Source organism: Actinomadura sp. 6K520, from assembly GCF_004349245.1.
Lineage (GTDB): Bacteria > Actinomycetota > Actinomycetes > Streptosporangiales > Streptosporangiaceae > Spirillospora.
Genome location: NZ_SMLC01000027.1, coordinates 1 through 57671 on the forward strand (window position 1 = coordinate 1; position 57671 = coordinate 57671).

A 57671-nucleotide genomic window follows, 5' to 3' on the forward strand; every position below is an offset into this window, starting at 1 on the left:
GCCCGTCCCCCCGTGGAACCCCTCCCGGAGACGACGGCGTGGGAGTCGATCGAGCGGTCGCGGCGGCCCGGCCGCCCCGGGGTCCGCGAACTTCTCCGGTACGGCGCCACGGACGTGACACCCCTCTCGGGCACCGGCCAGGGGGAGGCCGAGCGGGGGATGCTGCTCACCCTGGCGCGCTTCGGCGGCGCGCCCTGCGTCCTCGTGGGCCAGGACCGGAGCAGCCAGCGCGGCGGCCACCCCCTCGGACCCGCCGGGCTGCGCGTCGCGCGGCGCGGGATGCGGCTGGCCGCGGAGCTGTCGCTGCCGCTGGTCACCGTGGTCGACACGCCGGGCGCCGCCCTGTCTGCGGAGGCGGAGGAGGGCGGCCTCGCGGGCGAGATCGCCCGCTGCCTGGCCGACCTGATCACCCACCCCTCGCCGACGCTCTGCCTGCTGCTGGGCGAGGGCACGGGCGGCGCGGCACTGGCGCTGCTGCCCACCGACCGGGTGCTCGTGGCGCGGCACGCGTGGCTGTCCCCGCTCCCGCCCGAGGGCGCCTCGCTGATCGTCCACCGGACCGTCGCGCGGGCGGACGAGATCGCGGCGGCCCAGGGCGTCCGCTCCGCGGACCTCCTGCGCGACGGCGTGGCCGACGAACCCGTCCCCGAGCACCCCGACGCGGCGGACGAGCCCGAGGCGTTCTGCCGCCGCGCCGCGGCGGCCGTGGAGCGGGGCCTCTCCGGCCTGGTTCCCGGTGGCCCGGCCGTCCGCCAGGCCCGGTACCGTCCCCCTGCATGACCGAACCCGCCATCCGGGCCGGCTACGACGCCGTCGCCGGCCGCTACGCCGACATGTTCCGCGACATCCTCGACGACCTGCCCGTGGATCGCGCCTTGATCGCCGCGTTCGCGGAGCTGGTGCGGGGCGGCGGCGCCCCCGTCGCCGACCTCGGCTGCGGCCCCGGCCACGTCACCGCCCACCTGGCGTCGCTCGGGCTCCCCGCGTTCGGTGTCGACCTGTCCCCGGAGATGATCGCGCTGGCCCGCGAGGAGCACCCGGGACTCCGCTTCGCGGAGGGCACGATGACGGCCCTCGACCTGCCGGACGCCGGGCTGGGCGGGATTCTCGCCTGGTACTCGATCATCCACCTGGACCCGGGCGACGTCCCGGCGGCGTTCGCCGAGTTCCACCGCGTCCTGGCGCCCGGCGGCCACGTCCTGATCGCCTTCCAGACCTGCGACGGCGACGCGCCCCTGGCCTTCGACCACAAGGTCGTCCGCGCCCATCGCTGGCCGCCCGGCCGGCTCTCCGCCCTGCTGCGCGACGCCGGGCTGGTCGAGATGGCCCGCCTGATCCGCGAACCGACCGAGCACGACCGTTTCCCGGCGGCCAACCTGCTGCTCCGCAGACCCGCCGCGTAGACCCGCTCTGGGGGGCGGATTCCCCCGTGCGGGGGAGCGCGCTGCGTCCGGTGGGTGATCCGGACGGGCGGCCGAGCTGTGACCTTGGGTTCTGGACGAGAACCGAGCCGAAGGAGGCAGCCATGACCGTTCTGGCCACCCGGCCGGCCGCGACCGGGCGGCTGCGCGCCGCGTGGGCGGCCGCGCACGACCCCGTTCCCGGTGTCCCGCGCTGGGCGCGGATCGCCGCGCTGGCCGTCCCGCTGGTCGTGCTGCCCTCGGGGCTGTGGCGGGTCGCGGCCTTCGGCCTCCACCTGCCGATCACCGACGGCGCCCTCATGGAGGGCGACGTGAACGGCGACCTCCCGGGGTGGTTCCCCATGGAGGGCTACGTGGTGCTCCTCTCGGTCCTGTCGGAGGCAGTGGCCTTCACCGCCGTCGGGCTGATCGCCCGCTGGGGCGAGGTGTTCCCCCGGTGGATACCGGGCCTGCGCGGCCGCCGCGTCCCGATCTCGGCCGCGGTGGTCCCGGCCGCCGCCGGCGCCGCGATCCTGACCGTGATGTGGACGCTGTCGGTCGTGAACGTCCTGCTCTTCCAGGAGACCATGCAGGGACGTCCGCTGCCGGACGGCTTCCCCATCCATCTCGACGACTGGAAGGGCGTCCTCGGCGTCGTCTCGTACGTGCCGCTGGTGGCGTGGGGGCCGCTGCTCGCCGCCGTGACCTACGCGTACTACCGCCGCCGCACCCGCTCGGGCACCTGACCGGACGTCCCGTCCCCGGCCGCGGGCGGGGGATGTGGCCGGGACTACCGGAGAGTACGGTTGGCGGGACCCCCTGGGCTTGGAGGATCGCATGCCGCAGTTGACCGAGTTGGTTTCGCCCGCGGCGGCCGGTGCCGTGCTCCGTGCCGTGTTCGCGCTGCCCCGCCCCCTCAGGCGTCTGATCGCCGGGGCGCCCGTGCGGCGGGACGGGCAGGAGCTGGCCCTGGACGCGCAGCTCCTGCTGCTGATGTCGAAGCTCGACCAGCGGTCGCTGGGCGGCGGGTCGCCGGAGGACGCGCGGGCGGGGCTCGCGCGGGCCAAGGAGATGCTCGGCGGGGAGCCCGGCCGTCCGGTGCGGACCCGGGAGGTGGCCATCGCGGACACCGTCACGGGCCGGCTCTACACGCCGAAGGCGCTGCCGGAGGGGTCGCCCCTCCTCGTCTTCTACCACGGCGGCGGATGGGTCATCGGCGACATCGACAGCCACGACACCGTGTGCCGGTACCTCGCGGTGCACGCGGAGGTGCGGGTCCTGTCGGTGGGGTACCGGCTCGCCCCCGAGCATCCCTATCCGGCGGCGGCCGAGGACGCCCGCACGGCGTACGAGTACGCGGTCGAGAACGCCGCGGAACTCGGGGCCGACCCGGGTGCCGTCGCGGTCGGCGGAGACAGCGCGGGCGGCAACCTCGCCGCCGTCGTGGGGTTGTCCGCGGACCGCAGGCCCGACTTCGCGCTGCTGTTCTACCCGGCGACCGACCTGTCGTCCCGGCGCCCGTCGCGGAAGCTGTTCGGGGAGGGGTTCTACCTCACCGACGCCGACATGACGTGGTTCAGCGACCACTACTGCCCGCCGGAGCGCAGGACAGAGCCGATGGCGTCGCCGCTGCTGGCCGGGGAGCTCGCCGGGTTCCCGCCGACCTACCTGGTCACCGCGGGCTTCGACCCGCTGCGGGACGAGGGGGAGGAGTTCGCCAGGCGCCTCGCGGACGCCGGGGTGCCGGTCGCGCTGCGGCGCCAGGAGGACCTCATCCACGGCTTCGCCAACATGTGGTCGCTCGGCGGGCGGTTCCAGGAGGCCCTGTCGGAGGCGGCCGGGGCCCTGCGCACCGGTCTGTACGCGGGGCCCCGGGGACGCGACTAGAGACGCGGCCGGAGACGCGGCTACAGCGGCAGGCCCGTGAAGACCATCACCTTCTCCTCGGTGTAGTCGGCCATGGCCGACCGGAGGCCCTCGCGGCCGACGCCCGAGTCCTTCACGCCGCCGTACGGCATCTGGTCGGCGCGGTAGGACGGGACGTCGCCGATCACGACGCCGCCGACCTCCAGTTCGCGGTGCGCGCGGAACGCGATGTCGAGGTTGCGGGTGAAGACGCCCGCCTGGAGGCCGAACTTGGAGTCGTTGACGAGGTCGAACGCCTCGTCGACGCCGTCCACCGGCTGCACGATCATGACCGGGCCGAAGATCTCCTCGCGGGACACCTTGGCGTCGGCCGGGACGTCGGCGAGCACGGTCGGGGCGTAGGCGGCGCCCTCGCGGGTGCCGCCGGTCAGGACCTTCGCGCCCGCCGCGACGGCCTCGTCCACCCAGGCTTCGACGCGCTCGGCGGCCTCCTCGCTGACCAGTGGGCCGACCTGCGTCTTCTCGTCCCACGGGTCACCGGTGACCAGCGACGCGACGGTGTCGACGAGCTTCGGCAGGAACGTGTCGTACACGGACCGATCGACGTACACGCGCTGGACGGCGATGCAGCTCTGCCCGGCCTGGTAGTTGGAGAACAGCCCGATGCGCCCGGCGGCCCAGTCGAGGTCGGCGTCGGGCAGGACGACCGCCGCGCCGTTGCCGCCGAGTTCCAGCGTGACGTGCTTGCGGGGCGCCTGTTCCCGGATCGCCCAGCCGACGGGGACCGACCCGGTGAACGACACGATCGGCAGGCGCGGGTCGTCCACGAGGGCGGGCGCCCGGTCGTTCGGCACCGGCAGGATCGAGAACATCCCGGCGGGCAGGTCGGTCTCGGCGAGCAGCTCGCCGAGGAGCAGCGCCGACAGCGGTGTCGCGGGCGCGGGCTTGAGCACGATCGGGGTGCCCGCCGCGATCGCCGGGGCGATCTTGTGGGCGGCGAGGTTCAGCGGGAAGTTGAAGGGCGAGATCCCGAGCACCGGGCCCTTCGGCACGCGGGTGATGTACGCCATCCGGCCCTCGGCGGCGGGGTCGGTGTCGAGCCGCTGCGTGGTGGCGCCGAAGCGGCGGGCCTCCTCGGCGGCGAACCGGAACGTGGAGATCGCGCGGGTGACCTCGCCGCGCGCCCACAGCAGCGGCTTGCCGTTCTCGCCGGTGATCAGGCGGGCGATCTCCGCGGCCCGTTCGGCGATCCGCGCGGACACGTGCGCGAGCGCGTCGGCCCGCACGTGCAGCGGCAGCGCCGCGGCCTCCTTGCGGAGGGCGTCGGCGGCGGCGACCGCCTCCTCCACCTGGGCGGGTGTCGGCACGGCCGCCGTCCCGACCACCCGGCCGTCGTAGGGATGCGTAACGGTCAGCTCGCCGTCACCGGTCTCGGGCCGGCCGGCCAGCCAGAATGGGGTCGCGTTCATGCGTTCACGCTACCTACGGCGCGGACGAATGCGAGTCTCCACGATGTCGAATCCGGGTGTCGTCGTTGGACATGACGGCCAGGGCGATCCACAGTTCGGCGCGGACCGCCGGGTCGTCGGGGTCGCGGCCCAGGACGTCGGCGGCCCTGCGCATCCGCGACCGCAGGGTGTGCCGGTGGACGCCGAGCGCCCGCGCCGCCGCCTCGCCCTGCCCGTTGGCCGCGACGTACGCCCGGACGGTGCCGACCAGGTCCTCCTCGCGGAGCGGGGCGAGGAGCGCGGCGGCGAAGGCGCGCGCCGATCGCGGGTCCAGCAGGCCGAGGACGCCCTGCCCCGGAAGCTCGGCATGGCGCACGACGTCCCGTCCCGAGCGGGTGGCCGCCGCCAGCGCGTCGCCGGCCTGCCGGAGCGCGGCGGTCAGGTCCCCCGAGGCCGGGTCGCTGACGCCGACGGGGCCGGTGCCCGCCAGCAGCGACTCGACCGCCCCGCTCGCCTCGTCCGGGACGAGCACGGCGACGTGGCCGTCCAGCGGGAGCGCGAGGCCGCGTCCGGCGGCGGGATCGGACTCCAGCACGTCCAGGACGGCCGCGCCGCCCGCGCAGGCCAGCACCCGGACCGGGCCGCGCGGCACCGCCGGGCCGTCCTCCGGGCGGCCGAGCAGCAGCGCCGCGAGCGAGGCGCGCAGGTCCCGGCCGGTCCGCGGCGTCTCCGACTGGAGGGTCAGCAGCGCGACGGCCGCCCCCACGATCGTGTGCGCGACGTGGGGGAGCGGCGCGTCCGTCCCGACGGCGAGGAACCCGCGGGGCCGCTCGCCCAGCCCGATCCGCTGCACCGCGATGTGCTCGCCCGGCAGCGAGAGCGCCACGCTCGCGGACGGGGCGTCGGTGCCCCGTGCCGCCGGTGGCTCCGTGCCCCGCGCCGCCGGTGGCTCGGTGCCCCGCGCCCTCGGCGACCCCCGGAGGCGGGTCAGCTCGGGCGTCAGCGCCCCGGCGCGGCGGGCGGCGGACGCCGGTTCGGCGTGCAGCACGCCGCCGGACGGGTCGAGCAGCAGCGCCCAGCCGCCGAGCAGCCGGGCCAGCCGGGCGACCAGCGCGCCCCGCCCGGTGAGCGCGGCGCGGGTCAGCTCCCGCTGCGCCCGGAACGCGCGGGTCACGTCCTCGTACCACTCGGCGGCGAGCATCCGCGACACCGCCTTGCCGACGGCGATGAACGGGGTCGGGCGCGGCACCTCCAGCAGGGCGAGCCCCTGGTCGCGGGCCGCGGCGAGCAGCTCGCCCGGGACGGTGTCGTGGACGACGCCGACCGCGAACCCGAGCCCCGCGACACCGCGCCCGACGAGCCGGGACACGTAGCCGGCGGCGCTCGCCGGGGTCAGCCGCATGCCCGTCGTCAGGAGGAGCTCACCGCCCTCCAGGAACGGCGTCGGGTCCTCGAGCTCGCTGACCGCGACCCACCCGACGTCCGTGTCCGGGAGCGGGCCGGTCAGCGACCGCAGGCCGAGCTGAGGCAGCGCGGCGACCGAGGCCAGCGTGGGCGGCATCGCCATCCTTTGTGCAGGGTGTCTATTTCGCGGGGCGCCTTTCGCCGTCCCGTACGGTCCATCGTAGGCGCGGCCACGGGCCGACCACGGGTGTCACCGGCCCTGGCCTCGGTTTCCGGCCCACTCCTCAACGTCGCGCCGCGCGAGCAGGCGGTCGGCGAGGATCTCGTAGGAACGCAGCCGGTCGGCGTGGTCGAAGACCTGCGTCATGACCATGACCTCGTCCACGGCCGTCCGCTCGATCAGCGCGTCCATCTCCTTCTGGACGGTCTCCGGGGCGCCCACCACCTGCTCCGCCAGCCGCGAGTCGATCATCTGGCGCTCCAGCGGCGTGTACGGGTACGCCGCCGCCTCCTCCGGGGACGGCAGCGGGCCCGGGTGGCCCTGCCGCAGCCGCAGGAAAGCCAGCGCCTGCGGCATCGCGAGCTCCCGCGCCCGCTCGTCGGACTCGGCGGCCGTGACCGAGACGCCGATCATCGAGTACGGCTCGTCCAGCGCGCCGGGGCGGAACGACTCGCGGTACAGCTTCAGCGCCGGCACCGTGTTCGCGGCGCTGAAGTGGTGCGCGAACGCGAACGGCATCCCGAGCAGGCCGGCGAGCCGCGCGCTGTACCCGCTGGACCCGAGCAGCCAGATCGGCGGCTCGTTGCCGGCGGCGGGCGTGACCTTGCTGTCCGCGCCGAAGTAGCCGCGCAGCTCGATGACCTGCTCGGGGAAGTCGTCGACCGACAGGGCGTCCGGGGAGCGCCGCAGCGCCCGCGCGGTGGCCTGGTCGGTGCCGGGGGCGCGGCCCAGGCCGAGGTCGATGCGCCCCGGGTACAGCGCCTCCAGCGTCCCGAACTGCTCGGCGACCACCATCGGCGCGTGGTTCGGCAGCATGACCCCGCCGGAGCCGATCCGCATGGTGGACGTCACCGCCGCGACCTGCCCGATCAGCACGGCGGTCGCGGAGCTGGCGATGCCGGGCATCGCGTGGTGCTCGGCCAGCCAGTACCGGTGGTAGCCGAGCCGCTCGGTGCGCCGGGCCAGGTCGAGGGTGTTGCGCAGCGCCTCGGCGGACGTGCCGCCGCTGACGACGGGCGCGAGGTCGAGGACGGAGAAGGACACGCTCATACCGTGCCCCAACCCGCCCGGGGCCCGTCCTCTTCCCGTCAGGCCGCCAACGCCATGAGGACCAGGACGGCACCGGCGGCGGCGGCGATCGCGACGGGCGCGGTGATGCTGATCCAGGACCAGTTGACCAGCCTGCGGGCCCGCTCGGCGTCCTCGGGGAACACGGTCTCGGCCTTGGTGTACAGGAGGGCGGCCACCACCATGAGCGGCAGGAACGCGAACATCGTGAGGACGCCGAGGACGAACGCGGCGGCCTGCCCGGGTCTGGTGTAGGCCCCGTCCGGGCCGATGCCGAACGCGAGACGGGGAGCGGCGTAGGGAGCGGAGGCGGCGGACCCGGAGGCGGCGGACACGGCTTCGGTCATGTGAGCGCACCGATCACTAGGAATGTGACCCGGATCATACGCGCGGCCCCCGCCGTGTTCCAGGGGCCGGCCGCCGCTTCTTGGACGGCCGGCCCAATACGGGTCAGCGCAGGCGGAGCCCCACCAGGACGGGATCGTGGTCGGACGAGCGGAACGCGTCCGGCCGGTAGAACTCCGGCGGGTTGAACTCGGTGTTGTAGTCGAGGAACAGCGGCTCGTCGCTGTTGATGTGCCAGATGGTCGCGCCCGTCACGTGCCGCGACAGCGACTTCCCGGCCAGCGCGTGGTCCAGCTCGCCCGACTGTCCGCCGAACACGTAGCTGTACCGCTCTGCCGGGCGGACGAACCGCCTGGTCTGGCTGGCGAGCCCGGCGCCGGCCAGCACCTTGACCGGGTCCTCGGCCGCGTAGGCGTTGAGGTCGCCGATGACGAGCGGGTTCGCCGACTCCGCGGCGATCGCGCCGATCGCCGTGGCCTGGGCGACGCGGCGGGCGTTGTAGCAGCCCTGGCCGTCGCCCTGGTCCGCGTCCGGCCCGGTGGCGTCGGCGCACCCCTTCGACTTGAAGTGGTTGACGATGACCGTGAACGGCGTGCCGCCCGACGCGGGCCGGAACGTCTGCACCAGCGGCGGCCGGTCGAAGACCGGGTCCGCCGACGACCGCGCGGCACCGGCGGGCGTGACCTTCGCCGGCTTGTAGACGAGCGCGACATGGATCGCGTCCGTCCCCGGGGACGGGTGCCGCACCCACGCGTACGTCCCGGCGCCGGCGGCCTGGTTGAGCCGGTCGACCAGCGCCTTGACGGCGGTGTCGCCGTTGTTCTCGACCTCCATGAGCCCCACGACGTCGGCGTCCAGGCCGTTGAGCGCGGCGGTCAGCTTAACGAGTTGCCGCTCCTGCTCCGCGGCCGTGTCCGCGCCGCGCTCGCCGAGCGTCGTGAACCAGTTCAGGGTGTTGAAGCTCGCGACGCGCACGTTGCCGCCGACGTGCCGGGGCTTGGCGGGCCGCCGGTTCGTGTTGGCGAAGCGGGCCCGCCTGGTCGGCTGCAGGCGGTACTCGCCGAAGCCGTAGCCGAGGACGCCGGTCAGCCCATGCGTCGAGTCGCCGATCCGCAGGACGCGCGGGTCGGTGTACGGGATCGTGTCCGGGTTCTGGACGTTCGAGGCGTCGTCGACGAGGAGCCTGCGCGCGTCGTTGCCCGCCTGGGTGGAGCCGTGCCCGTCGGTGGGCTGGAAGAGGCGGTCCCCGGCCGACACGGTGACCTCTCCGTACCGTCCGAGGGTGTAGGTCTCGGTGGCGGTGAGCTTCTGCCCGAACCTCAGCAGCATGCCCTCGTACCGCTCAAGGCCGGCGCCGCCCTTGAGCGGGAGCCGGACGGGGGCCGGGGCCACCCGGCCCTTCCCGCACACGTCCACGGCCGAGACGGGCGACAGTTCGGTGAGCCCGTTGTACTCGACGGCCCGGCCGGTCACGAGGACCCGGTCGCCCTCCGCGACCTCCCGCGTCGAGTAGACGAAGATCCCTTCGGAGGTCCGCGGGTCGCGGTCGGGGGCCGGGTCCTGGATGAAGAAGCCGCTGAGCTGGTCGGGCCGCTGGAAGTCCGCGGTGACGACGCCTTCGACCCGGACGGTCCGCCCTGCCACCGGGCTCGCGTCGCCGCCGCCCTGGACCTCGGCGATCCGGTGGTCCGCGGGGGTGCCGCAGGTGGGCGGCTCCGCCGCGGCGGCCGACTGGACACCGCCGGCGAGCCCGGCGGCGAGGACGGTCGCGAGTGCTGCTGCTGTTCGGCGCATGGCCGGAGCGTAGAACGGGGTCTTCGTCCGCCTGCGAACCGTTAATGAAGACTCCACCAATTTGCAATGGCTTGTCGGAATCCGCGGCGCCGTCGGCCCGCGGCCCGGTCCGCCGTTCGCCGGAAGACCGTCCCATGCCCCTGCGATAATCCCGCGGGAGACGCGACCGAGGGAGAGCCGTGACAGAGTCGCCGGTCGGATCCGGGTACGCCCGCACCCGGGACATCATCGTCGCCGCGATCCTCCTCCTCGCCCTCACCGCCCTGCTCGTGATCGTCCTCGTGCAGGCGTGGCCGCCCGCGCCGGAGATCGCGCCGGACGGCCGGACCGAGCCGGCCGCGCGCGCCACGACCGTCGAGCTGCCCGGCTGGTCGCCCACGCTGTCCCGCGAGACGAGCCTGTTCGTGGTCGTCATGGCCGCGGGCGCGCTGGGCGCCGCCGTGCACGTGCTGCGGTCGTTCTACTGGTACGTCGGCAACCGGGCGCTGCGGCGCAGCTGGCTGATGATGTACCTGCTGCTCCCGTTCGTCGGCGCGCTGCTCGGGCTGATCGTCTACCTCGTGCTGCGCGGCGGCCTGACGTCCCCGACGGGCGGCGCGTCCGACATCAACCCGTACGGCATCGCGGCCATCGCCGCGCTCGTCGGGCTGTTCTCCCGCGAGACGTCCGAGAAGCTCCGCAGCGTCTTCGGGACGCTCCTCGCCCAGGCGCCGCACGGACGCGACCAGGCCCTCGCGCCCCGGATCACCGCGGTCGAGCCGGCGAGCGGCCCGGTCGGCACCGTGGTCGCCCTGCACGGCGGCGGACTCGGCTCCGCGACCGCGGTCCGGTTCGGTGCCGCGCAGTCGCGCATCACCGACGCGGGGGACACGCTCATCCGGACCGCCGTCCCGCCGGGCGCCACCTCGGGACCGCCGGTGGTACTCACCCCGGCCGGCGCGGTGACCGCCCCGGCCGTCTTCACGGTCGAGTGACCTGCGCGGGGTCCCGCCAGTGGGGGTGCCAGACGTCGTAGGCGGCGCCCGGGAACACGCGGGGCAGCTCCGACGTGGGCAGGCGGCCGAGCTCGCCACCCGTGCGCGCGACGCCGAACTGCCGTTCGGTGACGTAGGCGTCGCGGTCCAGCCGCTGCGGCCCCGACACGAGGCAGGTGTAGCGGGGGCCGGGCAGGTCGTCGTCGGGGATGGCGGCGCCGATCGCGAGGCTGTTGGACACCGTGACCCAGCTGCCGAGCGTCATCACCTGCCGTTCGGAGCCCTGGTCCTCCCAGCGGTGCTCCAGGATCGGCTTGGAGAAGATCGGGACGAGCAGGTGCGACACCCCGCACGCCTCCAGCTCCCGCTCCCAGCCGGTCGACCGGCCGAGGTCCTCGCAGATCAGCACGGCGAGCCGGCCGAGCGAGGAGTCGAGCACCCGGATCCGCGTGCCGCGCCGCGCGTACTCCACGGCCGTCCCGGCGGCCGGGGCGTCCGGCAGCCGCCACAGCCTCATCTGCCCGGCGTCCAGCGTGAAACCGGACAGCTTGTCCTGGACGAGGAGCTCCTGCCCCGTCCAGCGGTCGAGGAGGACGGCGCGGTTCGGCGGCGGGTCGTCCCGCCCGAGCGGGCCGCTGCCGAGCAGCAGGAAGCGCAGCGGGCGGCGGTCCCGATCGCGTCCGGCGCTGTCGAACGCGACCTCCTTCCAGTGCTCCAGCAGCGCGTCCGACAGCGACGCCTCCGGCATCACCGCGAGCTGCGCGCCGGACTCGTCCAGCCGCCGGACGATCGCCTTGATGCGGCTGCGGATGCCGGACGAGTCCATCGGGCGGAGCCGGTAGACGGTCAGCCCGTCCCGTTCCTCGAACCGGATGTCGACGTCGTCGAACGTCTCCAGCACGGGCGCGCAGCCGACCGTGACGGGCTCGTCCCGGCTGAAGTGCGGGTCGTTCACCGCGGGCAGCACGGTGTGGTCGATGCGCTCCCACTGCGCCTGGGGGACGCGGTGGACTCCGAAGAACTCCGCCTTGGCGCGCGCCCCGCGCGGCCGGCCGGGGAACGCGCAGCGGGGGAGCAGCGCACCCGTCGTCCCGGGCCCGTTCATCCTCCCCTCGGTCAGGTAGTTGACCAGGACCCCGGAGAGCGCGGGCGCGTCGTGGTACGGCGCGTACGGGCTCGCGTGCGCCAGCGCGGTGTCGAGCCCGAGCAGGATCGTGAACGCGCCGAGGTCGCCGCGGGCGGCGATGATCCGCGCCGTCTCCGCGGGGTCGAGGACGCCGTGCTCCAGCACCGTCTCGGCGATCTCGTTCGCCTCGCGGCGCACCCCTTCCTCGGCGTACCAGTGCGTGGCCGTCCACCCCTGGAAGACGTCGTCCGCGAGCGAGTCGTAGAGATGGACGAAGAGATCAGCTGGTTCGGCCGGGTAGGCGGCTGCAGCCAACTGATCCGTCATAAGCGCCCCCGGGGGAGTTGACAGGCACGGTCACGGGTGGTGCATCGATGCTAACTCTCCCGCGCACCGCTTTTCGTGTCGTCCGCTACAGAACCGGGACATGTGTCACTTGACATTCACTTGGCAAGGGCGCAGTCTGGGGGAGTCCGGCGGTGCCCGTCGAACCCAGGGGAGCGACCATGAGTGCCTTGAACGACTCCGCGACCGACTCCGTCCACAACCGCCGGACCGAGGTCCGGCGCCTCATCGACGCGATGGAACACGCCAAGGTCATCAGCGACGGCCACTTCAGCGCGCTCGGCATGCTCATCACCGACGCGTCGCTGAGCGCGGACGAGCCCGCACTGGTCGAATGCCAGGACGGGCTGCAGTGGCTGCACCGCCACTACCTGGACATCGACGCCCTCGACGCCCCGCAGCGCGAGCAGCGCGGCCGCATCCTCGGGCTGATCGACGTCGTGCACTGGGCGCTGAAGCGGCTCCCGTCCGGCCTCCAGCTCGCGCTGCAGCCCGAGGGCCACGCGGCGCGCTTCCTGGTCGCGGTGTCCCGGCGGCCGGGCATGTCCAACCGGCAGCTCGCCACCGAACTCGGCACCGACGAGACCGAGATCAGCCGCGTCGGGCGCAAGCTGCTGTCCGCGGGCGTCGTGTGGCGCCGCAAGGAGTGGCGGCACAACGCGTGGGACCTCACCCCGAGGGGCCGCCAGTACCTGGAGACGTCCGGCCTCCTCCCCGCGGGCACCGAGACCGGCCCCGAGGCCGACGCCGTCGCGGATGCCGGGCCCGGCCGCCGGGCCGAACCCGCCCGGCCGGCGGAGACCGCCACCCGCTCCCCGGACGGCGTCCCGCGCCGCAGGCCCGCGAGCGGCCCGGCCCGTCCCCAGGAACCCCCGCGTCCCGCCCGCGGTTAGCGGGCGGGGGGACCGCCGGCGCGGCGGCGGAGCGCCAGCGGGACGGACAGGAAGATCACCGCGGCGGTGAGGGCGAAGGCGGCCGGGTAGCCGGTGTGCGCGACGGCGAGGCCGAACGCGACGCCGCCGGCGCCCATGCCGCCGTCGTAGCCGATGTTCCACAGCGCGCTGACCGTCCCGTAGCCGGACACGGGCGCCCGCTCGTACATCATCGCCAGGCTCGCGTTCTGCGTCACCCCGAACCCCGCGCCGAACAGGATCATCGAGGCGAACACGGCGACCGGGTTCGGGACGAGGACCAGCAGCGCGATCCCCGCCGCCGCGAGGAGCACCGCGGGCGCGAGCAGGCGGGCGGCGCCGTGCCGGTCCCCGGCGCGTCCCGCCTGCCAGCGGGTGAGCGTCGTGGCGGCCGGCTGGACGAACAGCGCCGCCGCCGCGACCCCCGCGGCGGGGACCGCCTCCGGCAGGAACGTGATCAGGATGCCCGCCGCCATCGCGGTCGAGGCGAACGCGGCCGCGGGACGCAGCAGTTCGGGTGACCGCAGTGCCGCGGTCATGCCGAGGGACCCCCGCGCGGACCCGGACGCCAGGCGGCGCGGCAGGCCGGGCAGCGCGGCGAGGGCCGCCAGCGAGGCCACCGAGGCCGCGATGAACACCGGCGGGTAGCCGACCTGCCCGGCGAGCCACACCCCGAGCGGCAGCGCCAGCAGCGTCGGCAGCCCGGCGGTGAGCCCGAACAGGCCGAGCGCCTCGCCGCGCCGCTCCGCCGGGGCGAGCGCCGCGACCAGCGCGTTCGGGACCACCACCGCGATCCCGAAGCCGACGCCGCGCACCAGGCTCACCGCGATGATCGTCGCCATCCCGGACGAGGCGGTCAGCGCCAGCGCGGGCAGGCCGAGCAGCAGCAGCCCCGCCGCGAGCACCGGCACGTATCCGAACCGGATGAGCAGGCGGGGGAGCGCGAGTTCGGTGAGCACCGTCGTCAGCATCAGCGAGCCCGTCGCGAGTCCCGCGCCGGCCTGGCCCGCCCCGCCGTCCACGGCGTACATCGGGACGACCGAGAGCAGCAGGAACACGCCGGTCAGGCTCAGGAAGGTCGCCGCGAACACCAGCGCCAGCCGCCGCCCGACCAGGCGCGGGCGTGCCTCGCGGACCCCGTCACCGCGCCGAGATGACTCGCTCATGCCGACGACGTTAGAAGATCGTCCGGACGATCCGGTTATTGAGTTGGTTGCTAAGCGCGGCCTCCGACCATGTGAGCGGACTTCATTCCGCCCGTCGCGCCCCGTGGGACACAGTCGTCACCGTCCGGTTTCCAGCCCCCTGGAGCGACGATGCGTGTCCGAAGCCTCATCACCACCGCGGCGCTGGGCGTGGCCCTGACCGTGCCCGCGGCCGCGCCGCAGGCGGTCGCCGCACCGCGGGACACGACCGCGCCCGCGGGCTGCGACGCCACCGACGCCGACATCTACGCGCCGCCGCCCGCCACCGTCCAGGGGAGCCCGGGAGACCTGCTCGCCTGCCGCCCGGCGAAGCTGACGAACATTCCCGGCGACGTCCCGATGCGGGCATGGAAGGTCCGGTACGTCTCCACCGACGTCAAGGGCGCGAGGAACGTGGTGACGGGGACGGTCGCGATCCCCGCCGCGCCCTGGACGGGAGACGGCTCCCGCCCGACCGTCGCGTTCAACCCCGGCACGCTGGGCTCCGCCGAGCGCTGCGCCTTCTCCAAGCAGCTCGCCGGCGAGTACGTCGACATGTACGAGGGCGGGAACCTGAACCTGTTCCTGCGCGCGGGTCACGCGGTCGCCGCCACGGACGGGGTCGGTTACCTGAGCGGGCAGGTCCACACGTACATGGTGGGCGCCAACGCCGGGCACGCGCTGCTCGACATCGTCCGGGCGTCCCGCCGGATCCCCGGCGGGACCCTCACCGCGGACGGCGACGTCGGCATCTCCGGCTACTCCGAGGGCGGTGCCGCGGCGCTGTGGGGCGCGCAGCTCGCCGCGTCCTACGCGCCCGAGCTGAACGTGGTCGGCGCGGCGGCGGGCGGCGTGCCCGGCGACCTGAAGGTGACCGCGAAGCAGCTGAACGGCAGCCTGTTCGCGGGCTTCCTCGCCGACGCGCTCGTCGGGCTGCACGCCGCCCACCCCGAGATGCCGTTCACCGAGCTGATGAACGAGCGGGGCACGCGGGCCGTCCAGGACGTGCGGTCGCACTGCCTGTTCGGGACGCTCGCGGCGTTCCTCGGCGCGCGGGTCGAGGACTTCTCCGCCGACCGGCTGACGCTGGAGCAGATCTACGCGCTCCGCGGCCCCGGCGGGGTGACGTGGGGCGAGATCGTCGACCGGCAGCGGCTCGGCGCCGGCATCGGCGTCCCCTCGTCCGGCGCCCGGTACGAGATCGGCTTCCCGGTGTTCCAGTACCGCGGCTGGTTCGAGGAGATCATCCCGCACGAGACCGAGGACGCCACGCGGCGGCGCTACTGCGACGCCGGCATCACCACGATCTGGAAGCACACCTACCCGGCCGAGCACCTGACCACCGACTGGGCCGCCGCCAGGGACGTGACGAACTTCCTCGGCGACCGGTTCGAGGGCAGGCCCGCCGAGGGCAACTGCTGACAACCCGAAACCCAAGGAGCCGAACATGACAGCGGGCCGATCATGACCGCGGGCAACATGACCGCGGGCAACATGACAGCGGACGTCGCCGACATCGGCGGCGGCCGGGAAGCGCGACCCGACATCTCCGGGACCGTCCCGTTGCCCGAGCGCATCGCGGTCGTGGTGTTCGTGGCCGCGCCGATCCTCGGGGTGCTGGGCGCCGTCCCCTTCCTGTGGGGCTGGGGGATCGGCTGGACGGACATCGCCATCTTCGCCCTCCTGTACCCGCTCAACGCGATCGGGATCACGGTCGGCTACCACCGGCACTTCACCCACGGCGGCTTCAAGGCCAAGCGGTGGCTGCGGATCGCGCTCGCCGTCTTCGGCGGGCAGGCCATGCAGGGGTCGGTCGTCCGGTGGGTCGCCGACCACCGCCGCCACCACAAGTACTCCGACCAGGAGGGCGACCCCCACTCGCCCTGGGCGTACGGGCCGGGCGTGTGGGGCCTCACCAAGGGCCTCTACCACGCGCACATCGGGTGGCTGTTCAGCAAGGACCGCACGTCCCGCAGCAAGTACGCGCCCGACCTGCTCAGGGACAAGGACATCCGGTTCCTGTCGCTCGACCCCGTGTACGCGGTGATCGTGCTGTCGACGTTCCTCGTCCCGATGGGGCTCGGCGCACTGCTCACCCTCTCCTGGCACGGCGCCCTCACCGCGCTGTTCTGGGGCGGCCTGATGCGCGTGTTCGTCGGCGAGCACGTCACGTTCTCCATCAACTCCATCTGCCATGTGTTCGGCAAGGAGGACTTCAAGACCCGCGACAGGGCCCGCAACGTGTGGTGGCTGGCGATCCCGTCGTTCGGCGAGTCCTGGCACAACCTGCACCACGCCGACCCGACGTGCGCCAGGCACGGCGTCCTGAAGGGGCAGATCGACATCAGCGCCCGGGTCATCTGGATCTTCGAGCGGCTCGGCTGGGTCTGGGACGTGCGGTGGCCCGACCACGAGCGCCTCGCCGCCCGCCGCGTCACGTCCCAGGGAGAAGCAGCATGAGCGACCTTCCCGTCCTCGACCGGACGCCCCTCATCGAACGGCTCGCCCGGTTCGCCAAGGACTTCCCCGACGACCGGGCCTACACGTTCATGGACTACCTGACCGACCCGGACGGCATCGCCCTCGACGTCACCTGGGGCGAACTGGACCGGCGGGCCCGCTCGATCGCGGCCGCGATCCGCCGCGCCACCGAGCCGGGACGGCGCGCGGCGCTGCTCGCACCGCAGGACCTGCACTACGTCACCGGGTTCCTCGGCGCGATGTACGCCCGCGTCATCGGCGTCCCGCTGTTCTCCCCGGACCTGCCCGGCCACGGCGACCGGCTGCTCGCCGTCTACCGGGACGCGGAGCCCGACGTCGTGATCACCACGAGCGCGTCGCTGCCGGCCGTCGAGGCGTTCCTGGCCGGGGACGGCGTTCCCGCGCCGGCCGAGATCATCGTCGCGGACCGGGTGGACGGCGCGCTCGGCTGGACGCCCGAGCCGATCGACCCGGACGACGTCGCCTACCTCCAGTACACGTCCGGCTCCACCCGGACCCCCGCCGGAGTGATCATCACGCACGGCAACTTCGCGGCGAACGCCGAGCAGCTGTGGCGCGCGTTCGAGGGCATCCCGCGCGAGTCGACCGGCGTGAACTGGCTCCCGGTGTTCCACGACATGGGCCTGGTCACCACCGTCGCGCTGCCGCTCGTGTACGGGAACGCGGGTGTGATCATGGACCCGGTCGCGTTCATCATGCGTCCCGTCCGCTGGCTGGAGCTGCTCAGCGGGCAGCGCCACGCGTTCACCGGCGGTCCGAACTTCGCCTACGAGTACCTCACCGCGCAGGTCACCGAGGAGGAGAAGCAGGGCCTCGACCTCAGCGGCGTCCAGGTCTTCATGAACGGCGCCGAACCCATCAGGGAGAGCACGCTCAGCGGGTTCTACGAGGCGTTCAAGGACTGCGGGCTGCGGCCCGAGGCGCAGGTGTGCGCGTACGGCCTGGCCGAGGCGACCGTCTACGTGTCGGCGTCGTCGCGGTTCCGGGAGCCGACGCGCCGCGCGTTCGACCACGAGCGGCTGCGCCGCGGCGTCGCCGAGCCGTGCGCCGCCGACGCGCCGGGCGCGATCCAGCTGATCGCCTGCGGGACGTCCTTCGGCCAGCACGTTGCCGTCGTCGACGCCGAGACCGGGAGCAGGCTCGCGGAGGGCGAGGTGGGCGAGATCTGGGTGCACGGCCCGAACGTCGCCGCGGGCTACTGGGGCCGCCCCGAGGCGACCAAGGAGACGTTCGAGGCGACGCTCACCGATCCCGGGGAGCTGCCGGACGGGCCGTGGCTGCGCACCGGCGACCTCGGCGTCCTGCACGGGGGCGAGCTGTTCGTCACCGGCCGGATCAAGGACCTGGTCATCGTCGACGGCCGCAACCACTACCCGCAGGACATCGAGTTCACCGTCTCGGGCGCCCACAAGGCGATCCGCCGCGAGTACACCTGCGCCGTGTCCGTCGACGCGTCCACCGAAACGGGCGAGACGGAAGGTCTCGTCGTGATCGCCGAACGGAACCGGCGGGTGCCGATCGCGCTGCTCGACCCGGACGAGGTGGCGCGGGCGGTGCGCACGGCCGTCAAGCAGCAGCACGACCTGCGCGTCCACGACTTCGTGCTGATCGAGCCCGGCGGCCTGCTCCGCACCAGCAGCGGCAAGATCGCCCGTTCCGCGTGCCGCCTCGCCTACGTCGGCGGGACCCTGCCGGTCACGGAGGTCCCCGCGAAGGACGGGTGAGTCAGGCGGCGCGCACGGGCTACGCCGGCTCCTGCCCGGCGTCGCGCAGCCAGACGGGCAGGAGCAGCATCAGCTCCAGCCGCAGCGCGGGGTCCTCGATGTCGTGGTCGAAGATCTCGTGGAGCTGCGCGAGCCGGTACCGGACCGTCTGCGGGTGCACGCACAGCGCCTCCGCGGCGTCGGTCGCGTTGAAGCCGTGCCTGAGCAGCTCCAGCAGGGTGAGCGCCAGCCGGCCGCCGCGGTGCGGGCCGAGCGCGGTGAGCGGCGCGAGCCGGCGCCGCGCCGCCGCCTCGGCGAGCGTCCAGCCCTCCTGGAGCAGCAGGTCCGGCAGGTGCCGGTCCGCGTGGACGAGGACGCCGGGCCGCGCCCTGCCCGTCGTCCGCTGCTTCTGCGGGGCCTGGCCGAGCCGGCCGGCGGCCATCAGGTCGAGCGTCCGGTGCGCCCAGTGCAGCGACACGCCCGCCCGGTCCACGGGTACCGGCGGCCCGGCCGCGCCCGTCCAGCCGGCGAGCGTGGCGGTGAGCCGGTCGGCGCCGCCGGGGCGGTCGGGGTCGGGCACCACCAGGCACGGCCGGCCCCGGTCCAGCCCGCTCAGCAGGGCCGGCGGCAGTCCCGCGGGCCCCTCGCCGCCGCTGCCGGGCCGCGGGCTCAGCACGATCACGGCCAGCCGCTCGGGCAGCGGCCACCCCGCCAGGGTCGCCTGCTCGGCGACGATGTCCCGCGGCGCGGGCGGCTGGGCCAGCAGCAGGCTCAGCAGCCTGCCGCGCCGCTGCTCCCGCTCGCCCGCCGCCTTCTCCCGCGCCCGCGCGTAGCCCTGCGCGGCGGCGGAGGCCAGCAGGTCCAGATACGCGAAGTTCACCTCCGCCAGCGAGATCGCCAGCTCCCGGGCCTTCTGCAGCCGGTCGGCCTCCCGCGACAGGTACCGCCAGGCCGTCCGGGACGCGATCCGCAGCGCGTTCTGCAGGTGTTCGAGCGAGCGTCCCTCGACCGCCTCCCCGTACCCGATGTCGAAGAAGACCTGGTGCACCTCCTGCCAGGAGGCGTCCGGATCGGCGATCATCTGGACGAAGTGCCCCATGCCCTGCTCCGCCGCGACCCGCATCACGTCGAGGTAGACGGGATCGTCCGGCCGGGCGTACTCGGGCACGTGCCGGAGCACCCCTTCCACCATGGAGTCGACCAGCGCCGGAAGGTGCGGCCGCATCCACCGGGCCTCCTCCGGGGGGACGTCCCGCCACGGCTGCGCGGACAGCTCGTCGCCGGAGGACCTCGCATACACCTCGGTCAAAGCGGCACCTCCCTGAGCGGACAACCCGGGCCGCCAGGCTAGGCACAGGAAGCACCTCATGACACTCACCCGGCTGATAAATCCGACCTTGTCCCGCCACAGACCCATATCACGGAGGTGCGGACCGGGACGGGTCGTTTCACGGGTGGTGCGGGCGGGTACCGGGCGCAGCGGAGGGCGTCGATGGATCATGAAGCGACGGCCGCCGCGGACGCGCGGCGGCGGATCGCCCGGACGGACGTGCTGCTCGCCGACCCGCGCCTCGCCGAGGCGGCGGGGCGGCTCGGGCGCGGGGTGGTGAAGGCGGCCGTCGTCGCGGCGCAGCGGCGGGCCAGGGCGGGCGAGATCCCGCCGGACGCGGTGGCCGGCGCGGCGGTGGCCGCGCTGCCGGCGACCGCCTCCGGCCTGCGTCCCGTGCTCAACGCGACCGGCGTCCTGCTGCACACCAACCTGGGGCGGGCGCCGCTGTCGGACGCCGCGCGGGAGGCGGTGGCCGTGGCGTCGGGGGCGACCGACGTCGAACTCGACCTGGAGACCGGACGGCGGGCGCGGCGGGGGCGGTCCGTCCTCGCGGCGCTGCTGGAGCGGGTACCGCAGGCGGAGGCGGCGCACGTCGTCAACAACGGGGCGGCGGCTCTCGTGCTGGCCGCGACCGCGCTCGCCGGGAACCGCGAGATCGTGATCGGCCGCGGCGAGATGGTGGAGATCGGGGACGGTTTCCGCATCCCCGAACTCCTGGCCGCGACGGGCGCCCGGCTGCGGGAGGTCGGCACGACCAACCGCACCACGCCGGACGACTACGCGGCGGCCGTCGGCGAGGACACCGGATTCATCCTCAAGGTGCATCCGTCGAACTTCCGCATCACCGGCTTCACCCGCGGCGCCGACGTCGCCGAGCTGGCCGGGCTCGGGGTCCCGGTCGTCGCCGACATCGGCTCCGGCCTGCTCGCGCCCGAGCCGCTCCTGCCGGACGAGCCCGACGCGGCGTCCATGCTCAAGGCGGGCGCGCACCTGGTCACGGCCAGCGGCGACAAGCTGCTCGGCGGGCCGCAGTGCGGGCTCGTCCTCGGGCACGGCGACCTGGTGCGGCGGCTGGCCCGCCATCCGCTGGCGCGGGCGCTGCGGGTCGACAAGATGACGCTGGCCGCGCTCGAGGCCACCGTCCGCGGCCCGCGCACCCCGACGGAGGAGGCCCTGCACGCCGACGCGGCGACGCTGCTGGCGCGGGCCGAACGGCTCGCCGCGCGGCTGCGGGACGACGGCCTGGACGCGGCGGCCGTGCGGAGCGAGGCCGCGGTCGGGGGCGGCGGCGCGCCCGGCGTCGTGCTGCCGAGCGCGGCGGTGTCGGTACCGGACGCGTACGCGGCGCGGCTGCGGCGGGGGACGCCGGCGGTGATGGGGCGGGTCGAGGACGGGCGGTGCCTGCTCGACCTGCGCTCGGTGCCGCCGGACAGGGACGCCGACATCGCCGAGGCCGTCCGGCTGGCCGCGTCATGGTGCACCGGGTCATGACGCACCGGGTCATGATGCACGTCGTCGCGACCGCGGGGCACGTGGACCACGGCAAGTCGACGCTCGTCCGCGCGCTCACCGGGATGGAGCCCGACCGCCTGGAGGAGGAGCGGCGGCGCGGCCTGACCATCGAGCTGGGGTTCGCCTGGACGACGCTGCCCGGAGGCGGGCGGCTCGCGTTCGTGGACGTCCCCGGGCACGAACGCCTCGTCGCGACGATGCTGGCCGGGGTGGGGCCCGTCCCGGCCGTGATGTTCGTCGTCGCCGCAGACCAGGGCTGGCAGCGGCAGTCGGAGGAGCACCTGGCGGTCCTGGACGCGCTCGGCGTCCGGCACGGCCTGCTCGCCGTGACGCGCCGCGACCTCGCCGGCGAGGCGGCGGCGAACCGGGTGCGCGACGAGGCGCTCGCCCACATCGCGGCCACGTCGCTCGGCAAGGTCGAGCCGCTCCTGGTCAGCGGCGCCACCGGCGAGGGCATGGACGAACTGCGCGCCGGGCTGGAACGGCTCACCACGTCGCTGCCCCGCCCCGACCAGGACGCGGACGTCCGCCTGTGGGTCGACCGCGTGTTCACCGTCCGGGGGAGGGGCACGGTCGTGACCGGAACCCTCGGCGCCGGGACGATCCGCGTCGGCGACCGGCTCGCCGTGGGCGGCGGCCTCGCCCGCGTCCGCGGCCTGCAGAGCCTGAAAGAACACCACCGCGAGGTCGCCGCGGTCGCCCGCGTCGCCGTCAACCTGCACGGCGGACCCGCGGAGATCGGCCGGGGCGATGCCCTCCTGACACCGGACCGCTGGCTCACCGCCGACGTCGTCGACGTGCGGCTGCGCGGCGACCCCGCACCGGAGCTGCCGCGCGAGCTGATCCTGCACGTCGGCTCGGCGGCGGTCCCGGCGCACGTCCGCCCGCTCGGCGACGACACCGCGCGGCTCTCGCTGCGGCGGCCGCTGCCGCTGCGGGTCGGCGACGTCGCGCTGCTCCGCGACCCGGGACGGCACCGCGTCCCCGCCGGGGTCACGGTGCTCGACGTGCGGCCCGAGCCGTTCACCAGGCGGGGCGCCGCCGCGGCCCGGGCGGCGGAGCTGGCGGAGCTGACCGGGCGCCCCGACGGCGCCGCCGAGCTGCGCCGCCGTCGCCTGATCAGGCGGGCGGACCTCATCGCGATGGGGTTCCCCGTCCCGTGCGAACCCGTCGCCGGGGACTGGCTCGCCGACCCCGGCCACTGGGCGGAGCTCCGCGACCGCCTCGGCACGGCCGTCGACGCGCACGCCGCCGCCGACCCGGCCGACCCCGGACTCCCCGCCGACGCCGCGCGCCGCGCCCTCGGCCTGCCCGACCGCGCGCTCGTGGCGGCGCTCGCCGAGGGGCTGCTGTGGCGCGACGGCCGGATCTACGGCCGGGCGGTCGCGCCCGAACTGCCGCCCGACGTGCGGAAGGCGGTCGACGCCGTCCGCCGCGAACTGGCCGAGCACCCGTTCCGGGCGCCCGACGCGAACCGGCTCGCCGAACTCGGCCTCACCCCGAAGATGATCGCCGCCGCCGCCAAGGCCGGCGCGCTCCTCCGGCTCGGCGAGGGGATCGTCCTGCTGCCCGGCGACGACGTCCGCGCCGCCGAGATCCTCGCCGGACTCGGCGACACGTTCACGCTGAGCGAGGCGCGCCGCGCGCTCGGCACCACCCGCCGCGTCGCCGTCCCGCTGCTGGAGCACCTCGACGAGACGGGCTACACCGCCAGGGTGGACGACCTCCGGCGGCGCCGCACCGAAAGGACGACATGACCCAGGCCGCGACCGGCAAGAAGCCCCTCGACGCGACCGGCAGGAGGCTGACCGGGTACGCGCACGGCGGAGGCTGCGCCTGCAAGATCCCGCCTGGCGAGCTGGAAGAGGTCGTCGCCGGGCTGAACGCGGTCCCCGGGTCCCCGAACGGCGAGCTGGTCGTCGGCCTCGACACCGGAGACGACGCCGCGGTCGTCCGGCTCCCCGGCTCCCCGGACGGCCTCGCCGCGGTCGCCACCGCCGACTTCTTCACCCCCGTCGTCGACGACCCCTACGACTGGGGCCGCATCGCCGCCGCGAACGCGCTGTCGGACGTCTACGCGGTCGGCGGCCGCCCCCTCGTCGCGGTGAACCTGCTCGCCTGGCCCCGCGACGTCCTGCCGTTCGACCTCGCGCGGGAGGTGCTGCGCGGCGGCCTCGACGTCGCCGCCCTCGCGGGCTGCCACGTCGGCGGCGGGCACAGCGTGGACGACCCCGAACCCAAGTACGGCATGGCCGTCACCGGGGTCGCCGACCCCGCCCGGCTCCTCCGCAACGACACCGGCCGGCCCGGGGTGCCGCTCACCCTCACCAAGCCGCTCGGCATCGGCGTCCTCAACAACCGGCACAAGGCGACCGGCGAGGTCTTCGAACACGCCGTCGCCGCCATGACCGAGCTGAACGCGGACGCGTCCGCCGCCGCCCTGGCCGCGGGAGCCGTCTGCGCCACCGACGTGACCGGCTTCGGGCTCCTCGGCCACCTCTACAAGATGGCCCGCGCGTCCGGCGTCACCGCCGTGGTCGACGCCGCGGCCGTCCCCTACCTGGACGGCGCCCGCGAGTCCCTCCGCGCCGGGTACGTCAGCGGCGGCACGCGCCGGAACCTCGACTGGGTCGCCCCCCACACCGACTTCGGCGGGCTCGGCGAGGAGGAGCGCCTCCTCCTCGCCGACGCCCAGACGTCCGGCGGCCTCCTCATCGCCGGTGAGATCCCCGGCGCGCCCGTCATCGGCGAGCTGATCCCCGCCGCCGGCCACCCGCTGGTCGTCCGCTAGATCTCGGTGCCCGTGCCGTCGGTGATGCCGGCGCGCCTGCGGTACTCCCGGACCAGCGCCACCGTCGCCGGCCCGCGCGGCCGCCGTCCCGGCCGGATGTCGACCGACAACACCTTGGTCTCCTGGATGTGCGAGTTCGGGTCCAGGGCGGCGTGGAGCAGCTCGTTCGCGGCGTCGCCCGTGCTGTAGCCGTTCGGGCCCCAGTGGTAGGGCAGGCCGATCTGGTGCACGACCCGCCCGTCCACGTTGAGGGACGGCATCCGCTCGGTCACCAGGACCCGCGCCTCGACGGCGTTGCGCGCGCTGATGATCGTCGCCCAGCCGCCGTGCTCCAGGCCGCGCTCCGCCGCCAGCTCCGGCGAGACCTCGCAGAAGAACTCCGGCTGCAGCTCGGCGAGGTAGGGCTGCCAGCGCGACATCCCGCCCGCCGTGTGGTGCTCGGTGAGCCGGTAGGTGGTCGCCACGTACGGGTACACGTCCGTGCCCGGCGCCTCGCCGCTCGGCGCGTACCGGTTGTCGGGATGCGGCGGCAGCAGGTACCGGACGGGATTGCGCTGCTGCGCGTACAGCGGATTCGGGAACGGCGACTCCTGCGGCTCGTAGTGCGCCGGCAGCGGGCCGTCGGTCAGCCCCGACGGGACGAACAGCCACGCCTTGCCGTCCGCCTGCATGATGAACGGGTCGTCGCCGGCGATCGCGTCCGGGCCGGTCGCCTCGGGCGGGGGCCGGTGGTCCGGTGGCCGGTCGGCGATGAAGTCGGGGACGTCGTGGCCCGTCCAGGCGCCCTGCTCGGCGTCCCACCAGACGAGCGCCTTGCGGTCGCTCCACGGCCTGCCGTCCTTGTCGGCGGACGCCCGGTTGTAGAGGACGCGGCGGTTCAGCGGCCACGCCCATCCCCACTCGGGCGCGACCCAGCTCTGGTCCTTGCCCGGCTTGCGGCGCGCGGTCTGGTTGACGCCGTCCGCGTAGCAGCCGCAGTAGATCCAGCAGCCGCACGAGGTGGACCCGTCGTCCTTGAGCTGCGTGTAGGACGACAGCGGGTTCCCGTCGGCGCCGAAGCCGTTGATCTCCGCGAGGACGGCCTCCGCGTCCGGCTCCCGCGTGTCGCCCGTCGTCGGGTAGTCCCACGTGAGGTCCAGGACGGGGCGGTCCATCTCGTCGGCCGAACCGGCGAGCTTCTCCCGGATGATGCGGCCCAGGTGGTAGACGAACCACAGGTCGCTGCGGGCGTCCCCGGCGGGCTCCACCGCCCGGTAGTGCCACTGCAGCATCCGCTGGGTGTTGGTGAAGCTGCCGTCCTTCTCGGTGTGCGTGGCGGCGGGCAGGAAGAACACCTCGGTACCGATGTCCTCGGTCCGCAGCTCGCCCGACTCGATCTCCGGGCCGTCCTTCCACCAGGTCGCGGACTCGATCTGCGAGAGGTCGCGGACGACCAGCCAGTCCAGGTTCGCCATCCCGAGCCGCTGCAGCTTGGCGTTGGCCGACCCCACGGCCGGGTTCTCGCCCATCAGGAAGTAGCCCTTGCACTCCCCGTCGATCTGCGCCATCGCCGTGGCGTAGGTGTTGTGCGAGCCGGTCAGGCGCGGCAGGTAGTCGAAGCAGTAGTCGTTGCCGGCCGTCGCCGCGTCGCCCCAGTACGCCTTCATCAGGCTCACCATGTAGGCGCGCATGTCGCCCCAGAAGCCCTTGCGCGCGGACTCGCCCTGCACGAACGAGTCCAGGTCCTGCTCGGGGTGCGCGTGCGGCATCGGGATGTAGCCCGGCAGCAGGTTGTACAGGGTCGGGATGTCCGTCGAGCCCTGGATGGACGCGTGCCCGCGCAGCGCCAGGATGCCGCCGCCCGGACGCCCGATGTTGCCGAGCAGGCTCTGCAGGATCGACGCCGTCCGGATGTACTGGACGCCGACCGTGTGCTGCGTCCAGCCCACCGCGTACGCGAACGCGGTCGTCCGGTCGCGCCCCGAGTTCTCGGTGATCGTCTCGCAGACCTGGCGGAACAGGTCGCGCGGGACGCCGCAGATCCGCTCCACCATCTCGGGCGTGTAGCGCGAGAAGTGCCGCTTGAGCACCTGGAACACGCACCTCGGGTCCTGCAGCGTCGGGTCGCGCTCCGGGTGGCCCGTCCCGATCGGCGGGCCGCCGGACCCGGCGGCCTCGCCGTGCCCGGCCTCGTCGGCGGTCCCGACGAGGCTCTCGTACGCCATGTCGCGCAGCCCGGACGCGGCCTGGACCGTCATGCCCTCGTACTGCCACGTCTGCTGGTCATAGCTCCGCTGCTCCGGGTCCAGGCCGGAGAACACGCCGTCCAGGTCCTCGGTGCCTTGGAAGTCTTCGGTGAGGATCACCGGCGCGTTGGTGTAGTCCACGACGTAGTCGCGGAAGTACTTGTCGTTCTCCAGGACGTAGTTGATGATCCCGCCCAGGAACGCGATGTCGGTGCCCGCGCGCAGCGGCACGTGGGCGTCGGCGACCGCACTCGTCCGCGTGTACCGCGGGTCCACGTGGATCAGCTTCGCCCCGCGCGCCTTCGCCTCCATCACCCACTGGAACCCGACCGGGTGGCACTCGGCCATGTTCGAGCCCTGGATGATGATGCAGTCCGCGTTCTGCAGGTCCTGCTGGAAGGTGGTCGCGCCGCCGCGGCCGAACGAGGTTCCCAGACTGGGAACGGTGGAGGAGTGTCAAATACGCGCCTGATTCTCGATCTGCACCGCGCCGAGCGCGGTGAACAGCTTCTTGATCAGGTAGTTCTCCTCGTTGTCGAGCGTGGCGCCGCCGAGGCTCGCGAGGCCCATCGTGCGCCGCACCCGCAGCCCGTCCGCGGTCTCCCACTGCCAGCCCCGCCGGCGCGCCTCGATCACCCGGTCGGCGATCATGTCCATCGCCGTGTCGAGGTCGAGCGGCTCCCAGTCGGTGCCGTACGGGCGGCGGTAGAGGATCCGGTACTCGCGGGCGGACCCCGTGGTGAGCTGCAGGCTGGCCGAGCCCTTCGGGCACAGCCGGCCCCGGCTGACCGGTGAGTCGGGGTCGCCCTCGATGTGGGTGACCTTGCCGTCCTTGACGAACACGTCCTGCCCGCAGCCGACCGCGCAGTACGGGCAGATGGACTTCACGACCTTGTCGGCCGTGCTCACCCTCGCCTGGAGCCGCTCGCTGCCCGCGCTCTTGGCGGCCGCGCCGCGGCCGAGGGGGTCGCCGTCGGTGAACTGGCGGTAGACGGGCCACGACTCGATCCACTTGCGAACGCCCATGTCCACCGCCCCCTTCGTCACCTCGGCGCGGCGTCCACCTACCCGGCGCCCGGCCCGCAAAACACGGGCCGGGGCCGGGTTCGGCCGCGCGGGGGCGGCCTTCCCCGTCACCTGGTCGCGAAGGCCGCCAGGTTCGTGGAGATCGGCTCGGGCCGCCCGCCGTTCTGCACCGCCGAGGCGGTCAGGACGTCGATGTGCTGGTAGCCGGCCGCGATGATGTCGCCGGGCCGCGGGTCACCGAAGCCGAGGCCGTCCCCGGCCTGCAGGTTGATGACGGGGTTGGCGGTGATGCCGCCCTCGTGGACGGCGTCGTCCGCGATGCCGGGAGAGCTCGCCAGCGCGATGTCGGTGATCAGTTTCGTGGGGAAGTAGTGCTCCGTGAAGTCGAGCGGGTGCTCCGACAGGCTGCGCGCCAGCTCGGCGATGTCGGTGACCTCCTTGCCCGCGGCCGTGAACGGCGTACCGTCCTTCGACTTGTGGACGGGGTCGTCGGGGGCGCCGACGCGGTCGTAGTTCCGCCACGTGTAGAGGGGGCCGTCCGGCTCGTCCGGGATGGCCTTTTTTTCCGTGCCGAGGAGCCGCGAGAGGCCGCCGAGCCCGATCTCCGCAAGGTTGTTCGGTGCCGGGAACTCCTTGTCGACGATCGTGCCGCCGTCCCAGAAACCCACGCTGGCTTGCATGAAGGCGAGCGGCTGGGAGTGGTCGTCCAGCAGCCCGCCGAGCGCTGCGGCGTTGGTGAACCGGAAGTCCTTGACCGTCGGCGAGCCCTTGATGAACGTCGGGTAGTCCTTGGAGAACAGCAGCCGGTACGTCATGTCCTGGTTGAACCCGGACGGGACGTACGTCGACAGGTCGGACTCGCCGTCCGGGTCGAGGTTGGCGGCCAGGCCCGCAATCGCCAGCAGGTTCATCGTCTCGGTGTTCACCACGGCCGGTGCCGACAGCGCGCGCGGGACGACCCCCGCCTCCAGCCCGGCCCGCACGGCGCCCGCGCCGAACTCCACGAGCGGCACCCACTCGGCCGGGATCTGCCCGCCCATGCCCGGCAGCCCCTTCGCGATCCGGGTGTCGAGCGCGAAGTAGCCGGAGCACTGGTTGTGGCCCGCGTCGGCGGTGGTGGCGTGGTTCCCGTCGAAGTCCCACTCGGCGAAGTAGGCCGTCAGGACGCCGCCGAGCGAGTGGCCGCCGCAGAGCATCTTCTCCTTGCGCGCCCGCTGGTCCGGAAGCTCCCTGGCCATCAGGTCGTACTGGTCGCGGACGGTCTGCTCCAGGCCGACGTGCTGCAGCCACTTCACCTGGTCGTTGGTCTGGTAACCGGCGAACCTCCGCCCGTCGATCTCCTTCTGCCGGTAGTAGTAGTCGACGGCGAGATGGACGTCCCCGGCCGCCAGCCCGGCCCGCACTCCGGTGCGGTCCTCCAGGCAGTTCGACCGCCGGTCCAGCGCCCAGAACTCGATGTGCCTCCCGCTCCGGGCCGCCGCCGCCACCGTGTTGCGCGCGACGCTGTCGAACGCGCCCGCGCCCTCCAGGATGCCGGGCTGCGCGACGAGGATCCGGTCCGCGTCCGCCGACTCGGCCGGGCCGTCAACGTGCCGGAAGCGCAGGTAGGACAGCCAGTCGCACGCTTCCGGACGCGGGCCCGCCGACTCGGGCAGCGGCACCCTGACCCGCACCACCGACTCGCTGACCTCGGTGACGGGCGAACCCGAGGTGACGGGCGCCTCGGTCCGGCCGGCCTCGCGCGCGCCCACCGGCACGGCCGCCGCCGCGCCCGCGACCAGCGCGGACGCGGCCAGCACCGAGACGGTGAGCATGGGGAGGGCTGGTCGCCCCATCGCCTGCTCCTTCCGGAGGGGATCGGTTACGGGGCAACAATGAACCTGTCGATTTCCTAGCGACAGTCGGCTATTTGCACATTTTCCCCGCGGTCCTTGTCCCCGGCTGACAAGGGCGCCCTCCGGCCTGCGGAAAGGCGTCAGCCGAGAAGGGCCTTTCCGGTCTTGCCGACCAGTTCCGCGAACTCGGCGCGCTCGGCCGGCGAGAGGGCCCGCTCGTACACGGCGGCGGAGAGCCTGTCGGTGATGGCCTCGGCCTCCTCGCGCTGCGGCTTGAGGTGGCCGCAGTCGGGGAAGTCGCCCTGCCAGCCGAGGAACTGCGCCCGCTCCGGCGGGTTCGCGGCGAGGACGGCCTCCAGCGGCGCCAGCCCCGCGGCGGTCGTCGCGACCAGGTGGAGTCCGCCCCGCAGTTCCCGGAGCAGGTGGAGCACGTGCGTCAGCCGGGCGGGCCCGTCCTCGGGCAGGGGCTCGGCCCGCCACCCGCAGAACAGCGGCAGCCCCGACCCCTCGGCCGCCGCCACGACCCGCTCGCCCAGTTCGCACAGGCGCGGGTCCTCCGGGACGTTCTCCCGGCCCCAGTCCGCGCACGCGAGCGCGTACCGCCGGGCGGCCTCGCGCGCCCCGGCGACCGCGACGCCCTCCTCCCACATGGGGCGGACGAGCTCCGGCGCGAACCAGCCCAGCGCCGCGTACACCACATCGGCGTCGACGTCGCCCAGCACCCCGCACCGCCCGGCGAAGTAGTGCGCGAAGGGATTGTCGAACCCGTTCTTCTTCCCGTGCGCCCACGTCGCCTTGTCGAGCATCCACGTCGCCCCGACATCGTGAATGATCTTGTCCGCGGCGCGCACGGTGTCCATCGCGCTCAACTCGCCCATGGGGGGACCTCCTCGGCTCGTGATAAGCCGTAGGTTACTTGCGGGTCGCGGCCGGGGGCGGCCGGGGGCGGGCGCACGGGCCTGGACGGTGTTGACATCGCGGCTCGTTAGCGCAAACATTCGCGTGTAAGCTCGCAGAACTCGGGGAGGCGATGTGGCCGCCGAATCACCGGAGGCCCCCGACGGCCGGCGGCTGGCGGTGATGGAGGACGTGGCCGCGATGGCCGGCGTCTCGGCGATGACCGTGTCGCGCGTGCTGAACGCGCCCGAGAAGGTGCGCCCGCAGACCCGCGCCCGGGTGATGGCCGCGGTCCGGGCCCTGGACTACCGGCCCAACTCGGCGGCGCGGGTGCTGGCCACCGGCCGGTCCGGCGTCCTCGGCGTGGTCAGCTTCGACACCACGCTGTACGGCCCGGCGTCGACCCTGTTCAGCATCGAGCAGGCCGCCCGCGAGCACGACTACACCGTCAGCATCGTCAGCCTGAGTTCGCTGAACCGCCGCTCGATCGGCGAGGGCGTGGAGCGGCTGCGCGGCCAGTCGGTCGACGGGATCATGGTCGTGGCCCCGCACGAGTCGGCGGCGGACGGGCTGAAGGAACTGCCGGCCGACACCCCGCTCGTCGCGGTCGGCGCGGGCGCGGACGTGCCGTTCTCCGTCGTCGCGGTCGACCACCGGGCCGGTGCCGAGCGCGCCGTCCGGCACCTGCTCAGCCTCGGGCACGAGACCGTCCTGCACCTGGCCGGCCCGGCCGACTGGGTGGACGCCAGCGGGCGGACCGACGGCTGGCGCGCCGCGCTGGAGGCCGCCGGGCGCACGGCCCCGGTGCCGCCGGCCGGTGACTGGAGCGCCCGGTCCGGGTACGAGTACGGCCGGCAGATCGCCGCCGACCCCGAGGTCACCGCCGTGTTCGCCGCCAACGACGCGATGGCCCTCGGCCTGCTGCGCGCCCTGCGCGAGGCCGGGCGGGACGTGCCCGGTGACGTCAGCGTCGTGGGCTTCGACGACGTCCCCGAGGCCGCCTACTTCCCGCCGCCGCTCACCACCGTCCGGCAGAACTTCGGTGAGGTGGGCCGGCGGGCCTTCGACCTGCTGCTCGACCGGATCGGCGGTACCTCGGGGGAGCGGTCCCGCCGGGTCGTCGAGCCGGAGCTCGTCGTCCGGGAGAGCACGGGGGTCCCCCGGAGGACCTAGCCCCGTCCGGCCCGAGAGTCCGCCTTCGTCATGCCCCAGGATGTTAGCGCTAACAGATCGGAGTCGAGATGCCAGAGCCGGGCGGCGGGATCGCGGCGCTCCGCACGGAGCTCGCCGTCCTGCACCAGACCCTCGTCGAGTGCGGGCTGGTCGCGTGGACCGCCGGCAACGTGTCGGCGCGCGCCGGCGACGACGCCTTCCTGATCAAACCGAGCGGTGTCCCCTACGAGCGGCTCACCCCCGACGCGATGGTGCTGTGCGACCTGGAGGGCAGGCCGGCCGAGGGGTCGGAGCTCACGCCGTCCAGCGACGTGTTCGCCCACGCCTACGTGTACCGGCACCGCCCCGACGTCGGGGGAGTGGTGCACACCCATTCGACCTACGCCACCGCGTGGGCGGCGCGGGACGAGCCGATCCCGTGCGTGCTGACGGCGATGGCGGACGAGTTCGGCGGCGAGATCCCCGTCGGCCCGTTCGCGCTGATCGGCGGCGACGACATCGGCCGCGGCATCGTCGAGACCCTCGACGGCCACCGCAGCCCCGCCGTGCTCATGCGCAACCACGGCGTCTTCACGATCGGCGCCGACGCCCGCGCCGCGGTCAAGGCGGCCGTGATGTGCGAGGACGTCGCCCGGACCGTCCACCTGTCGCGGCAGCTCGGCGAGCCGCTGCCGATGGACGCGGGCGACATCGACCGGCTGTACGACCGCTACCAGAACGCCTACGGGCAGAGGGGCCGACCATGAGCTTTCCGAACCGCGAGATCTGGTTCCTGACCGGCAGCCAGAGCCTGTACGGCGAGGACACCCTGCGGCAGGTCGCCGAGCAGTCCGCGGCGATCGCCGCGCGGCTCGGCGAGGCGCTGCCGGTCACCGTGCGGTGGCTGCCCGTCCTCACCGGCGCGGACGCGATCCGCCGGACCTGCCTGGACGCCGGCGCCGACGACGCGTGCGTCGGCGTGATCGCCTGGATGCACACGTTCTCCCCGGCGAAGATGTGGATCGCCGGCCTGGACGCCCTCACCAAGCCCCTGCTGCACCTGCACACGCAGGCGAACGTCGAGCTGCCCTGGCGGTCGATCGACATGGACTTCATGAACCTCAACCAGGCCGCCCACGGCGACCGGGAGTTCGGATACGTCCAGTCGCGGCTCGGCGTCGCCCGCAAGACGGTCGCCGGGCACGTCACCGACCCCTCGGTCGGGGCGCGGGTCTCCGGTTGGGCGCGGGCGGCGGCGGGCCTGCACGAGCTGCGCCGGCTGAAGCTGGCACGGTTCGGCGACAACATGCGGGACGTCGCCGTCACCGAGGGCGACAAGGTCGAGGCGCAGTTGCGGTTCGGCGTGTCCGTCAACACCTACGGGGTCAACGACCTGGTCGAGTTCGTGGACGCCGTCCCGGACGGGGACATCGCGGAGCTGGTCAAGGAGTACGAGGACCGCTACGACATCGTCCCGGAGCTGCGTCCCGGCGGCGAGCGCCACGAGTCGCTGCGCTACGGCGCGCGGATCGAGCTGGGGCTGCGGACGTTCCTCGACGACGGCGGCTTCAAGGCGTTCACGACGAACTTCGAGGACCTCGGCGGGCTCCGGCAGCTGCCCGGCCTCGCCGTCCAGCGGCTGATGGCGGACGGCTACGGCTTCGGCGGCGAGGGCGACTGGAAGACCGCGACGCTGCTGCGCACGCTGAAGGCCGCGGCGGCGGGCCTGCCGGGCGGCACGTCGTTCATGGAGGACTACACCTACCACCTGGAACCCGGCAACGAGCTGATCCTCGGCGCGCACATGCTGGAGATCTGCCCGTCCATCGCCGCCGGGCGCCCCGCGCTGGAGATCCACCCGCTGAGCATCGGCGGGCGCGAGGACCCGGTCCGGCTGGTGTTCGACGCCGCGCCCGGCCCCGCCGTGGTGACCGGCCTCGCCGACATGGGCGACCGGTTCCGGCTGGTCGCCAACGAGATCGAGGTCGTGGCGCCGCCGGAGCCGCTGCCGATGCTGCCGGTCGCCCGCGCGGTGTGGCGGCCGCGGCCGGACCTGCGCACGTCCACCGAGGCGTGGCTGACCGCGGGCGCGCCGCACCACACCGTGCTCACCGCGGCGCTCGGCGCGGAGGAGCTGACCGATCTCGCCGACATGGCGGGGGTGGAACTGCTCACGATCGACGGCGGCACCACGCTGCGGCAGTTCACCAAGGAGATCCGCTGGAACCAGGCGTACTACCGGCTCGCCGGGGGCCTGTGACGGGCGCGCCGGGTACCGGCTGTGAGGATCGAGTGAGCAGGATAGGAGGGCCCATGAGCGAGGACGAACGCTACGTCGTCGGCGTCGACTTCGGCACGCTGTCCGGGCGGGCGCTGGTCGTCCGCGTCGGTGACGGCGCCGAGGTCGGCGACGCCGTCCACGAGTACGGCCACGGAGTGATCGACGAGACGCTGCCGGCGGGTGTCGGCCTCGGTCCCGACTGGGCTCTCCAGGCGCCCCGGGACTGGCTGGACGTGCTGCGGTCCGCCGTCCCCAAGGCGCTGGCCGCGGCGGATGTGGCGCCGTCGCAGGTCATCGGCATCGGCACGGACTTCACCGCCTGCACGGTCCTGCCGGTGACCGCCGACGGCACGCCCCTGTCGGACCTGCACCCGGAACGGCCGCACGCCTGGCCGAAACTGTGGAAGCACCACGCCGCGCAGCGACAGGCCGACCGGATCAACGCGCTGGCCGCCGAGCGCGGGGAGCCGTGGCTGCCCCGCTACGGCGGCAAGATCTCCTCGGAGTGGGAGTTCGCCAAGGCGCTGCAACTGCTGGAGGAGGACCCCGAGCTCTACGGCCTGGCCGAACGCTGGATCGAGGCCGCGGACTGGATCGTCTGGCAGCTCACCGGCCGCGAGTCGCGCAACATCTGCACGGCCGGTTACAAGGGCATCTACCAGGACGGGCGGTACCCGTCCCGCGAGTTCCTGGCCGCCCTCGACCCCGGCTTCGCCGACTTTCCCGACAAGCTGGGCCACGACCTGGCTCCGCTCGGCGGCCTGGCCGGGACGCTGACCGCGCGGGCCGCGGCCTGGACCGGCCTCCCGGAGGGCATCGCCGTCGCCGTCGGCAACGTCGACGCGCACGTCACCGCCGCCGCGGCCGACGCCGTCCGCCCCGGCCAGCTGGTCGCGATCATGGGCACGTCCACCTGCCACGTGATGTCGTCGGACCTGCTCGCCGAGGTCCCCGGCATGTGCGGCGTCGTCGCGGACGGCATCGTCCCCGGCCTGTGGGGCTACGAGGCCGGGCAGTCCGGCGTCGGCGACATCTTCGCGTGGTTCGTGGACAACTGCGTGCCCGCCGCCTACGAGCAGGCCGCCGCCGCGGCCGGGATGTCGGTCCACGACCACCTGACCGCGCTCGCCGCGCGGCAGCCGGTCGGGCGGCACGGGCTGGTCGCGCTCGACTGGAACAACGGCAACCGCTCCGTCCTCGTCGACCACGACCTGTCCGGCCTCGTGGTGGGCCAGACGCTCGCCACCAGGCCGGAGGACGTCTACCGCGCCCTCATCGAGGCCACCGCGTTCGGCACCCGCATGATCGTGGAGACGTTCGAGGCGTCGGGCGTGCCCGTGGCGGAGTTCGTCGTCGCGGGCGGCCTGCTGAAGAACCGCTTCCTGATGCAGGTCTACGCCGACGTCCTGCGCCGGCCGCTCTCCCTGATCGGCTCCGCCCAGGGACCGGCCCTCGGCGCGGCCGTCCACGCCGCCGTCGCCGCCGGAGCCCACCCCGACATCACGTCCGCCGCCGCCGCGATGGGCCGCCGCGTGCCGTCCGCCTACGTCCCCGACCCTGCCCGCGCCGACGCCTACGACGCCCTCTACGAGATCTACCGGGCCCTGCACGACCACTTCGCCGACGGCGCCGTCATGCACCGCCTGCGCGGCCTCCGCTCGGTCTAGCCGTCCTGGCCCGCGGCGGCGGGGGCGGTGCTGCGGCGTACGATCAGGCGGCTCGGGACCGGTTCCGGGATGCCCGCCGCCCGCCCGGGCTCGGTGAGCTGCGCGATCAGGAGTTCCACGCAGTGCCGTCCGAGGGCGGTGAAGTCCTGCCGGACGGTCGTGAGGGGCGGGGTGAGGAAGGCCGCCTCGGGGATGTCGTCGAACCCGATGACGCTGACGTCGCCCGGCACGCCGCGGCCGCTCTCGTGGATCGCCCACAGCAGCCCCAGCGCGATCTGGTCGTTGGCGGCGAACACGGCCGTCACGGCGGGATCGGCGGCCAGCACCCGGCCGCGCTCGTAGCCGGACCGGGCGCTCCAGTCGCCGGCGGCGCAGTCCGGGACGTCCGCCCCCGCCTCGGTGAGCGCGTTCCGCCAGCCGCGGGTGCGCTCGTTCGCCTCCCACCAGTCCGCCGGGCCGGGCAGGTGGTGGACGGTCCGGTGCCCCAGCTCCAGCAGGTACCGGGTCGCCTCCCGCGGCGCGAGGTAGTGGTCGGCCGACACGGTCGGGACGGCGGACCGCGGCCCCAGCAGCACGGTCGGCAGGTCGTCCGGCAGGTGCCGCACCGCCTCGTCCGGCGGCACATGGCCGGGGATCATGATGATGCCGTCCACGCCCTGGTCGCGGAACCGGTCCACCGCCCCCGCGACCGCGCCGTGCCCCGGCGATTCCAGGCTCGCGACACTGGTGAAGAAGTCGGCCGCGCGGGCGTTCCGCTCGATCGCCGCGATGATCGACGCCGGGCCGAACAGCGCGGTGTCGAAGCTGACGACGCCGAGCGTCCGGGACCGGCCGGTGGCCAGCGCCCGCGCCGCCGCGTTCGGCCGGAAGTCCAGCTCCGCCGCCGCGGCCAGCACCCGGTCCCGCGTCTTGGGGCTGACCATCGGGTGGTTCTTCAGCACCCGGGAGACGGTCTGGTGCGACACCCCGGCGAGCCGGGCGACGTCGCGGAGGCCCGGACGGGCCGGTGGTGTGGTGGTCATGTCCATCCGGAAGATACCGGGTCGCCCCTGGGCGGTCCCTGCGGGCGTTCCTCGCGGGCGGCCCTCGCGGGCGGCACGGTCAGCGGGCCGTTCCGGCGCGCCGCTTGGCCCAGATGTCGAACGCGACGGCCGCGAGCAGCACCAGGCCCTTGACCAGCATGACCCGCTCGCTGGGCGCGCCGAGCAGCGACATCCCGTTGTTGATCACGCCCATGATCAGGCCGCCGGTGATCGCGCCGATCACCTTGCCGACCCCGCCCTGCACGGCTGCGCCGCCGATGAACGCCGCGGCGATCGCGTCCAGCTCGAACATGTTCCCGGCGGTCGGCCCCGCCTGGTTGAGCCGCCCGGCGAACACGAGCCCGGCGACGGACGCCAGCACGCCCATGTTGACGAACAGCCAGAACGACACCGACTTGACCTTGATGCCGGACAGCCGCGCCGCGAGCGGGTTGCCGCCGAGCGCGTAGATGTGCCGGCCGAACACGGCCCGGTTCGTCACCAGGGTGTAGCCGAGGACGAGGACGCCCAGCAGGACGAGCACCCACGGCATGTTCTTGAACCGCGCGAGCTGCACGGCCATGAACATCACGACCACGACGGCCAGCGCGTTCTTCAGCAGGAACACCGTCAGCGGCTCGACCTTCTGCCCGTAGCCGATGCGTCCCTGCCGGTTCCGCCACCCGAGGCCGACGTATCCGCCGACCAGCGCCAGCCCCACCAGCAGCGTGAACAGGTCCGCGCCGCCCAGCGGCCCGAGCCCGATGTTGCCGAGATAGCCCGACAGGAAGCCGTTGGCGATCGTTCGGACCTCGTCCGGGAACGGGCCGATGCCCTGGTTGCCGAGGACGGTCAGGGTCAGCGCCCGGAACACCAGCATCCCGGCCAGCGTCACGATGAACGCCGGGATGCCGAAGTAGGCGATCCAGTATCCCTGCCAGGCGCCGATCGCGGCGCCCGCCAGCATCGTCAGCAGGACGGCCAGCGGCCACGGCACGTTGTGGTCGACCATCAGCACGGCCGCGATGGCGCCCGTCACCGCCACGACCGACCCCACCGACAGGTCGATGTGCCCGCCGATGATCACCAGGATCATCCCGATGGACAGGATCAGGATGTAGGAGTTCTGCACGATGATGTTGCTGATGTTGCCCGGGGACAGCAACTGCCCGTCGGTGAGCACCGCGAACAGCGCGACGATCAGCCCGAACGCGATGTAGATGCCGCTCTGCCGGAGGTTGACGGGCAGTGTCCGGCCCTCCTTCGGCCGCTCCGCCGGCGGCGGGGTCACTGCCTGGTCGGCCGGCGCGACGCTGCTCATCGAAACCTCCTGAGTGTGGAGACCCCGGGCTTTAGCCCCGGGGAGGAAACATGCCCTCGCGCGATACCGGGCGTCACTTCGAACATTTGGGCGAGACTCACAGGCGTGGGTATAGGTTGTGAGGCATGGCGCGGCAGGTGAAGCGGGCTTTCCGGTACCGCTTCTATCCCACGAGCGAGCAGGCGGCGGAGATTGCCCGCACGTTCGGTTGCGCGCGGCTGGTGTACAACCGGGCTCTGGAGGAACGCACCCGCGCCTGGTATCAGGAGCAGCGCCGTGTCTCCTACGTGGAGACCTCTGCGATGCTCACCGCCTGGAAGCGCACCGAGGAACTGGCGTTCCTGGGCGAGGTGTCGTCGGTGCCGTTGCAGCAGGCGCTCAGGCACTTGCAGACGGCGTTCGCGAACTTCTTCGCCAAGCGCGCCGCCTACCCCCGCTTCAAGTCGCGGAAGAAGTCCCGGCAGTCCGCCGAGTACACCCGCAGCGCGTTCACGTGGCGCGACGGGCGTCTGACGCTGGCGAAGACGTCCGAGCCGCTGGCGATCGTGTGGTCGCGGCCTCTGCCCGATGGGGCCGTGCCGTCCACGGTCACCGTCTCGCGAGATGGTGCGGGCCGCTGGTTCGTGTCCCTGCTGTGCGAGGACGCCATCACCCGCCTTGACCCTGCAGAGCGGGCGGTGGGCATCGACGCCGGGGTCACGTCCCTGGTGACGCTGTCGACCGGGGAGAAGGTCACCAACCCCAGGCACGAGCGCCGTGACCGCGAGCGCCTGGCCAGGGCGCAGAAGGACCTGGCACGCAAGGCCAGCGGGTCGAAGAACCGTGACAAGGCCCGGCAGCGCGTCGCGCGGATCCACGCCCGCGTCACCGACCGCAGGCGGGACTTCCTGCACAAGCTGTCGACTCGGCTCGTCCGTGAGAACCAAACGGTCGTGATCGAGGACCTGAACGTCCGCAACATGGTCAGGAATCACTCGATCGCCCGCGCCATCTCGGATGCGGCGTGGCGGGAACTGCGGACGATGCTGGAGTACAAGGCCGACTGGTACGGCCGCGAACTCGTGGTGATCGACCGCTGGTTCCCCTCCAGCAAGCTGTGCGGGGCGTGCGGGACGGTCACCGAGTCGATGCCCCTCCAGGTGAGGGAATGGCGCTGCGATTGCGGCGCGGTCCACGACCGCGACGTCAACGCGGCGCGCAACGTTCTGGCCGCCGGGCTGGCGGTGTCCGCCTGTGGAGCCGACGTAAGACCCAAACGGCGCAAGCCGAGCGGGCAGACGGCGACGAAGCAGGAAACCCACCCCGCAAGGGAAGGAATCCCCCGCCTTTAGGCGTGGGGAGGAAGTCAAGCTGTGGTCTCCTTGGTCTGGGTCAGGTACTGCATCAGCCGCTCCGGCGTCGCGTCCGCGCGGCTCACCTCACCGGTGATCCGGCCCTCCGCCATGGCGTAGACGCGGTCGCACACGCCGATCAGCTCCGGCAGCTCGGAGGAGATCATCAGCACCGCCCGGCCCTGGTCGGCCATCCGGTTGATGATCGAATAGATCTCGTACTTGGCGCCCACGTCGATGCCGCGGGTCGGCTCGTCCAGGATCAGGACGTCGGCGTCGGTGAACATCCACTTCGACAGCACGACCTTCTGCTGGTTGCCACCGCTGAGCTGTCCCGCCGGCGTCAGCACGCTCGGCGTCTTGATGTTCATCTCCTTGCGGTACCGCTCGGCGACCTCGTACTCGCGGTTGTCGTCCACCCAGCCCGCCCTGGCGAGGCCGCGCAGACCCGCGGCCGAGACGTTGCGCTTGATGTCCTCGATGAGGTTCAGCCCGTAGGTCTTGCGGTCCTCGGTCGCGTACGCGAGGCCGTGCCGGATCGCGTCGGTGACCGTCCGCAGCGTGATCTCCCGGCCGTCCTTGTAGATCCGGCCGCTGATCCCGGTCCCGTAGCTGCGGCCGAACACGCTCATGGCCAGCTCCGTCCGGCCCGCCCCCATCAGCCCCGCCAGCCCGACGATCTCGCCGCGGCGCAGCATGAGCCCGGCGCCCTCCACCACGACCCGGCCGCGCTGGGTGGGCGAGTGAACGGTCCAGTCCTCGATGCGCAGCACCTCGTCGCCGATGTCGGAGACGCGGTCGGGGAAGCGGTGGTCCAGGTCGCGGCCGACCATGCCGGAGATGATGCGGTCCTCGGAGACGCCGCCGGCCATGTCGAGCGTCTCGATCGTCCGGCCGTCCCGCAGGATCGTGGTCGAGTCGGCCACCGCCCGGATCTCGTTCAGCTTGTGCGAGATGATCACGCAGGTGATGCCCTCGGCGCGCAGTCCGCGCAGCAGGTCGAGCAGATGCGCGGAGTCGGAGTCGTTCAGCGCGGCGGTGGGCTCGTCCAGGATGAGGAGCTTCACCCGCTTCGACAGCGCCTTGGCGATCTCCACGAGCTGCTGCTTGCCGACCCCGAGGTCCATCGCCGCGGACACCGGGTTCTCCTTCAGCCCGACCCGGTCCAGGAGTTTCGCCGCCTCGGCGTTGGTCCGGTTCCAGTCGATGAGCCCGAACCTGCCCCGGCGCTCGTTGCCGAGGTAGATGTTCTCGGCGATCGACAGGTACGGGCTGAGCGCCAGCTCCTGGTGGATGATCACGATGCCGCGCTGCTCGCTGTCGCGGATTCCGGAGAACCGGCACGGCTCGCCCTCGAACTCGATGTCCCCGCTGTAGTCGCCGTGCGGGTAGACGCCGGAGAGCACCTTCATCAGGGTCGACTTGCCGGCCCCGTTCTCGCCGCAGATCGCGTGGATCTCGCCTCGCCGCACCTCCAGGTTGACGTCCTGGAGCGCCTTCACCGCGGGGAAGGTCTTGGTGATTCCGCGCATCCGCAGTATCGCGTCGGTCATGCTCCTCCTCGGGGTCGGCGGGCACCCGCGGGCACCTGCCCGCGGGCGCCTGCCCCCGGCGCGTTACTTCAGCTGGTCCTCGGTGTAGTAGCCGGTGTCGATGAGGTGCTCCTTGTAGTTGCCCTTGTTCACGATCACCGGGTTCAGCAGGTAGGACGGGACGACCTTCACGCCGTTGTCGTAGTCCTTGGTGTTGTTCACCTCGGGCTTGCCGCCCTTGAGCACGGCGTCGGCCATCTTCACCGTGACCGAGGCGAGCTGCCGCGTGTCCTTGAAGATCGTCGAGTACTGCTCACCCGCGATGATGGACTTGACCGAGGCGGCCTCCGCGTCCTGGCCGGTCACGACCGGGTACGGCTGGCCCGGCGTCCCGTAGCCGCTGGACTTCAGCGCCGACAGGATCCCGATCGACAGGCCGTCGTAGGGGGACAGGACCCCCTGGACCTTCGTCCCGCCGCCGTAGTGGCGGGTGATGAGGTCCTCCATGCGCTTCTGCGCCCGCTCCGCGCTCCAGCGCAGCGTCGCGATCGTCTTGAAGTCCGTCTGGCCGCTCTTGACGACGAGGGTGCCCTTGTCGATGTACGGCTTCAGGGTCTCCATCGCGCCGTTGTAGAAGAACGTCGCGTTGTTGTCGTCGGGGGAGCCGGCGAACAACTCGATGTTGAACGGCCCCTTCGCGTCGCCCTCGGACCCGTCCGGCTTCTGCAGCCCGAGCCCGACCAGCAGCGACGTCGCCTGCTGCACGCCGACCTTGTGGTTGTCGAAGGTGGCGTAGTAGTCGACGTTCTCGGAGTTGCGGATCAGCCGGTCGTAGGCGATCACCGGGATGTTCTGGTCGGCCGCCTTCTGCAGCTGCGTCGTGATGGCGGTGCCGTCGATCGAGGCGATGACCAGTAGCCGGGCGCCCTTGGTGATCTGGTTGTCGATCTGGTTGGCCTGGGTGGGGATGTCGTCCTCGGCGTACTGCAGGTCGACCTTGTAGCCGAGCTGTTCGAGCTGCTTCTTGAGGTTGTCGCCGTCGTGGATCCAGCGCTCGGACGAGCGGGTCGGCATCGTCACGCCGACCAGGGCGCCCTTGGCCGACTTGTTCTCGGCCTCCTTGTCGACGGTCTTCTCGCTCGATCCGCACGCGGTCATGCCGAGCGTGAGCCCAAGGCCCAGTGCCAGGCTGACGAGCTTCCTACGCTTCACGTCTCACCTCGGGGTGGCTGCCGGTGGTCGGGCCAGGCTGTTACCGGTCACACTGCCATGTCAAGAGGCCCATGTGGGACGCGTCACAACCGTGACCTTACTCGCCACCCGATTGTTAGCGTTATCACTCCGCGCGTCAACACCCTGGGTGGCCCGGCTCCCCGGATGGGCATCCACCTGCTAATCCGGCAGCAGGGATGCGGTTCGGAACGCCATCCGTCGACATCGCCGGATGGTTATCGCAAACATTCCGGGTCGCCTCCCAGATCACGATGAACGGCCGGTCGGCGGTGTCATGGCGGGGAACGCGGATCTGTCCCATGGCCTCAGCGGGGGGTCGACGGCGCCGGGCGGGACGCGCGGGCGGCCGTCCGGGTGAGCACCTCGGGGAACGGCCGGCGGGGCGTGCCGGGGACCGGCGGCCCGTACCCGAACCGGATGATCGCCTGGATGTGGCCGCTCGCGCCGGTGCGGTCCGCGCCCAGCGTGTCGAGCGGCTGGCACAGCAGCGAGGCCGACACCCCGTGCCGGGTGGCGGTCAGCAGGACGCGCTGCAGGCCCTGCCCGGCCCGCAGCCAGTCCGCGGGCCCGTCGCCCATGGTGAGCAGGACGCCGAGCTGCGGCCGTGCGGAGAAGTCGTCCACCGGCCGCCCGGCCGCCGGCCCGGCGAGGCCGAAGTCCCGCACCGGCACGCCGCGCCCGGTCGGACGCGGCCCGAACGCGTACCGGGGGACGCCGTCGCCGCGGGTGCGGTCCGGCGTCCAGCGGGCCAGCTCGGCGAGGTAGCCGGCGTCGGCGGCGAGCCGCTCGTCCGCGGCCGCGACCAGGCTGAGCAGGTAGGCCGTGGCCTGCGGCCCCGGCAGGCCCAGCGCGACGCCCTCCGCCCGCGCGGCGGCGACCATCTCCTCGCGGACCGGCCGCGGAACCGCGCGCTTGCCGAACGGGCTCCGGTTGGTGCGCCGGTGCGGGATCGCCGCGTACAGCTCTGACATGGCGGCCGGCGGCATGGGAGCCTGCGCGGCCCGCACGGACGCCAGCAGGGTCGGGTCGTGCGCGACGTCCGGGAACGGCTGGACGCGCGCCTCGTACCCGCTCGTGCGGAGCGCCAGCCGCAGGTTGAGCAGCGCGGCGCCGCAGCTGATGTGCAGGGCCCGGCCGCGCGGGTCGATGACGGGCAGCGCGCGGTCGGGGTCGGCGTGCAGTTCCAGGGCCGTCGTACCGGCCTGCCGGAAGCGCCAGGGCTGGGTGTTGTGCACCGACGGCGCCGCGATGGCCGCGGTCACCAGCCGCCGGACCCCGGCGTACGTCTCGAACGGGTGAGGCATGGCGTCCCTCCAGGCTGCTGCCGCTGTAACGACAGGCTCCCCCTGCGGCCGCCGCCCGCCCCAGGGACCAAGGTCCTCCCGGCGGGGGGCGAAAGGCGGTCGGCCGGGCCGCGGGCGCGGCGGTCAGCGGAGGCGGAAGCCGAGTTCGCGGCCTGCTTCGCGTAGTTCGTCGCGGGCGGAGGGATGGGCCACCTCGTCCACGAGCTGCTGCGCCTGGGACGAGGCGTCGTGGCCCCAGACGGCGGCGCTGCCCTGCTCGCTGACGATGAAGCTGTGCTGGAACGAGGTGACGGGACCGGCCAGGCGCGGGATGACGGTGGAGACGTCCGCGCGGGGGTGCCAGGAGGGCAGCGCGATGACGGCGCGCCCGCCGGGGGAGTGCAGGGCGCCGACGACGAAGTCGGTCTGGCCGCCGAACCCGGAGTAGATGGCCCCGCGGACCCGGCTGGCGTTCGCCTGGGCGAACAGGTCGACCTGGAGGGCGGAGTTCACCGACACCATCCGGGGCTTGCGGGCGATCAGGCTGGGGTCGTTGGTCTTCTCGGTGCGCAGCATCCGGACGCGCTCGTTGTGGTCGACCCAGTCGTACAGCTCGTGGCTGCCGAAGACGAACGAGGCGGTGATGGGCGTGGTGGTGTCGAGCGCCCCCGCCTTCTCCAGGGCGAGGACGCCGTCGCTGAACATCTCCGACCACACGCCGAGGCCCCTGCGCTCCAGCAGCGAGGCCAGCACCGCGTCGGGGACGCCCCCGATCCCCAGCTGCAGTGTCGCGTGCTCGGGGACGAGGCCGGCGACCCGCCCGCCGATCTCCCGCGCGACCGCACCGGGCGGCCTCGGCACGGGCGTGGCGAGCGGCTCGTCGGACTCGATGGCGTAGTCGATCTCGTCGAGGGGGAGGACGGCGTCGCCGTAGGTGTAGGGCATCCGGGGGTTGAGCTGGGCGATCACCAGCCCGCCGCGCTCCCGGACGGCCTCGATGGCGGCGGGCAGGATGTTGACCTCGATACCGAGCGAGACCGTCCCGCCCGAGGGCACGGACGTCTGCATCACCACCACGTCCGGCGGGAGCAGGTCCTTGAGCAGGTTGGGGACGAGCGACAGCCGCGACGGGTAGTACCGCAGGCCGCTCCGGCCCCGCATCCCGACGCCGACGAACGGGGTCTCCAGCTCGACCCCGTCCCGGTCGGGCAGGCCGCCCTGGCCGTTGAGCATGAACAGCCGGTACTCGGCGAGCGCCTCGTCCAGGACCGCCAGCGCCCGCGCCGGCGCGGCGAAGTTGCCCCCGGCCACGACCCTCGGCCGGCCCGGCAGCCCGGACAGGACGGCGCCGAGCTGCCGCTCCGAGATCACCCGCATCGATGGACCCTCCCCATGTGTTCCGCCGCGCCGGCGCCGCGCCGACCGGTGTCTTCCGCGAGTCTCTCAGCCCGGGGACAGCAGCGGGCGGCGGTGCCAGACGTGTTCGGCGCCCGCCGGCCGGACGACGGCGAGGGCCTGCGCCACGGCGTCCTCCAGCGCCCCGCCGGTGTCGATCCCGGCGGACTCCGGCCACGGGGCCGCCTCCGCGCGCATGGCGGCGGCGATGCCGGCGTCCGCGTCGGAGGTGCTCCGCCGCCGGGCGCGGACGCGCATCCGCTCGGCGGTGACGGATGCGGGAGCCGCGCAGCGGAGGGCCGTCAGCTGCGCGTGCTCGCGGTCCGCGACGGCGGCGAGCAGGTCCCGGTCCTCCTTGGCCGACCACGACGCGTCGAGGACGACCGTCTCGCCGAGCCGGAGCAGCCGGCCGGCGCGCTCGGCCAGCTCGCGGTAGGTGCGCCTGCTCCACTCCGGGGTGTAGATGCCGGTGCCGTACGGGGCGGCGGCGGACTCCTCGGGCGGCAGGCCCGCCAGTTCCTTGCGGACGCGGTCGCTGCTGATCAGCGAGCAGCCGAGCCGGTCGGCGAGCGCGCCCGCGACGGACGTCTTCCCCGTGCCGGGGAGCCCGCCCACCAGGATGAGGTCGACCTTCCCGGCGCGCAGGTGGCGCAGCGCGACGTCGGTGTACGACCGGGCCTCGTCGGCCGCCTCCGGGACGCCCTGCCCGTAGCGCAGGCAGGCGACCTTCGCGCGCACGAACGCCCGGTAGGCGACGTAGTGGTGGCGCAGCGAGGGCGGTGCCGGGTCGGCGGCGAACCCGGAGTACCAGTCGACGAAGCGCTGCGCGAGGTGCGGGGCGCCGAGGCGTTCCAGGTCCATGGCCAGGAACGAGGCGTCGTCGAGACCGTCCACGCTGCGCAGTTTCGCGTCGAACTCCAGGCAGTCGAGGATGCGCGGGCCGTCGTCCAGGCAGAACACGTCGCCGGTCAGCAGGTCGCCGTGCCCGTCGACCACGCGCCCGTCGGCGATGCGCGCGTCGAACAGCTCCGCCCGGCCGGCGAGGAAGGCGGCGGTGAGGTCCTCGATCTCCGTGGCCGCCGCCCCGTCGATGGCGCGGCCGTGGAAGGGGCGCACCTGCTCGAAGCTGTCGTTCCAGCGGCCGCGGATCGCGTCACGGGTGCCCTGCGCGGCGACCTCGGGCCCGCGCGGCGCCTCGGCGTGCCAGGCGGCCAGGATGCGGGCGGTGTCGCGGAGCGCGTCCTCGACCGGTTCGCCCGCCGCCACGAGCCGGGCCAGGCGCCGGTCGGCGGGCATCCGCCGCATCACGACCAGGTGTTCGCAGACCTCGCCGTCGGGGTCGTGCACGTCGGAGACCCCGAGGTAGACGTCGGGCGCGAAACGCCGGTTGAGCCGGACCTCGTCGTGGCACGCCCTTTCCCGTAGCTCGCGCGTGCTGAAGTCGAGGAACCCGAGGTCGACCGGCTTCTTGAGCTTGTACGCCCGGTCGCCCACGAAGAAGACGACGCCGATGTGCGTCTCGCTCACGGCCGCGGCGTTCATCCCATGCACTCCGGCATCTCCGTCCCGTCGGTAAAGGTCCTCGACGCCCAGTCAACCAGCCGGCGGACGGGGAGCCGGTGGCCGGAGGCCCCCGATCTCCGGACGAAGGTCCCGGGCGCGGCGGCCCCTCCCACCGGCCCTCACCACCGGCCCTCAGCACGGGGACCTTCGCCCCTGAGATCCGGTGCCGCCACCCGCGACTCTCGAAGGAGTGAAGGGGGTGGTGGCGGTGCAGACGATAACCGTCGCGGAGCTGGGCCGGGAGCCGTTCCTGCGAGGCATGCGCGGCCAGGACCTGGCCCGGCTGGCGACCGCGGCGCGCGCCACGCGGATCGAGGCGGGCCGGCGCATCGTCGCCGAGTCCGCTCCGGCGGAGCGGTTCTGGCTCGTCCGCCGCGGCGTGGTCGCGATCGACCTGTGGCTGCCCGAGCGGGGGACGACCGTCATCGACACGCTCGGCCCCGGCTCGGTGCTGGGGTGGTCCTGGTTGTGCCGCCCGCACGAGTGGCGGTTCGGCGCGGTCGCGAGCACGCCGGTCGACGCCGTCGAGTTCGACGGGCGCCTCGTCCGCACCCTGTGCGCGGTCGACCCGTCCCTCGGCTACGAGCTGACGCGCCGGTTCGCGGAGGTGATGGCCGAACGGCTCGACGCGGTCGAGAGGGCGCGCTGGACGAGTTTGACCAGTTCGAGGAGCGCGTAGGACAGGACGGCCACCGCGGCGATCCGCAGCCAGTGGGCCGGGTCGAGCGGGGCGGACCCGAAGACGTCGTTCATCGCCGGCGTGTAGGTGTACACGAGCTGGATCACGACGAGGGCCAGGGCGCTGACGCCGACCCACGGGTTCCGGCGGACGCCTCGCCACAGGAGCGGGCGGTCCAGGGAGAGGCAGTTGAACATGTAGGTCAGGAGCGTCAGCGCGAACACGTTGACCACGATGGTCTGCGCGGCCTCCGGGGACGCGCCGTTCGCCCGCTCCCAGTCCTGCAGCCCGAACGCGCCCGCGAGCAGGACCGCCGAGACCACCAGGATCCGGGTCGTCATCGCGCGGGTGATCAGCGGCAGGGACGGGTCGCGCGGCGGGCGGCGCATGATGGCGTCGTCCCTGGGCTCCACCGCGAACGGCAGGCCGAGCACCAGGATCGCGGTCATGTTCAGCCACAGCACCTGCAGCGGCAGGATCGGCAGCTCGGTGTTCACGACGATCGCGGCGACGAGCACCAGGCCGAGCCCGATGTTGGCGGGCAGCGCCCACACGATGAACTTCACCAGGTTGTCGAAGACGCCGCGCCCCTCCTCGACGGCCTTCTCGATGGAGGCGAAGTCGTCGTCGGTGAGGACCATGTCGGCGGACTCCTTGGCGACGTCGGTGCCGGTGCGGCCCATCGCGACACCGATGTCGGCCTGCTTGAGCGCCGGGGCGTCGTTGACGCCGTCGCCGGTCATGGCGACGACGTGACCGCCGTCCTGGAGGGCCCGGACGAGCCGCAGCTTCTGCTCGGGCGACACGCGGGCGAACACGGTGGTGGCGCGGATTCGCTCCGGCGGGACGCCGGCGCCGAGTTCCGCGCCCGTCATCACCTCGCCCTCCAGGCCCACGCGGGCGCCGACCGCGCGGGCGGTCGCGGCATGGTCACCGGTGATCATCTTGACGTCGACGCCGGCCTGGTGGCAGCGCTGGACGGCCCGCGCGGCCTCCGTCCGGGGCGGGTCGATCATCGCCTGCAGCCCGAGGAAGGTCAGCCGGGGAAGCTCGTCCAGGCCGGTGGCCGTGGTGTGCGCGCGGGCGAAGGCGAGGACGCGCAGCGCCTCCGCGCCGAACGCCTCGGCGCGGGCGACGGCGCCGTCCTTGTCGAGGGGCGCGGGCTCGCCGTCCGGGCCCGCCTGGTCGTCGCACAGCTCCAGGATCCGCTCGACGGGCCCCTTCACGTGGACGACCCCGTCCGTGTGGAGGGTGGCCATGAAGCGGCGCTCGCCGTTGAACGGCAGCGTGGCGAGCCGCTCGGGGACGGTGTCGACGCCCGCCTTGGCCGCGCTCGTCACCAGCGCGCCCTCGGTCGGGTCGCCCGCCACCTGCCAGCCCTCGTCCCGCCGGACGAGTTCCGCGTCATTGCAGGCGAGGCCGGCCGTGAGGAGGTCGCGCAGCACGGGATGCCCGGCCGGCTCGACCGGCTCGCCCCCGGCGTGCACGGCCCCTTCGGGGGCGTAGCCGGTGCCGGTGACCGTGTACTCGCGGCCTCCGGCGACGACGGCGGTCACCGTCATCTGGTTGCGGGTGAGGGTGCCGGTCTTGTCCGTGCAGATGACCGTGGTCCCGCCGAGGGTCTCGACGGCCGGCAGGTGCCGGACGATCGCGCCGCGGCGGGCCATCCGCGCCACGCCCAGCGCGAGCGTGACCGTCATGACGGCCGGCAGCCCCTCGGGGATCGCGCCGACGGCGAGCGCGACCGCGGCGGTCAGCATCTCCGTCGTCCCGCGCCCGCGCGCCACGCCGAGCAGGAACGTCGCGGCGGCCAGCACGAGAATCCCCACCGTGACGATCTTGCTGAACTGGGTGATCTTGCGGGTGAGCGGCGTCTGGACCGCCCGGGTACCGCGCATGAGGCGGTGGATGTCGCCGAGTTCGGTGCGCGCCCCCGTGGCCACGACGACGCCCGTGCCCTGGCCGCGCGTCACCAGCGTGCCGGAGAACGCCATGCCGGTGCGGTCGCCGAGTTCGACCCCGGGCGTGGCGGCGGGGTCCTTGGTGACCGGCACCGACTCGCCGGTCAGCGCCGACTCGTCGGCGGCCAGCTCGTCGGTGCGCAGCAGCCGCAGGTCGGCGGGGACCTTGTCGCCGGCGGCGAGCTCGACCAGGTCGCCGCGGACGAGCTCGGACGCGGGCACGCTCCGGCGCCCCCCGTCCCGGAGCACGGTGGCGGTGGTCTGGGCGAGAACGGCGAGCGCGTCGAGCGCCTTCTCGGCACGGGACTCCTGGACGAACCCGACCACCGCGTTCACGATGACGACGCCGAGGATCACCAGCGCGTCCACGTGCTCGCCCAGCAGGGCCGTCACCCCGGCCGCGCCGAGGAGCACGTAGATCAGCGGGCTGTTGAACTGCGCCAGGAACCGCAGCACCGCGCCGCGGCCCGCGGCGGCCGGGAGCGTGTTCGGCCCCTCCCGCGCCAGCCTCCCGGCCGCCTCGGCGGCGGGGAGACCGCGTGCGGGGTCGGTGTCGAGGGCGCGGGCCACCTCGTCCGGGGGCAGGCCGTGCGGTGCCGCGGCGTCCGTCATGCGGACGCGCTCGCGGCACCCCTGGGCAGGTCCCGCGTGGGGACGCGGCGTCCGGTGAGGAGCTCGGGGCGCAGGCAGATGTAGCGGTCGCGTTCGACGGGCGCCCAGGTCCGCAGCGGGAGCCGGTCGAGGGTCCGCAGCTCGTCCGGGTCGGTGACGTGCCGGGCGGGGCCGACCGCGACCACCGACCAGCCCGTCCGGGCCGCGATATCGAACTCGTCGACCTCGAACGCGACGATCGTGCCGGCGGCGGCGGTGGCGAGCCGCGAGGTCCGGGACACCTTGATCACGATGTTCGTGCCGTCGAACACGAAGTTGACCGGCTGGACCGCCGGGAGCGCCTGGTGCGTGAACACGATCCGCCCGATGGCGGCGCGCGAGAGCAGCGCGAGGCATTCGTCCCGGTCGAGGATTTCCAGACCGCTCTGGTCGAGGTGCATGTCAACAGTCTTCTGGACCGGGTGACGGACGGTCAGGGACGTTGGTCCCGGCGAACGTCCCCTGGCCGGTTTCACTCCCACGTCCCCTTCGGCTTCGCGGCGTCCGCCTTGAGCTGGGCGGCGAGCGCGGCGGCCTGTGTGCGGCGGCTCATCCCGAGCTTGGCGAACAGGTTGGAGATGTAGTTCTTCACCGTCTTCTCCGCCAGGAACATCCGCTCGCCGATCTGCCGGTTCGTCAGCCCCTCCCCGATCAGCTCCAGGATGTGGCGTTCCTGCTCGGTCAGCCCCTTGAGGGGGTCCTTCTTCTCCTGGCGTTCGCGCAGGCGCTGCAGCATGCGGGCGGTCGAGCGGGGGTCGAGGAGCGACTGCCCGGTGGCGACCGTGCGGACGGCGCCGACCAGGTCGGAGCCGTGGATCTGCTTGAGGACGTAGCCGGCGGCCCCGGCCATCACCGCCTCGAAGAGCGCGTCCTCGTCGTCGTAGGAGGTCAGCATCAGGCAGGCCAGGCCGGGCATCTGGGACCGCAGCTCGCGGCAGACGCTCACGCCGTCGCCGTCGGGCAGCCGGACGTCCAGGACGGCCACGTCGGGCCGGGCGGCGGGGATGCGGGCGAGGGCCTGCTCGGCCGTGCCGGCCTCCCCGGCGATCTCGATGTCGTCCTCCGCGGACAGCAGGGCCGCGACCCCGCGCCGCACGACCTCGTGGTCGTCCAGCAGGAACACCCTGATCGGCTTCGTGTCGCCCGCGTCCGGCATCGGATCTTCCTTCTCCTCGATGGTGACGGATCACAAGGTACCCGCCGGACGTTCGGCGACGCATCGCTCGGACGTCCCGCGCGGGGAGGACGAAGGTCCCCCGCGGCCGTCGATTGACAGTTGCGGGGATACTGGCCGTGTGGCTGACGAATCTCGTTCCGGTGCGGATCGGGCGAAGCTGATCCTGCCGCAGCTCCAACTCGATGATCTGCTGATCGAGCTGCAGGCGCGGCTGGAGACCGCCCGCGCCACGCGCGACCGGGTGCACGCGCTGCTGGAGGCCGTGGTCTCCATCGGCAGTGACCTGGAGCTGGAGACGGTGCTGCGGCGCATCACCGAGGCCGCCACGACCCTGGTCGACGCGCGGTACGGGGCCCTCGGCGTGCTCAGCGACGAGGGGGAGCGGCTCATCCAGTTCGTCACGGTGGGCGTGGGCGAGGAGGAGATCGAGGCGATCGGGCACTGGCCGCACGGGCACGGCATCCTCGGGCTGCTGATCCGCGAGCCGCACGCCATCCGGCTGCCCGACCTGGGCGAGCATCCCGACTCCCACGGGTTCCCGCCGAACCATCCGCCGATGCGCACGTTCCTGGGGGTGCCGATCCGGGTGCGGGACGAGGTGTTCGGCAACCTCTACCTGACCGAGAAGGCCGGCGGCGGCGAGTTCGAGGACGAGGACCAGGTCGTGGTGACCGCGCTGGCCACCGCGGCGGGCGTGGCGATCGAGAACGCCCGGCTGTACGAGGAGACGCGGCGGCGGGAGCGGTGGCTGGAGGCGTCGGCGGAGATCTCCACCGCGCTCCTGTCCGGTGTCGGCACGCACCAGGTGACCGCGCTCGTCGCCGAACGGGCCCGGGAGGTCGCCGACGGCGTGCTCGGCAGCGTGGCCCTCGTCGACGAGTACGGGGACGGCTTCGTGGTCGAGGCCGCGGACGGCGACGGCGCCGACCGGATCCAGGGCTTGCGCGTCCCCCGGGACCACTCGGTCGTCGGGAAGGTCTTCGCCGAGGGCGCGTCGCTCATGCTCAACGACGGCGCCGAGGCCGCCCGCGAGGCCGGGGTCCGGTCCGGAGAGCCGATGACCGGTCCCGTGGTGGCGGTGCCGCTGGGCACGGGGCCCTCCGCGCGGGGCGTCATCTCGGTGCTCAACCCGCCCGGCGGGGCACCGTTCACCGACGGGACCCGGCGCCTCCTGGAGGCGTTCGCGGCGCAGGCGGCCGTCGCGCTGGAACTGGGCGACCGGCGCCGCGACACCGAACGGCTGGCGCTGCTGGAGGACCGCGACCGGATCGCCAAGGACCTGCACGACACCGTCATCCAGCGGTTGTTCGCCACCGCGATGACGCTGATGGCCGCCATCAAGATCACGCAGAAGCGGGAGGTGGCCGTCCGGGTCCAGCGGGCGGTGGACGACCTGGACGACACGATCCGGCAGATCCGCTCGTCCATCTTCGCCCTGCAGGCCCCGGCCGACGAGGAGTCGCTGCGCAGCCGCGTCCACGCCCTGGTGGACGCCGCGGCCGGGCAGCTGGGGTTCGCGCCGTCGGTCCGGCTGGACGGTCTTCTGGACACCGCCGTGGACGACGCGTCCGGCGAGCACCTCCTGGCCGTCGTCCGGGAGGCCCTCTCGAACGTGGCCAGGCACGCCGACGCCACCGAGACCGCCGTGGTGATCGACGTCGGCGACGAGGACCTGACCCTCCGCGTCGAGGACGACGGAGCCGGCATCCCCGAGGGCGGCCGCCGCAGCGGCCTGCGCAACATGGCCGACCGCGCCAAGGGGCTGGGCGGCGGCTTCTCCACCCGGGACCGGCCCGGCGGCGGCACCGTCCTGGTCTGGCGCGTCCCGCTCAAGCCGGGCTGAGCGGGACGCCCGTCAGGACTCGGAGAAGACGCCCGTCAGGACTCGGAGAAGTCGTCGCGGGACAGCCCCTTCTCCGACATCCTGTCCTCCAGCTCGGCACCGAGTTCCGTGCGGGTATCGGGCCGCCGGCCGCGCTCCTGGTCCGGGTCCCGGTCGGGATGCCCGCCCGGCTTCATGACGACCTGGTCGGTGTCGTCGGTCTTCGGTGCGTTCTCCTCCGGAGTCGTCATCTCCGCCCCCTAGATCGAATGGGTCGCCGGCGCTTCCCCTGCACGGCGCTGCTACCCGGCGAGGCCCCGCTCTAACGACCGGCGTCCCGGCCGGCCGTCACCGCGGCCTGGCGGTGCAGGGCGGACGCGATCTCCTCCAGCCGCCGCGCCGCCGCCGGGGAGTCGGCGAGGGTGAGGGTCAGCCCGGGGTGGCGCAGCAGGCCCGTCGGCTCCGCGCCGCGAATCGGGCGGTGGAAGCGGATGCACACGCCCCGCTCGGCGCTGGTGCCCAGGGTGAGCCCGCGGTCGGCCCACGAGATGCGCACGCCCGCCGCCTTCCACGCGGCGTAGGGGCCGGTCACCTCGGCGCCGGCGATGTTCTCCAGCGGCGAGCGCACCGTCCAGGGCCCGAAGCGGACGACGAGCCTGGACGCGGTGATCAGGGCATGGCACGTGTCCGGGCGGACTCCGAGTAGCGACAGCGGGCGCCGCAACCGCTCGTCGAAGGCGAACTCGTAACGCTCGGCATCGTTTTGTGAAGGCATGAGCACTCCCCGTGAACAGGTGTTTTGGGGTGACTACCCACGTCCGTCACGGCTACCGCGGGCGACTCCGGGAATTCATGTGCGGTTCCCGAATGTTCCGCGACATGGTGGGCACTGGGCAACGAACCGCCGGCCTCGGGGTGCCCGGCGGGTGGCAGGTAGGAGGAAGCGTGCCCTACACCTCATTCCGTGGACGGACCGACAGCGGCGACGCCGCCACGCCAGTGAAGCCGGCCCCGGCCCCCGGCGGACCGCCCGGGCCGGGGGAGAACCCGGCCCGCCGTGGCGCGCCGGGCTGCGGGGAAGACGGCGACGTCAAGCCCGAGCGGTGAGCCCCGGGACGCGGCGTCAGCGGAGTTCCTCCCGGGGCTCTTCGCGAGGCTCGGGCCGGTGGACGGCGAGCCCGGCCTTCGTCAGCGCCTCCATGCGCCGGCATGCCCGCCTGTAGAACTTCACCTGGACGTGCCGTCCGAAGACCCTGAAGCCGAGGCGCACGATGGGGTTGGGGTCGGGCGAAGGCTGCGAGAACGCGTGGATGTGGAACTCCACCTCGCCGGTGTCGAGCCATTTGCGGACCTCCTGGTCCATCTGGCCGCGTTCGAGGTGACCCTTCAGCGTCCGGTAGTTCCAGCCGTACACCCTCGCCCGGCGTCCGTCCTGCTCGACGACGCCGTCGACGACGCTTCCGACGCGCAGCCCGAGGTGGAAGCGCAGCCCGTAGAACCGGGCTTCGAGGAGCATGTCGCGGCCCGGCCCGGGCGGGCCCGAGTGGCGGATCCTCCGGATGATGGCCGGATCCGCGTACTGGTAGTCCTGGACGAGACGGCGGGCGGTCTCCCAGCTCCCCCCGGGGACCGGCGGGCCGGGCGGCTCGGACGGCAGCGGCTGCCGGTAGTCGTCGACGTGCCAGCCGCGTTGCGGGCGGTGCATGTCGTACCGCCCCGGATCGAAGTTGAGGGGACGCCTCGGCAGTTCGCCGTGCAACCGCCGCATCCGCCGCTGGGCGAGCCGGCTCCGTCTCATCGCGACGACTTCACCGGCCGCCGGTCGCGTGCGGGGCGCCGCTCCCGGGCCTGCCGTGCTCGGCGTGCGGTGGCCTGGACGGCGGCGTAGGTGGGGCCGCGCACCTGCTGCAGCAGGCCCGTGGGAGCCAGTTCGCGGATGGGGTGCAGGGCCGGATTGAAGCGCATGGGCTGCTGGTCGTCGCCCCGGGCCGGTCCCGTGAGCCGCAGTTCCCCGAACCGCTCCCAGGGGCCGAACTCGGTCGCCACCACGAGGTCGAACCGCAGCGGCCGCTCGTCCACCGCGTGCGCGAGCGCCTCCAGGCGCGCCGGGACGGCGGGCTCCCACTGCCCGACCGCGCCGAGCAGGACCTTCCGGTCACCGACCCGGTAGGCGAGCAGTGAACCGTAGAAGGCGGGGCTCCACCTGGTCATGGGGCGCAGCAGGCGGCGGCCGAGCACGGAACGTCCGGTCGTGGCCAGCAGCAGTTCGGCGGTCGACCCGTCGGGGACGTCCGCCTGCGGCCAGCGCAGCGCCAGGCCCAGGATGTCCGGCAGCGCCGTCGGCAGTCCCACCGCCCGGGAAAGGCGGGCGTGTCCCCGCACCTCCGCGGCGTCGTCCAGGAAGGGGACGCCCCAGTACTGGCCGGTCCCGTTCAGGCTCAGCGTCGCGTCGAACACGAGCCCTTCGGGGTGCAGCGGCCGGTCGCCGCGCAGCCGGGTCGCGAGGACGAAGGTCCGGGTGAAGGCCGCCGTGACCACCCGGGTCAGCGGATGCCGCCCGTTGCCCGGAACGTCCGTCCGCTCGGTCTCGACGGCCACGTCACCGACCATCCGCCCGCCCGAGAGCTCGGCGACGCGGCCGCAGAAGTGCGCCCACATGTGCAGCTGCATCTCCTTCGCGATGCCCACCCTGGCGTAGAGGAGCTCCGCCAGCCGGTCACCGCTCCGCGCCCAGGACTCGATCGTGAACACGAGGTCGCCCTCGCCGGTCCGCACCGCCCGGAACTCGATCTCCCCGGCTTCGAGGTGGCCGTGCAGGGTCGCGAACCGGAACGACTCCGGCGCGTGCTCCACCACCCGCAGCGGGCAGTTCCAGGGGCCCGGCATGTGGACGTCGTACTCGTCCCCGATCTCCAGGGACCCGGCGGCTCCCGAGATCTTGTCGAAGACGGCGACCTCCACCGGCGTCGCGGCGTTGAGGTCGTCGCCCACCCGCTTGATCAGCTCCGCGGGGGTCAGCGGGCTGCCGGAGATGCGGACGACGTACCGCCGCTGGAAGACCGGTCCCACGCCCTGCCGCGCGTCCTGCACCCTGTCCCCCTCGTGGCGCGGGATCCGGTCGACGTCCATGGGCGCCTCCGTGTGCAGCCTGGTCCGCGGTGTCCGGCGGGAACGCAGCAGCCACCGCCATGCCGCGATCCCCATGCCCGCGGGCCAGCGCACCGCACGCGCGCGCCACAGCCAACGTCCTCGCACCGCGTTCCCCCCGGATGTTCGCCCTCGTCGTTCCGCCCGGCGTCCTGGGGAGACGCGCCGTGGCCTACCCCGCTCGACCAGGCCGAACCATGAACCCCGGGGACGGCGGCCCGGCCTCCGGCGGGTGCTGCCCGCGCTCGGTCCGGGTAGGGGTGCATCCGTGGCGGTGCCTTCTCGCGAAGGCCGGGTATGGGGGATGTGCGTGGGCGATGGCTCGACCGGCACGTGCGCGCGGCCGGCTGGCGCGTGGCCGGTGCCGGGCGGCGGTCGCGGACCTGGGTGCTCGCCGGCGCGGGGCTGCTGGGATCGATGGTGGTGGCGCAGGTCCTGTCGGGCGTGCGTCCCGCACCGATCCGGCTGACGAGCGTCGTCGTGGTGCTGCTGGCGTCGAGCGCCGTGGCGTTCCTCGCCGGGCGGGACGGGGCCGGCCGCGCGCTGGGAGCCTTCGGCGCCGCGTCGGGCGCGGGGTACGCGGCGGAGTGGATCGGCGTCCGCGCGGGCGTCCCGTTCGGGGAGTACTCCTACACGTCGCTGCTCCGGCCCCAGCTGGGCGGGGTGCCGGTGATCGTGGCGCTGGCCTGGGGCGGCATGGGGCTGGCCGCGCACGCGGTCGCCACCGCGATCGTCCCGGAGAGCGGGCCCGGGCGCTGGGCGGCCGGGGCGTTCGCGCTGACGGCGTGGGACCTGTTCCTGGACCCGCAGATGCTCCGGCTGGGCCTGTGGACCTGGGTGCACGAGGGCCCGTACCGGGGCGTGCCGATCAGCAATCTCGCGGGCTGGCTGGTGGTGTCGCTGCTGGTCATGGTGCTGCTCGACCTGGTCGCCGGGCGGCCGGGGGCGGCGGCGCCCGGGGGGCTCGTCGCGATCTACGGGGTGATGGCGGCGATGGAGACGCTGGCGTTCGCGGCGGTGTTCGAGCCGCCCGACCGGGGGGTCGCGGTGGCCGGCGGGATCGCGATGGGGACGTGCGCCGTCCTGGCGTGGAGGCGTCGATGGCCGAGGTGATCGTGGTGGGCGGCGGCGTCGGCGGGATGGTCGCCGCGCTGCTGCTGGCGCGCGGCGGCCACCGGGTCCGGCTGTACGAGCGGCTCGACCGGCTCGGCGGGAAGCTCGCCGAGCGCGAGCGCGACGGCTTCACCTTCTCGCTGGGGCCGTCGCTGCTGACGCTTCCGGGGATCTTCCGCGAGCTGGGCGTCGGGCGCGAGCTGGTGGAGCCGGCCGAGCTGTGCCGCTACCGCTTCGCCGACGGCTCCGAGCTGCGCGCGTACCGCGACCCGGTCCGCATGGCGGCCGAGGTCGACCGGCTGGCGCCGGGGGAGGGGGCCTCCTGGCGGGCCTTCCACCGGTGGGCCGCGGCGTGCCTGGACGCGTCCCAGCGGACGTTCTTCGCCGGGCCGCTGGGCCGCCGTCCCGAGCAGGCGCGGCTCGGCGACCTCCGCGCGGTCGCGCCGGGCCGGACGCTGGACGGCCTGGCCCGCCGGTTCTTCCGCGACCCGCGGCTGCGCCAGTACGTCGGCCGGTACGCGACGTACGCGGGGTCGAGCCCGTACCGTGCGCCGGCCGCGCTCGGCTGCGTCCCGGCGATCGAGCACGGGGACGGCGGCTGGTACGTGCTGGGCGGGCTGCCCCGGCTCGCCGACGACCTGACCTGCCTCCTGATCGACGCGGGCGTGGACATCCGCACCGGCACCGAGGTGGCGGAGGTGGCCGCCGACCGGTCGGCGGTCTCGGGCGTGGTGCTCGCCTCCGGCGAACGGGTGGGCGCCGACGCGGTGGTCGTGAACGCCGACGCCGCGGCGCTGTACGGGCGCCTGCTTCCGGATCGCCGCAGGCTGCGCCGGCTCGCCCGGCTCGGCCCGTCCTCGTCGGCGTTCCTGCTGCTCGCCGGGGTGGCGGGGCGCACCGAGGGGCTGCCGCACCACTCCGTCGTCTTCTCGGCCGGCTACCGGCGCGAGTTCGGCGACATCTTCGACCGCGGGGTGCCGCCCCGGGACCCGACGATCTACATCGGATGCTCGGCGGTGGACGACCCGTCGCAGGCCCCCGGCGGCGCGGAGAACTGGGTGCTGCTCGTCAACGTCCCCGCGGGCGATCCGGGCCGCTGGCCGGCGTCCCCGGACGCCTACGGGGAGCACGTCCTGGAGACGCTGGCGCGCCGCGGCCACGACCTGTCGGGGCGGCTGCGGTTCGTGGAGACGTTCACCCCCGCGGACCTGCGCGACCGGTACGGCGCGCCGGGCGGCGCGATCTACGGCACCGCCTACCGCGGCGCGCTGGCGCCGTTCCGCAGGCCCGGCAACCGGGGGCCGCGGCGCGGGCTGTACCTGGTCGGCGGGTCGGCGCATCCGGGCGGCGGGCTCCCGCTGGTCGCGATGGGCGGCCGGATCGTCGCCGCCCTCGTCGAGGCGGACCTGCCGGCGCGGACGGGCGCGAAGGCGAG

At 73.7% G+C, this 57671-nt stretch carries 46 protein-coding genes (1 of these 46 running past the window's edge); 21 read left to right on the forward strand and 25 right to left on the reverse strand.

The features are described from left to right. The 4 genes from E1289_RS09975 to E1289_RS09990 all read left to right on the forward strand — a co-directional run. Positions 1-780 (forward strand): carboxyl transferase domain-containing protein (locus E1289_RS09975; protein WP_279487208.1); only part of this gene is annotated, 780 nt, incomplete at its 5' end. Continuing rightward, complete coding sequence (locus tag E1289_RS09980; RefSeq protein ID WP_131977876.1) at positions 777-1403, forward strand: class I SAM-dependent methyltransferase; 627 nt, start codon at positions 777-779, stop codon at positions 1401-1403. The genes E1289_RS09975 and E1289_RS09980, both read left to right, overlap by 4 nt. A 122-nt stretch (positions 1404-1525) precedes the next feature. Beyond that, positions 1526-2146, forward strand: coding sequence for a hypothetical protein (locus E1289_RS09985; protein WP_131977879.1), 621 nt, complete (start codon positions 1526-1528; stop codon positions 2144-2146). Positions 2147-2237: 91 nt separating this feature from the next. Beyond that, the gene (locus tag E1289_RS09990; protein ID WP_131977882.1) at positions 2238-3287 is read left to right on the forward strand and encodes an alpha/beta hydrolase; all 1050 of its coding nucleotides are present in this window, start codon (positions 2238-2240) and stop codon (positions 3285-3287) included. A gap of 20 nt (positions 3288-3307) precedes the next feature. Here the strand turns inward: E1289_RS09990 and E1289_RS09995 are convergent, their stop codons facing one another. The 5 genes from E1289_RS09995 to E1289_RS10015 all read right to left on the reverse strand — a co-directional run bounded on the left by E1289_RS09995 (position 3308) and on the right by E1289_RS10015 (position 9545). Continuing rightward, positions 3308-4735 (reverse strand): aldehyde dehydrogenase family protein, encoded by a 1428-nt coding sequence (locus E1289_RS09995; RefSeq protein ID WP_131977885.1) that lies wholly within the window; start codon positions 4733-4735, stop codon positions 3308-3310. A gap of 13 nt (positions 4736-4748) precedes the next feature. Continuing rightward, complete coding sequence (locus tag E1289_RS10000) at positions 4749-6275, reverse strand: PucR family transcriptional regulator (protein ID WP_131977888.1); 1527 nt, start codon at positions 6273-6275, stop codon at positions 4749-4751. Positions 6276-6368: 93 nt separating this feature from the next. Then, on the reverse strand, positions 6369-7388 hold the full coding sequence (locus tag E1289_RS10005) for an LLM class flavin-dependent oxidoreductase (RefSeq protein ID WP_131977891.1): 1020 nt from the start codon (positions 7386-7388) through the stop codon (positions 6369-6371). A 38-nt stretch (positions 7389-7426) separates the two neighbouring features. Then, positions 7427-7753 (reverse strand): hypothetical protein, encoded by a 327-nt coding sequence (locus E1289_RS10010; protein ID WP_131977894.1) that lies wholly within the window; start codon positions 7751-7753, stop codon positions 7427-7429. A 103-nt stretch (positions 7754-7856) separates the two neighbouring features. After that, complete coding sequence (locus tag E1289_RS10015) at positions 7857-9545, reverse strand: ExeM/NucH family extracellular endonuclease (RefSeq protein ID WP_131977897.1); 1689 nt, start codon at positions 9543-9545, stop codon at positions 7857-7859. A 179-nt stretch (positions 9546-9724) separates the two neighbouring features. On the opposite strand from E1289_RS10015, the gene E1289_RS10020 reads away from it, so the two are divergent. Beyond that, positions 9725-10519 (forward strand): IPT/TIG domain-containing protein, encoded by a 795-nt coding sequence (locus E1289_RS10020; protein ID WP_131977900.1) that lies wholly within the window; start codon positions 9725-9727, stop codon positions 10517-10519. On the opposite strand, the gene E1289_RS10025 is transcribed toward E1289_RS10020, so the two are convergent. Next, a complete protein-coding gene (locus E1289_RS10025; protein ID WP_131977903.1) occupies positions 10506-11960 on the reverse strand; it encodes a hypothetical protein in 1455 nt (484 codons plus the stop codon). The two genes, E1289_RS10020 and E1289_RS10025, sit on opposite strands and share 14 nt — an antisense overlap. 191 nt (positions 11961-12151) lie before the next feature. Here E1289_RS10025 and E1289_RS10030 point away from each other — a divergent pair, with 191 nt between their 5' ends. Continuing rightward, entirely contained in the window at positions 12152-12883 is a 732-nt protein-coding gene (locus E1289_RS10030) for a hypothetical protein (RefSeq protein ID WP_131977906.1), read from the forward strand. On the opposite strand, the gene E1289_RS10035 is transcribed toward E1289_RS10030, so the two are convergent. Beyond that, positions 12880-14067, reverse strand: a complete 1188-nt coding sequence (locus E1289_RS10035; protein ID WP_131977909.1) for an MFS transporter — start codon at positions 14065-14067, stop codon at positions 12880-12882. The two genes, E1289_RS10030 and E1289_RS10035, sit on opposite strands and share 4 nt — an antisense overlap. Positions 14068-14217: 150 nt before the next feature. On the opposite strand from E1289_RS10035, the gene E1289_RS10040 reads away from it, so the two are divergent. From E1289_RS10040 to E1289_RS10050, 3 genes are read left to right on the forward strand one after another with little or no spacing between them, the layout of a single operon-like run. Next, entirely contained in the window at positions 14218-15507 is a 1290-nt protein-coding gene (locus E1289_RS10040; RefSeq protein WP_131977912.1) for a lipase family protein, read from the forward strand. Between the two features lie 42 nt (positions 15508-15549). After that, complete coding sequence (locus tag E1289_RS10045; protein WP_243712728.1) at positions 15550-16545, forward strand: acyl-CoA desaturase; 996 nt, start codon at positions 15550-15552, stop codon at positions 16543-16545. Further along, positions 16542-18311, forward strand: a complete 1770-nt coding sequence (locus tag E1289_RS10050) for a fatty acyl-AMP ligase (RefSeq protein ID WP_131977915.1) — start codon at positions 16542-16544, stop codon at positions 18309-18311. The genes E1289_RS10045 and E1289_RS10050 overlap by 4 nt, the downstream gene beginning before the upstream one ends. A gap of 19 nt (positions 18312-18330) precedes the next feature. On the opposite strand, the gene E1289_RS10055 is transcribed toward E1289_RS10050, so the two are convergent. After that, a complete protein-coding gene (locus E1289_RS10055) occupies positions 18331-19590 on the reverse strand; it encodes a helix-turn-helix domain-containing protein (protein ID WP_243712732.1) in 1260 nt (419 codons plus the stop codon). A gap of 192 nt (positions 19591-19782) precedes the next feature. On the opposite strand from E1289_RS10055, the gene selA reads away from it, so the two are divergent. From selA to selD, 3 genes are read left to right on the forward strand one after another with little or no spacing between them, the layout of a single operon-like run. After that, complete coding sequence (selA, locus tag E1289_RS10060; RefSeq protein WP_131977921.1) at positions 19783-21111, forward strand: L-seryl-tRNA(Sec) selenium transferase; 1329 nt, start codon at positions 19783-19785, stop codon at positions 21109-21111. Then, the gene (gene selB / locus E1289_RS10065; RefSeq protein ID WP_243712729.1) at positions 21108-22889 is read left to right on the forward strand and encodes a selenocysteine-specific translation elongation factor; all 1782 of its coding nucleotides are present in this window, start codon (positions 21108-21110) and stop codon (positions 22887-22889) included. Before selA ends, selB begins: the two co-directional genes overlap by 4 nt. Further along, positions 22886-23923 carry a selenide, water dikinase SelD gene (selD, locus tag E1289_RS10070; RefSeq protein ID WP_131977924.1) on the forward strand — a complete coding sequence of 346 codons (1038 nt, stop codon included), beginning with the start codon at positions 22886-22888 and terminating at the stop codon, positions 23921-23923. The genes selB and selD overlap by 4 nt, the downstream gene beginning before the upstream one ends. Here selD and fdh read toward each other — a convergent pair. The 3 genes from fdh to E1289_RS10090 all read right to left on the reverse strand — a co-directional run bounded on the left by fdh (position 23920) and on the right by E1289_RS10090 (position 29887). Beyond that, a complete protein-coding gene (gene fdh, locus E1289_RS10075) occupies positions 23920-27174 on the reverse strand; it encodes a formate dehydrogenase (protein WP_207928889.1) in 3255 nt (1084 codons plus the stop codon). The two genes, selD and fdh, sit on opposite strands and share 4 nt — an antisense overlap. 107 nt (positions 27175-27281) lie before the next feature. Next, on the reverse strand, positions 27282-29009 hold the full coding sequence (locus E1289_RS10085; RefSeq protein ID WP_207928890.1) for a hypothetical protein: 1728 nt from the start codon (positions 29007-29009) through the stop codon (positions 27282-27284). A gap of 140 nt (positions 29010-29149) precedes the next feature. Then, complete coding sequence (locus tag E1289_RS10090; protein ID WP_131977933.1) at positions 29150-29887, reverse strand: evbL; 738 nt, start codon at positions 29885-29887, stop codon at positions 29150-29152. Between the two features lie 202 nt (positions 29888-30089). Here E1289_RS10090 and E1289_RS10095 point away from each other — a divergent pair, with 202 nt between their 5' ends. The 4 genes from E1289_RS10095 to araB all read left to right on the forward strand — a co-directional run bounded on the left by E1289_RS10095 (position 30090) and on the right by araB (position 35006). Next, positions 30090-31079: a LacI family DNA-binding transcriptional regulator gene (locus E1289_RS10095; protein ID WP_131978015.1), complete on the forward strand. Its 990-nt coding sequence runs from the start codon at positions 30090-30092 to the stop codon at positions 31077-31079. A 68-nt stretch (positions 31080-31147) separates the two neighbouring features. Then, positions 31148-31825, forward strand: a complete 678-nt coding sequence (locus E1289_RS10100) for an L-ribulose-5-phosphate 4-epimerase (protein ID WP_131977936.1) — start codon at positions 31148-31150, stop codon at positions 31823-31825. Beyond that, a complete protein-coding gene (araA, locus tag E1289_RS10105) occupies positions 31822-33318 on the forward strand; it encodes an L-arabinose isomerase (protein WP_131977939.1) in 1497 nt (498 codons plus the stop codon). Before E1289_RS10100 ends, araA begins: the two co-directional genes overlap by 4 nt. A 53-nt stretch (positions 33319-33371) precedes the next feature. Next, a complete protein-coding gene (gene araB, locus E1289_RS10110; protein ID WP_131977942.1) occupies positions 33372-35006 on the forward strand; it encodes a ribulokinase in 1635 nt (544 codons plus the stop codon). On the opposite strand, the gene E1289_RS10115 is transcribed toward araB, so the two are convergent. Both E1289_RS10115 and mmsB read right to left on the reverse strand, forming a co-directional pair. After that, entirely contained in the window at positions 35003-36028 is a 1026-nt protein-coding gene (locus E1289_RS10115) for a LacI family DNA-binding transcriptional regulator (RefSeq protein WP_131977945.1), read from the reverse strand. The two genes, araB and E1289_RS10115, sit on opposite strands and share 4 nt — an antisense overlap. 79 nt (positions 36029-36107) lie before the next feature. Then, a complete protein-coding gene (gene mmsB / locus E1289_RS10120) occupies positions 36108-37349 on the reverse strand; it encodes a multiple monosaccharide ABC transporter permease (RefSeq protein ID WP_131977948.1) in 1242 nt (413 codons plus the stop codon). A 125-nt stretch (positions 37350-37474) separates the two neighbouring features. On the opposite strand from mmsB, the gene E1289_RS10125 reads away from it, so the two are divergent. Continuing rightward, positions 37475-38680, forward strand: a complete 1206-nt coding sequence (locus E1289_RS10125) for an RNA-guided endonuclease TnpB family protein (RefSeq protein ID WP_131977951.1) — start codon at positions 37475-37477, stop codon at positions 38678-38680. A gap of 14 nt (positions 38681-38694) precedes the next feature. On the opposite strand, the gene mmsA is transcribed toward E1289_RS10125, so the two are convergent. The 5 genes from mmsA to E1289_RS10150 all read right to left on the reverse strand — a co-directional run bounded on the left by mmsA (position 38695) and on the right by E1289_RS10150 (position 45665). Next, a complete protein-coding gene (gene mmsA / locus E1289_RS10130; RefSeq protein ID WP_131977954.1) occupies positions 38695-40233 on the reverse strand; it encodes a multiple monosaccharide ABC transporter ATP-binding protein in 1539 nt (512 codons plus the stop codon). 63 nt (positions 40234-40296) lie between these two features. Further along, positions 40297-41424, reverse strand: a complete 1128-nt coding sequence (gene chvE, locus E1289_RS10135) for a multiple monosaccharide ABC transporter substrate-binding protein (RefSeq protein WP_279487223.1) — start codon at positions 41422-41424, stop codon at positions 40297-40299. A 326-nt stretch (positions 41425-41750) separates the two neighbouring features. Continuing rightward, positions 41751-42749 carry a hypothetical protein gene (locus tag E1289_RS10140; RefSeq protein WP_131977957.1) on the reverse strand — a complete coding sequence of 333 codons (999 nt, stop codon included), beginning with the start codon at positions 42747-42749 and terminating at the stop codon, positions 41751-41753. A gap of 123 nt (positions 42750-42872) precedes the next feature. Next, a complete protein-coding gene (locus E1289_RS10145) occupies positions 42873-44105 on the reverse strand; it encodes an acetyl-CoA hydrolase/transferase C-terminal domain-containing protein (protein WP_131977960.1) in 1233 nt (410 codons plus the stop codon). A 66-nt stretch (positions 44106-44171) separates the two neighbouring features. Then, the gene (locus tag E1289_RS10150) at positions 44172-45665 is read right to left on the reverse strand and encodes an AAA family ATPase (RefSeq protein ID WP_131977963.1); all 1494 of its coding nucleotides are present in this window, start codon (positions 45663-45665) and stop codon (positions 44172-44174) included. 223 nt (positions 45666-45888) lie between these two features. Between E1289_RS10150 and E1289_RS10155 the strand changes: the two genes are divergently transcribed. Then, entirely contained in the window at positions 45889-46365 is a 477-nt protein-coding gene (locus E1289_RS10155; RefSeq protein ID WP_131977966.1) for a Crp/Fnr family transcriptional regulator, read from the forward strand. Here E1289_RS10155 and E1289_RS10160 read toward each other — a convergent pair. The 3 genes from E1289_RS10160 to E1289_RS10170 form a co-directional block, all read right to left on the reverse strand. Continuing rightward, on the reverse strand, positions 46266-48938 hold the full coding sequence (locus E1289_RS10160; protein ID WP_131977969.1) for an HAD-IC family P-type ATPase: 2673 nt from the start codon (positions 48936-48938) through the stop codon (positions 46266-46268). The two genes, E1289_RS10155 and E1289_RS10160, sit on opposite strands and share 100 nt — an antisense overlap. After that, positions 48935-49378, reverse strand: coding sequence for a pyridoxamine 5'-phosphate oxidase family protein (locus E1289_RS10165; RefSeq protein ID WP_131977972.1), 444 nt, complete (start codon positions 49376-49378; stop codon positions 48935-48937). The genes E1289_RS10160 and E1289_RS10165 overlap by 4 nt, the downstream gene beginning before the upstream one ends. 71 nt (positions 49379-49449) lie before the next feature. After that, on the reverse strand, positions 49450-50133 hold the full coding sequence (locus E1289_RS10170) for a response regulator transcription factor (RefSeq protein WP_131977975.1): 684 nt from the start codon (positions 50131-50133) through the stop codon (positions 49450-49452). 139 nt (positions 50134-50272) lie between these two features. On the opposite strand from E1289_RS10170, the gene E1289_RS10175 reads away from it, so the two are divergent. Continuing rightward, on the forward strand, positions 50273-51997 hold the full coding sequence (locus E1289_RS10175; protein ID WP_131977978.1) for a GAF domain-containing sensor histidine kinase: 1725 nt from the start codon (positions 50273-50275) through the stop codon (positions 51995-51997). A gap of 35 nt (positions 51998-52032) precedes the next feature. Here the strand turns inward: E1289_RS10175 and E1289_RS10180 are convergent, their stop codons facing one another. The 4 genes from E1289_RS10180 to E1289_RS10195 all read right to left on the reverse strand — a co-directional run bounded on the left by E1289_RS10180 (position 52033) and on the right by E1289_RS10195 (position 55105). Next, positions 52033-52227 carry a hypothetical protein gene (locus E1289_RS10180; RefSeq protein WP_131977981.1) on the reverse strand — a complete coding sequence of 65 codons (195 nt, stop codon included), beginning with the start codon at positions 52225-52227 and terminating at the stop codon, positions 52033-52035. A gap of 71 nt (positions 52228-52298) precedes the next feature. Beyond that, complete coding sequence (locus tag E1289_RS10185) at positions 52299-52751, reverse strand: hypothetical protein (RefSeq protein WP_131977984.1); 453 nt, start codon at positions 52749-52751, stop codon at positions 52299-52301. 348 nt (positions 52752-53099) lie between these two features. Continuing rightward, positions 53100-53774 (reverse strand): DUF1990 family protein, encoded by a 675-nt coding sequence (locus E1289_RS10190; protein WP_131977987.1) that lies wholly within the window; start codon positions 53772-53774, stop codon positions 53100-53102. Further along, entirely contained in the window at positions 53771-55105 is a 1335-nt protein-coding gene (locus tag E1289_RS10195; protein WP_165970408.1) for a DUF1990 family protein, read from the reverse strand. The genes E1289_RS10190 and E1289_RS10195 overlap by 4 nt, the downstream gene beginning before the upstream one ends. 315 nt (positions 55106-55420) lie before the next feature. Here E1289_RS10195 and E1289_RS10200 point away from each other — a divergent pair, with 315 nt between their 5' ends. Next, positions 55421-56236, forward strand: coding sequence for a carotenoid biosynthesis protein (locus tag E1289_RS10200; RefSeq protein ID WP_131977994.1), 816 nt, complete (start codon positions 55421-55423; stop codon positions 56234-56236). Beyond that, positions 56224-57671 carry the 5' portion of a phytoene desaturase family protein gene (crtI, locus tag E1289_RS10205; protein WP_131977997.1) on the forward strand. 4 nt of this gene lie beyond the right edge of the window, so the window shows 1448 of its 1452 coding nt (coding positions 1-1448); it begins with the start codon at positions 56224-56226; its stop codon lies beyond the right edge, outside the window. Before E1289_RS10200 ends, crtI begins: the two co-directional genes overlap by 13 nt.

Bases quoted from the DNA above. Each gene is read 5' to 3' on its own strand.
- E1289_RS09980 (WP_131977876.1), top strand. From the start codon at position 777: ATGACCGAACCCGCCATCCGGGCCGGCTACGACGCCGTCGCCGGCCGC.
- E1289_RS09985 (WP_131977879.1), top strand. From the start codon at position 1,526: ATGACCGTTCTGGCCACCCGGCCGGCCGCGACCGGGCGGCTGCGCGCC.
- E1289_RS09990 (WP_131977882.1), top strand. From the start codon at position 2,238: ATGCCGCAGTTGACCGAGTTGGTTTCGCCCGCGGCGGCCGGTGCCGTG.
- E1289_RS09995 (WP_131977885.1), bottom strand. From the start codon at position 4,735: ATGAACGCGACCCCATTCTGGCTGGCCGGCCGGCCCGAGACCGGTGAC.
- E1289_RS10000 (WP_131977888.1), bottom strand. From the start codon at position 6,275: ATGCCGCCCACGCTGGCCTCGGTCGCCGCGCTGCCTCAGCTCGGCCTG.
- E1289_RS10005 (WP_131977891.1), bottom strand. From the start codon at position 7,388: ATGAGCGTGTCCTTCTCCGTCCTCGACCTCGCGCCCGTCGTCAGCGGC.
- E1289_RS10010 (WP_131977894.1), bottom strand. From the start codon at position 7,753: ATGACCGAAGCCGTGTCCGCCGCCTCCGGGTCCGCCGCCTCCGCTCCC.
- E1289_RS10015 (WP_131977897.1), bottom strand. From the start codon at position 9,545: ATGCGCCGAACAGCAGCAGCACTCGCGACCGTCCTCGCCGCCGGGCTC.
- E1289_RS10030 (WP_131977906.1), top strand. From the start codon at position 12,152: ATGAGTGCCTTGAACGACTCCGCGACCGACTCCGTCCACAACCGCCGG.
- E1289_RS10035 (WP_131977909.1), bottom strand. From the start codon at position 14,067: ATGAGCGAGTCATCTCGGCGCGGTGACGGGGTCCGCGAGGCACGCCCG.
- E1289_RS10040 (WP_131977912.1), top strand. From the start codon at position 14,218: ATGCGTGTCCGAAGCCTCATCACCACCGCGGCGCTGGGCGTGGCCCTG.
- E1289_RS10045 (WP_243712728.1), top strand. From the start codon at position 15,550: ATGACCGCGGGCAACATGACCGCGGGCAACATGACAGCGGACGTCGCC.
- E1289_RS10050 (WP_131977915.1), top strand. From the start codon at position 16,542: ATGAGCGACCTTCCCGTCCTCGACCGGACGCCCCTCATCGAACGGCTC.
- selA (WP_131977921.1), top strand. From the start codon at position 19,783: ATGGATCATGAAGCGACGGCCGCCGCGGACGCGCGGCGGCGGATCGCC.
- selB (WP_243712729.1), top strand. From the start codon at position 21,108: ATGACGCACCGGGTCATGATGCACGTCGTCGCGACCGCGGGGCACGTG.
- selD (WP_131977924.1), top strand. From the start codon at position 22,886: ATGACCCAGGCCGCGACCGGCAAGAAGCCCCTCGACGCGACCGGCAGG.
- E1289_RS10085 (WP_207928890.1), bottom strand. From the start codon at position 29,009: ATGGGGCGACCAGCCCTCCCCATGCTCACCGTCTCGGTGCTGGCCGCG.
- E1289_RS10090 (WP_131977933.1), bottom strand. From the start codon at position 29,887: ATGGGCGAGTTGAGCGCGATGGACACCGTGCGCGCCGCGGACAAGATC.
- E1289_RS10095 (WP_131978015.1), top strand. From the start codon at position 30,090: ATGGAGGACGTGGCCGCGATGGCCGGCGTCTCGGCGATGACCGTGTCG.
- E1289_RS10100 (WP_131977936.1), top strand. From the start codon at position 31,148: ATGCCAGAGCCGGGCGGCGGGATCGCGGCGCTCCGCACGGAGCTCGCC.
- araA (WP_131977939.1), top strand. From the start codon at position 31,822: ATGAGCTTTCCGAACCGCGAGATCTGGTTCCTGACCGGCAGCCAGAGC.
- araB (WP_131977942.1), top strand. From the start codon at position 33,372: ATGAGCGAGGACGAACGCTACGTCGTCGGCGTCGACTTCGGCACGCTG.
- E1289_RS10115 (WP_131977945.1), bottom strand. From the start codon at position 36,028: ATGACCACCACACCACCGGCCCGTCCGGGCCTCCGCGACGTCGCCCGG.
- mmsB (WP_131977948.1), bottom strand. From the start codon at position 37,349: ATGAGCAGCGTCGCGCCGGCCGACCAGGCAGTGACCCCGCCGCCGGCG.
- E1289_RS10125 (WP_131977951.1), top strand. From the start codon at position 37,475: ATGGCGCGGCAGGTGAAGCGGGCTTTCCGGTACCGCTTCTATCCCACG.
- mmsA (WP_131977954.1), bottom strand. From the start codon at position 40,233: ATGACCGACGCGATACTGCGGATGCGCGGAATCACCAAGACCTTCCCC.
- E1289_RS10140 (WP_131977957.1), bottom strand. From the start codon at position 42,749: ATGCCTCACCCGTTCGAGACGTACGCCGGGGTCCGGCGGCTGGTGACC.
- E1289_RS10145 (WP_131977960.1), bottom strand. From the start codon at position 44,105: ATGCGGGTGATCTCGGAGCGGCAGCTCGGCGCCGTCCTGTCCGGGCTG.
- E1289_RS10150 (WP_131977963.1), bottom strand. From the start codon at position 45,665: ATGAACGCCGCGGCCGTGAGCGAGACGCACATCGGCGTCGTCTTCTTC.
- E1289_RS10160 (WP_131977969.1), bottom strand. From the start codon at position 48,938: ATGACGGACGCCGCGGCACCGCACGGCCTGCCCCCGGACGAGGTGGCC.
- E1289_RS10165 (WP_131977972.1), bottom strand. From the start codon at position 49,378: ATGCACCTCGACCAGAGCGGTCTGGAAATCCTCGACCGGGACGAATGC.
- E1289_RS10170 (WP_131977975.1), bottom strand. From the start codon at position 50,133: ATGCCGGACGCGGGCGACACGAAGCCGATCAGGGTGTTCCTGCTGGAC.
- E1289_RS10180 (WP_131977981.1), bottom strand. From the start codon at position 52,227: ATGACGACTCCGGAGGAGAACGCACCGAAGACCGACGACACCGACCAG.
- E1289_RS10185 (WP_131977984.1), bottom strand. From the start codon at position 52,751: ATGCCTTCACAAAACGATGCCGAGCGTTACGAGTTCGCCTTCGACGAG.
- E1289_RS10190 (WP_131977987.1), bottom strand. From the start codon at position 53,774: ATGAGACGGAGCCGGCTCGCCCAGCGGCGGATGCGGCGGTTGCACGGC.
- E1289_RS10195 (WP_165970408.1), bottom strand. From the start codon at position 55,105: ATGGACGTCGACCGGATCCCGCGCCACGAGGGGGACAGGGTGCAGGAC.
- E1289_RS10200 (WP_131977994.1), top strand. From the start codon at position 55,421: ATGGGGGATGTGCGTGGGCGATGGCTCGACCGGCACGTGCGCGCGGCC.